Genomic DNA, 57,671 nt, shown 5'->3' with positions numbered 1-57,671 from the left:
AAAATACGCATATTCCTCAAGAAAGTCGACTTCGTTCTTAAAGAAAGTATATGCTTCTTGGTAATGTTTTAATGCATCGGAATACATTTCTAATTGATGTTTTGCCCGCGCTAAATCCCATTCAAACTGTGGGTCGTACTCCCCTTGCTTCATCGCTTCTTCGATACAAGCGACGACATCTTCGTAGCGTTCTTCATGCAAGAGTAGCTTCGTCAATGTCAAGAGCGCTTCTATATATCCCGGATCGACGTTAACCGCTGCACGTAGATGTTCTTCTGCTTCATCCGGCTTTCCAAGTTTCAGCGCAATTTTGCCTGCATACAACAACAATTCTTTATTCCATTCATCCACTTTCAGGCCTTCTTTTACTGTTTCATAGCTTTTTTGCAAATCGCCCTCATGCTCATATGCTTTTGCCAAATATAAATACAATGGGATATATTCTGCATCTAATTCTTTTAGTTCTTTCAGCTTTTCAATCGCCGTTTGGTAATAGCCAGCTTGAAAAGCAGTAAATCCATAGCCAAACAGCGTATGAATTTCCAGCTTTTCGTTCAATGCTTCTTCATAATACGGAAGCGCTTCCTCAAACTGGCCAGATAAACTTAATGCTTCTGCGAGCCGCTGTGGAATAGAGGTGCCGGCAAGCGTCGTTTCTTTTTCTAATACCTTTTTATAAAATTCAACGCTCTTTTGGTATTCTCCTTTTGTTAAATAAAATTCTCCAAGAGCAAATTGAATAATTGGCTCATTCGGCAGTTTTTCATAGGCAAGAAGCAGTTTGCGTTCGCTTACCTCGTCCAGCCCCTGCATTTGATAAAGGTCAGCGGCAAGAAGGCAGGCACGAGGATAAGTCGGATCGTTTTCATCAATTTCTGCTAAAATATTAATCGCTTTTTCTTCTTCGTCAAGTTCCGTATAAACTTCTGCTAAAAATAATAAAATATCTCCTTCATCAGGATAACGGTAAGACAGCTCTTCAAGAATATCACGTGCTTCTGGAAGGAGCCCCCATGAAAAAAGATGTTCCGCTAACATATATTTTTCTTCATCGCTGCATTCTGCTTTTACTTTCGGTATTAATGCAAGAGCTTTTTCAATTTCTCCGTTTTCAACAAGACGAACGAGTTTCTCAATCTGCATCATTCTCGCTAACCCTTTCTTTCATCAAAATATGCTGTAAACATTCCCGGGGCACGAACCACAAGTTCTTTGCCAAAACCGGGATAAAAATAAATTTGCTCTCCTGCTTTCAACAATCTCCCTTTATGAACGGTAATCGTCGGAACATGATTATCATAATCGACAATCGGATTTTCGGCAACTGAACAGCTTAGTGACATCGATTCATACAAATTATAATCTACTTCGCCGCCGATACGGATATCTCCTTTTTGCGGGTAAATGCCGATTTTTTTTAACACCTCTAATGAAAGCGGTGTACGTTCTTTTAACGAGAACGGAATAAACGGAATTTTATGGTTCTTTAAAATTTGTCTCCATTGTTTTTGCTGCAACACTAAAGCTTGTTCGCTTTTCCAATACGGAGAAAAGACAATAAAATAGCGAGATAATGCCTCGTAAATCCAGTACCAAGGTACGCTTTCCAAATTTTCCTCCCCGTTCAATTCAATAAAGACAACCGGAATTTTGCAACGTTTGCATTCCCGTACAAATGACGGTGTTAAGACGCGAAGCGGAATTTTTACCCCAATAAAATAATCAATCGGGCTGTTTAGCAGCTGCTGCCGTAATTGTTGTAGCGCTTTTGGCAATTGCTTTTCATAATGGACATCGCAGACAGCAAGCAATGTTGTACAGCCGCGGGAAATAAAATGCTGCTGCATATATTGTTTAAATTGTACAAATGTTCTTTGCTCCTGAAATGAAAAGTCAAGCATCACATGTCCCGCTGTTAACACATATTCGTTCGCAGGCATCCGAATGAAGTGATAGTGGGAGATTTTTTCACTTATATAATCAATGCGGTTATCGTCAATCACTAACGAACAACATTCCACCTTATTATTTTTTAATACATTTGCCTTTTCGATGATATATGGCACGTTTATCTCCTCCCATCATATTTATCCTTAAGACAAGCTATGATGGAAAAGGGAAAACTATGAGTTTTTTAGAATAATAAAATACCCCATCATTGAAGATGAGGTATTGATAAATAAAAATATTGGTTGTCGGCGAACCACGAAAAATTACACCGTCTTTTATAGCTCTTTTTTAAAATTATTGCTTTTCGGCTGTCATAGGCAAGCTATACAACTTGCTATGTCACGCTGCAGCGTGAAAAGCAACAATGTTTACGAAAATAGTCTATTTTATTAATAGCTGCAAATGCTCAAAAAAGCTTGGATAAGAAACGGCAATCGCTTCAGACCGATTAAGTGTGAGCTCGCCTTCCGTTATACATGCCGCAATGGCTAACATCATGCCGATTCGATGGTCACCGTAGCTGTCAACAACAATATGATTTGCCTTTAGTTTCGTTTTTCCGCGAATAATCATTCCGTCGTCAGTCGCCTCAATATCAGCACCTAATCGGTTTAACTCGGAAACGACCGTAGCAATGCGATCCGTTTCCTTCACTCTCAGCTCACTAGCATCTTTAATAACCGTCGTCCCTTCTGCCTGCGTCGCGAGCAGGGCAATGATTGGAATTTCATCGATTAAACGTGGAATGAGCTCCCCGCCGATTTCGATTCCCTTTAGTTCAGATGTACGAACGGTAATATCCCCCATCGGTTCGCTTTCTTCGTTGCGAATATTTTCAATAGCAATGTCGGCTCCCATCTGCTTGAGTACATCGATAATCCCTGTCCGCGTTGGATTTAACCCTACATTTTTTAATGTAATTTCACTATTTGGCGCAATCGCACCAGCGACTAAGAAAAACGCGGCAGATGAAATATCGCCGGGCACGTCAATGTGAGCTCCTTTTAGCTGCTGTTTCCCCGTTACAGATACGGTCAGCCCATCCACAACGACTTCTCCGCCAAACGCCTTTAGCATTCTTTCTGTATGATCGCGGGATTTATGTGGCTCGATGACCGTCGTCGTACCGTCTGCCATAAGTCCTGCAAGCAAAATCGCTGATTTTACCTGTGCACTTGCTACCGGAGATGTGTAACGAATCGCTTGTAAGTTTCCGCCGCGGATCGACAACGGCGTGTAATTACCGTGCTCCCGTCCGTCAATTTTCGCTCCCATTTCTCTTAGTGGGTTCGTCACTCTTGCCATTGGCCGCTTCGCAATCGATTCATCGCCAATTAAGCAGGCATGAAAAGAACATCCCGCTAAAATGCCAAGCAAAAGTCTCGTTGTCGTGCCGGAATTACCAACGTTTAAAATTTCCGTTGGTTCCTGTAAACCTGTAATTCCTTTTCCTTCAACGACGACTTCACTGCCGTTTTGTGTAATCGAAACGCCTAATTTACGAAAACAGTCAATCGTACTTAAACAATCTTCCCCAGCTAAAAAATGAGAAATGGTCGTCGTACCATTAGCAATCGCCCCGAACATGACAGCACGATGGGAAATCGATTTATCACCAGGAACTTCAATCGCCCCTCTCAGCGATGAAACATTTGTCCGCAATGGTTTCATAGCTCTCTCTCCTTACTAGACTTCATATGTTTTATATGTTGTATATGTTTCAATACATTGTTTCGCCTTGGTACGGTCTTCTTCCGTTTGAAAACTTAAACGAAGAACCCCATAAATTTCCTCTCTTGTCTCAATAATGCGGATATTTGTAATGCTAATACGCTCTTTGGCCAAATAACCTGTAATTTCGGAAATAACCCCTGGATAATCGGGAACATCCACATACAAATCGTAAAAGGAAGGAATCGCACCTTTCGTGCGGATTGGCAGACCATCGCGAAATTGCTTCGCTTCGGCAAAATAGTTGTAGATTTGCTCACTATTTCCTTTTTCGACAAAAGAACGAACGATGCTCATTTCTTGCAGCCAAACATCAAAAAGTTGCAGCAGTTCTTCCTTATTATGTAATAAAATATCGCGCCACATTTCCGGGTTGCTTGAAGCGATTCTTGTAATGTCGCGAAATCCTCCGGCCGCAAGCTGGCTGACAAGCTCATTTTCCCGCTCGTACCGCTGTGCTTGATGAACGAGGCTGGCCGCAATAATATGCGGAAAGTGGCTAATCACTCCAGTAATTCGGTCATGTTCTTTCGGCGAAAGCACGACAAAGCGCGCTTTCGTTCCTTTCAGCCACTCCTTTAATTTGTCCACTTGAGCTGCCTGAACATCCTCTGTCGGCGTTAAAATATAAAAGGCGTTTTCAAATAAATGAACTCTTGCCGCTGCGACACCGCTTTTATGCGAACCTGCCATCGGGTGCCCACCAATAAAGGTAACCCCTTGTTTTAACAGTTTGACAGCATATTCCACAATTTTTTGCTTCGTACTGCCGACATCGGTAATAATGGCATTTTCCTTAAAATGAAGATGACTTATTTCCGCTAAAATTTTTTCCGTCTGCATCACCGGAGTTGCTAAAACAATCAAATCTGCCTCTTTGATTGCTTCCTCAAAAGAATAAGCAATTTCGTCAATGACTTTTAAAGAGCGCGCTAATTCCGCCTCCTCTTCTTTCACATCATAGCCGATCATCCATGCTTCTGGGTGCTCTTTTTTAATGGCTAAAGCAATGGAACCGCCAATCAGCCCAAGACCAATAATCAATACGTTGCCTTTCAAATCGTTCACCTTCTTCTTTAAAACGCTGGCCGAGGATGACCTATAAGTATCTGACCTTACGCATATTCACTATTATAGCTATGTCCTATATATAGTGTTGTGAAGTCTGACACTTTTCTTTTGGGTCAACCTCGACCGCTTGTTGCATTATACGAGCTGTTTTTCTTTCAACATCGCTGTTAATGCTGCAAATACTTCCTGATTCTGTGCTTCTGTGCCAATTGTAATTCTTACGGAAGTTGGAAAGCCAAGGGCATTTCCTGAGCGTACGATAATTCCTCTTTCTAATAAATATTGAAATACTTCATTTCCTTCAATGCCAAAATCGATTAAAATAAAGTTTCCTTCAGAATAGTAGTATTTGAGACTATGTTCATCGCAAAAACGATAAAATTGTTTTAAACCGTGTTTGTTTTTCTCCACGCAATCCTTAAGAAACTCCTGGTCATCTAATGCCGATAACGCTGCAGCTTGGGCGAGCACCGACGTGTTAAACGGTTCGCGCGCCGGTTCCATTTGTTGAATCAACGTTTCGCTGGCAATGCCATAGCCGATACGGAGACCTGCCAACCCATATGCCTTCGAAAAAGTGCGCAAAATCATTAAATTGTCATATTCGCTTAAAAGCGGAACCGTTTGTGGATAATTTTCCGCCTGCACATATTCGTAATAGGCTTCATCGACAACAACAAGAACATGTTTTGGAACTTTTTCTAAAAATGATAAAAGTTCATGTTTCCGTACATATGTACCCGTTGGATTGTTCGGGTTGCAAATCCAAACGATGCGCGTATGCTCGTCGATCGCTTGAAGCATGCTGTCTAAATCGTGATTTCCATTCACAAGCGGAATTTCGCGAACTTCCGCGTTTTCAATCACTGCATTATGCCGATATTGCGGAAAGGTTGGCTTAGCCATTACCGTATTCGTTCCCGCTTCCAAAAAAGCACGGCAAATGATTTGCACAACCTCGTCAGAACCATTTCCAAAAATAATCTGTGTTTCATTGATTCCTAAATGTTTCGCCAATTTTTCACGCAGCGCCCGAGAGTAGCCATCGGGATATATCGCTAAACCATTTAATGATTGCAAAATCGCCTCTTTTACTTTTGGCGAAAAACCATATGGATTTTCGTTCGATGCTAGTTTTATAACTTTTTCCAAGCCGTATTCTCTCTTTACTTCCTCTATCGGTTTTCCTGGTTTGTATGGGGGCAATTGCTCGAGTTGACGTTTCACTTTCATACTGTTCACCTCATCTCATTACATTGTAAAGGCTCAACTAACGATTGAGCATACTGCTGAAATTCGATTAATGCGTCTTTTCTTGTCTCCTCCTGCTTCAAACAATCGGCTAACTGTTCAATTTTTTGCACTAGAGCACTGCCAATGACAACACCGTCACAATGGTCTTTCAATGTCTGAATCTGTTCGCTCCTTGAAATTCCGAAGCCAACAGCAACTGGGACGCGGCTATGTGCTTTCACTTCTGCCAAAAACTCATAAAGCTCATTAGGTAATGTGTCACGTATTCCTGTAACTCCTAATGAAGAGACACAGTACAAAAAGCCTTGCGCCTCAGAGGCAATTTTTTTAATTCTATTCCTGGAAGTCGGTGCAACTAATGAAATAAACGATAGACCCGATTGTTCGCTGAGTTGACGTATATGTCCGCTTTCCTCAAACGGCAAATCTGGAATAAGCACACCATCTACATTGTTTTTTCGCGCTAAAGCGAAAAAGTATTCTTCTCCTAATTGTAACACAGGATTATAATACGTAAAGAGAATAATGGGAATTTTCAATCCTTTTTTTCGCATGAGCGAGACAAGTTCGATGGCTTTTTTCAGCGTCATCTCATGTTTTAAAGCACGCTGGGCGGCTCTTTGAATAATCGGCCCATCAGCGAGAGGATCAGAATACGGGACACCAAGTTCCAGAATGGAAGCCCCTGCCTGTTGAAGCGCTAACGCTAACTCTACCGTCACATCCGGATACGGATCACCAGCGACAATAAACGGAATAAACATCGTCTTATTAGTAGTTGATAACTTCAACACATTCTCCCCCTTGTAAGTAATTCATCACCGTCTGGACATCTTTATCACCGCGTCCTGAAAGACAGACAAGCACCGCCTCTTCTTTTGTCCGTTCCTTAGCGATTTGAAATGCTTTTGCTAATGCATGAGCCGATTCAATCGCCGGAATGATTCCTTCTTCTTGTGCCGTTAACTGTAAAGCCGCTAATGCCTCGTCGTCCGTAATGCTGTCATACTGCACGCGCCCCGTGCTTGCCAAATAGGCATGTTCAGGACCAACACCAGGATAATCAAGCCCTGCAGAAATCGAGTAAGGCTCGATAATTTGTCCATGCTTATCCTGTAAAAGATAAGTGAAAGAGCCGTGAATCACCCCTTTTGTTCCTTTCGTGATCGTGGCAGCGTGATAAGAAGTATCGACACCTTTCCCCGCTGCTTCCACACCGACAAGAGCGACATCCTCTTCCAAAAATGGATAAAACATTCCAATCGCGTTGCTTCCGCCGCCAACGCAGGCAACGACTACATCAGGGAGTTTTCCTTCCCGCTGTAAAAATTGACGTTTGGCTTCCTCGCCAATAATTTTTTGAAACTCCCGCACCATCAACGGATACGGGTGCGGACCAACAACAGAACCAATCATATAATAGTGGTCGTCACAATGCTGTACCCAGTAACGAATCGCTTCATTTGTCGCATCCTTTAATGTTTTATTGCCGCTTGTGACGGAAACGACTTCTGCACCAAGCAATTTCATACGGAATACATTCAGCTCCTGCCTTTTTACATCTTCTTCTCCCATAAAGACGATGCATTCCATACCGAATCTTGCCGCTACAGTCGCCGCTGCCACCCCGTGTTGTCCTGCTCCCGTTTCCGCAATGATTTTTTTCTTGCCCATTCGTTTGGCTAGTAGCGCCTGCCCAATTGCATTGTTGATTTTATGTGCACCTGTATGATTTAAGTCCTCGCGTTTTAAATAGATTTTTGCTCCATTAAATTTTTCTGTTAAATTTTTCGCAAACGTTAACGTTGTCGGTCTTCCTGAATATTCATACAACACTTGCAAATATTCGTTAAGAAACCTCTCATCTGCTAACGCTTTTGTTAATTCTCTTTCAATTTCTTCAATCGGAAGCATAAGGGTCTCCGGGACGAACTTACCGCCAAAATCTCCGAATCTACCTCTCTCATCAGGAACAGCTCTCATACTTTTCCACCTTCTCCTCAATGAATTGTATTTTTCGTTTATTTTTCTGTTCACCATCTTCAATGCCGCTGCTTATATCAATCCCATGCGGCTTGTAACGCAATAACTCCTCAATATTGTCCGGATGCACCCCACCGGCAATCAAACAACGAACTCCCTGTCTTTCCGCTTCTAAAAGATAAGACGGCACAAACTCCCAATTAAATGAAATTCCTGTACCCCCCCATTCCCCTTTCACTTGGCTGTCGATGATATATCCATCTGCTATGCCGTTAAAGCGCTTCATTTGTTCCAGCGCCTCTTCGCTATGATGAATCACTTTCCAGACAGACAAACGGGTCGCTTTTTTTATTTGGATGATTTGCTCTGGCGTCTCTTTACCATGGCATTGAATAATCGAGAGCGGTACTTCTTTCGCAATATGCGCAATTTCGGAAACGGAAGCATTAACAAATACTCCTACCAGTTTCTTCTTGTTTAATTTTACTATTTTTATCCATTCTTTCACTTCACTTGGCTGCACTTGACGCTTGCTTTGCGCAAAAATAAGACCAAGATAATGCGCCCGGCTGTCAGCACTTGTTTGCAAATCTTGGAGCGAACGATGGCCGCAATATTTAAGGAGTATCGACAAAGCTGTTCACCTCGCCAAATAGTTCACGAACTGCTGATAGAACATTTTCTTTTTTCATAAGCGATTCCCCGACTAAAATCGCATCCGCCCCGTATTCCCTTACAGTTTGTATCTCTTTATAACTGCTAATTCCGCTTTCGCTGACAAATAAACTTTCTTTTGGAAGCAACCGGGCCATTTCTTTTGTTGTATCGAGCGATGTTTGAAACGTTTTTAAATTTCTGTTGTTAACGCCAATCAGTTTAGGCGTAAACACGGTTAAAATTCGTTCTAACGTGTCTCGTTCATGAACTTCAACGAGACACTCCAGTCCTTTTTCATAGGCTTCTTCATAAAGGTCATAAAGCTTTTTCACCTCCAGTGCTTCGCCGATTAAAAGGACGGCATCCGCGCCGATTCGTACGCTTTCTTCGATTTGTTTTCGATCGATAATAAAATCTTTTCGTAAAATCGGAACTTGAACCGCTTGTTTAACCTGTATTAAGTAATCGCGGTGCCCTTCGAAATATCGCTGGTCGGTGAGAACGGAAATCGCAGCAGCTCCGGCTTCTTCATACGCCTTGGCAATTGCTATAGGTTCAAAATTTGGGCGAATCACTCCTTTAGAAGGAGAAGCTTTTTTCACTTCAGCAATAAGAGCAGGTTTTCGCTTAGAATGTTTTAAAGCATTGATAAGTGAGATCCTTTTAACATTGTTTTGCGGTGGCAAGATGATCGTCTCGATTTCTTTTCTTTTTGTTTCTAAAATTTGTTCAAGCATGTTTTTTCCCTCTCTTTTATAAGTAAACGTTGAAAATGGAATAACGTTTTTCCGCTGACAATCGCTTCTTTTGCCATTTCGGCTCCCTCGCGTATCGAGTTGACTTTCCCCGCTACATATAGCGCGATTCCTGCATTAATGCTGACGATGTTGATGGCGCTCTCGTTAGCCCTTCCATATAAAATTTCCTTTAATAATTGAGCACTTTCCCTAACGGTTCGCACTTGAATGTCCGAAAGTTTCCCTCTGGCGAGCCCGACGTCTTCTGGAGTTATCACAAAGCGGTGAATGTTGCCATCTTTTAATTCAACGACATCGGTAGGGGCAGCAATGCTGCATTCATCTAAGCCATCCCGTCCGGTAACGAGAACAACATGTTCAGAGCCAAGTTTCTTTAGCGTGCGCGCCATTTTTTCGGCATAATTGGTTGAATAAACACCAATTACTTGCCGTTTGCATTTGGCCGGATTGGCCATCGGTCCAAGCAGGTTAAAAACGGTACGGAAACCAATTTCTTTTCGCGGTATGGCAGCGTGTTTCATCGCCGAATGATAAAGCGGGGCAAATAAAAAAGCGAGTCCTCTCTCATGAAGAGCCTTTTTTGCTTCCTCCGGGGTCGTCTGAATATCAATTTGCAGCTCTTCAAGCACGTCCGCGCTGCCGCTTTTTGATGATACGGCTCTGTTTCCATGTTTGGCTACTTTGATTCCAAGCGATGAAGCAACGATCGCTGCGGCTGTAGAAATATTAAAGGTAGAAGCCTTGTCTCCACCTGTACCGCACGTATCAATCACATCTTCGTCATATTGAACCGTCATCATGCGGCTTTGCATTCCTTTTACCATCCCTGTCAATTCATCAACCGTCTCGCCGCGCAAGCGTAAGATGGATAAAAAACTGGCAATTTGACTAGCTGTTGCTTCTCCTGACATAATTGCTTTCATCGCTTCATATGCCTCGTTTTCCGTTAACGTATCTCCCTCAATGCATTTCGCTAACAACTCTTTAAACATAGGCCTCCCCCTTTTGTTGAAACAATTGCTCCGCTAGAATAATCGCCTTCATTAATGCACTTGCCTTATTATGCGTTTCTTTCCACTCTAATTCCGGCACTGAATCAGCTACAATACCTGCCCCTGCCTGGATATAAGCATAGCCGTCTTTCACAATGGCCGTTCGAATGGTAATGCATGAATCGATGTTTCCATCAAATCCAATATACGCCACCGCTCCTGCATATAAATTCCGCGCTGTCGGCTCAAGTTCGTTAATGATTTGCATCGCCCTCACCTTTGGCGCACCGCTGACGGTTCCCGCTGGAAAAGCAGCCAACAACGCCTCAATGGGATGAATGTCTTCTCGTAATTCTCCTGTCACTTTGGAAATAAGATGCATAACGTGCGAAAATTTCCCAATCTCCATTAAAACAGGAGTCTTTACTGTGCCGTATTTCGCCACTCTTCCAACATCATTTCGGGCTAAATCAACTAACATATAATGCTCTGCCTGCTCTTTTGGATCTTTCATCAGTTCATCGGCAAAATAGCGATCTTCTTCTTCTGTTACACCTCTTCTTCGCGTTCCGGCAATCGGGTGAATTTCGATATGAAGGTTTTGCACTTGAATTAATTTTTCTGGAGAGCTCCCTACAATCTCAAAGCCGTCCATACGGATGTAAAACATATATGGTGACGGATTAACTTGCCGCAGCATTCGGTATAATTGAAAGCCACTGATGCGAACAGGAATGGTAAAGCGCTGCGACAACACCGCCTGAAAGATATCACCGCTGGCGATATAGTTTTTCACCTTTTCCACAGCACGAATAAAATCTTCTTTCGTATAGGTCGAGGCCATTTTAGTCAACGTTACTTTCACATCTTGTTCCTCATAAAAAATCGGTAAAATTTGTTGCGTAAAGCCTTGAACAATTTTTTTCATTAGCTCATTTACTTTTTTCACCGCTTCATTGTACTTTTTGACAATAGTTTGTTTTGTATCATGAGGAGACAATCTCACATAATGAAAAATAATGAGCTCTCTTTTCATGTGATCAAACGCAATGAGCGATTCACAAAACATAAAATGCGCTTTTTTGAGCATTAAATCATCATTCGAATGGCGCTGTACTTTTTCGATTGAGGAAATCATGTCATAACTTAAAAATCCAACTGCCCCGCCCTTAAACGGGATTTCCGATTCAATGGGTTTGATATTTAATTCATGTTTGACAAATAAAAACGCTTCTTGCAAAGTTTTCGTTTTTAAGAGTGTTTCACCTTGGCTGCTAACGACAGAGAATAACGTACCGTCTATGTTTTCGATTGTCAGAAAGGGAGACAGACCGATAAAAGAATAACGCGACCATGGGGATTGTTCATCTTTACTTTCTAGCAAAAAGACCGCTTCCTCCTGCAAATTTTCGAACATTTGCAGAGGGTTGAGTACATCAGCAAAAAACCGTCGAATGATTGGAATTGTTTGAAAACGTGAAGCATCTTCTAAAAACGCGGAAATCATGATCATTCTCTCCTCCATTTTTCGTGGACGGAGAATGAGGGTTTAGAGGTATTGAAAGGGGAAATAAATAAACAAGAGGCTGTCTCAAAAACAAGAGGTCAGACCTCGCCATCACAATATACTACTGTATATAGGGAAGTGTCTTATATATCGTGTATTATGCGCGAGGTCAGCTCCTTATGGGACAAGCCTCAGAAATGTGCAAAACGTCCTCTGCTCACCTCAACTAAACTCACTCATTCTCGTCTATTCTCAACTCATCTTACTCAACTAATGATTAATTTAAGTTTAATAATATTATAGTTCGTCTTTTCCTGTCAATGACAAATCTGGTCGAAGTTGAACAGCTTCGCGTAAATAAATATGGCGTATTTCTTCTTGCTGCTTCGCTGTGTTCACTGTCATCATTACGCGAATACAACGCGGCAATGAATGAGGGACAGGAATTTCCCTCATGCACATAACAGGTACATATGTCCATCCTTCCATATTACGCAACGCTTTTGCCGGGAACGCTGCCGTCAAATCATCCGTCGTAGAAATAAGCACAAAAGCAACATCGTTTGCTTTTACATCATTTGTTTTAATGATTTCCCGCAATAGCTCTTCCGTTGCTTGTATAATCTCTAATTCCTCGTTACGTTCAACTGTTGTTGCCCCTCTTATTCCTCTGAGCATCTTTCATCCCTCCCTTCTCATTTCTCTAATTGTATTTGAGAAAATTGTTGAATGAAGGCAAGCAATTGTTCATCTTCAAATTGTTTTATTTCTACATGACCAATATCCTTTAGTAATACCATTCGAACATTTCCTGCTTTTGCTTTTTTATCGCCCTTCATTTTTTCAAGAAGGCGTGCAGCTTCCAAATGGTTTGGAATCGAAACCGGGAAACCGTAGCGTTCGAACCATGAAACAAATTCGCGATAATGCAAAGTATCATATTCTTTCTCACTCAACCAAATCGCAAATAGCATACCTAACGCTACAGCGTCTCCGTGCGTAATTGAACCATACCCAAGCTCACTTTCAAGCGCATGACCAAGCGTATGTCCGAAATTTAAATAAGCGCGAATGCCTGTTTCCTTTTCATCTTCACGAACAATGTCCGCTTTAATTTGAATTCCTTTTTTAATACAATATTGCAGTTTTTCTCCTTGTAAGTCATCAAGGTTGTGTATATGTTCCTTTAGCCAGTGATAAAAGTTAGCATCCTTAATGAGCGCATGTTTGATGACTTCGGCAAAGCCTGAACGCATCTCTTTTTCCGGAAGCGATTTTAGCAAAGAAATGTCATAAATGACTGCTTCAGGTTGATGAAACGCACCAATCATATTTTTGCCGAGCGGATGATTAATGGCCACCTTGCCACCAACAGCGCTGTCATGGGCAAGAAGAGTTGTCGGTACTTGGATATATCGGATGCCGCGCATAAAAGTGGCGGCGACAAACCCAGCTAAGTCTCCAACAACACCTCCGCCGAATGCGATAATCACTGAATCGCGGTCAAGTCCGTATGTAAGTGCGGCACTTTGGCATGCATAATACTGTTCGAATGACTTTGCTTTTTCTCCATTCGGTATAGTATGTGTAAAAACTTTATATTCATCGCTTAAAATGGAAACAAGCTTTGATAAATAAAGCTTTTCTACTGTTTCATCAGTAATGATCAAAATATTCGATATACTTCCCGGCAAAGCTTTGAGCTGTTGCGGCAAAAAGTGAAGGGCTTCGTCACCTAAAACTACAGAATATCGCTTTAATTTCGTTTCAATTGCAATTTGTTCCATCTTTTAAAACTCCCTTGCATAGCGGCGCATTTTCTCGACGTTTTCCGCAATGACGTCCATGCGGTCTTGACCGAACTGTTCGACAATCGCTGCAGCTATTTCCCAAGCTACAACTGCTTCAGCAACAACACTTGCAGCGGGAACGGCACAACTGTCTGAACGCTCAATGCTCGCGGCAAATGGCTCTTTCGTCTCAATATCGACGCTTTGCAATGGCTTATACAGCGTCGGAATCGGCTTCATCACCCCGCGGACAACAATTGGCATTCCCGTTGTCATACCGCCTTCAAATCCACCGGACCGGTTCGTGCGTCTTTTAAAACCTTCTTCTTTGCTCCAAATAATCTCATCATGCACTTCGCTGCCAGGAAGTCTTGCCGCTTCAAAACCGATACCAAATTCTACACCTTTAAATGCATTAATGCTCACAATTGCTGCAGCAATTTTTGCATCTAATTTTCGATCGTAATGCACATAACTGCCAACACCGACAGGAACGCCTTCGACAATAACTTCAACAATTCCGCCAATCGAATCACCATTTTTCTTCGCTTCATCGATGGCTTCCATCATTTTCACTTCTGCCTCTTTGTCAAAACAGCGGACCGGGGATTGTTCTGTTACTTCCTGCAGCTCTTCAAGCGAAGAAAAGGATAAATTTTTCGCCTTCACCCCGCCAATTTCAAGAACATGACCAGCCACCTTAATTCCGAGTTGCGCTAAAATTTGTTTTGCAACAGCACCAGCAGCAACGCGCACCGTCGTCTCCCGCGCTGAGGAGCGTTCCAACACATTGCGCATATCGCGATGTCCGTATTTAATCGCCCCGTTTAAATCGGCATGGCCCGGACGAGGACGGCTCACTTTCCGTTTTACTTCTTCCTCCGCCCCTTCTTCAAGCGGCTCAATTCCCATAATGTTCGTCCAATGTTTCCAGTCGCGATTTTCAACGACAAGTGTAATCGGCGAACCTAACGTTTTTCCATGACGCACACCGCTTAAAATTTTAACCTCATCTTTTTCAATTTGCATTCTTCGGCCGCGTCCATATCCTTTTTGCCTGCGGGCAAGCTCGACATTAATATGCTCAGCGACAAGCGGCAACCCTGCAGGCACTCCTTCCAAAATGGTCGTCAGCTGTGGGCCGTGAGACTCTCCTGCTGTCAAATATCTCATCTCATTCTCTCCCTTCATCTCTTTAAAGCGATTATGTAACAATATAACATAAAATCGCTATTTTGGAACCCCTATGATAAAAAAAGAATTCATCTTTTCGATGAACTCTTTTGCCATTATTGAACTTTCCGGTAAAAGAACGTATCTTCTGTTTCAAACCCGTATAAACCCGGATTAAAAATTTGTTCAGTACTCCCTACAAAAAAGATGCCGCCCGGTTTTAGGGCTTTATTAAATTTATGGTAAAGGGCATGTTTCGCTTCTTCAGTAAAATAAATTAACACATTCCGACACACAATTAGATCGTAATTCACATCAAATGGATCTGCAAGCAAGTTATGCTTTTTAAAGGTAACGGTCTTCTTTATATCTTCGCTAATTTTATAGTGCAGTCCCTCTTTTGTAAAAAATTTCTTCTTAATCTCTTCCGGAACTTCCTGCAAAGAGCGCTCTGGATAAACGCCGATTTTCGCACGGGAAATAACGTTTTCATCAATATCTGTTGCCAACACAGAAACTTGGGAAAGCGGCATAAACTTCGACAAAATGATTGCTAACGTATATGGCTCTTCTCCGGTGGAACATGCGGCGCTCCATACTTTCAATCGCTTATTCTGCGCCAAAAGCTTCGGCAAGATCTTTTTCTCAAGTACTTCCCACCGTTTGGCGTTACGGTAAAATTCCGAGACATTAATCGTCATACGATCAAGAAATTCATGAAATAATTTTTCGTCGGCTTCCATCGCTTTAAAAAATTCATGAAAGTTTTTAAATCCTCTTTTTTCATATAACGAAGTAAGACGCCGTTTCATTTGCGCCTCTTTATACTGGGCCAAATCAATGCCCGTTTTCTTTTTGACGTTCGCAATAAACTGTTGATAATCGTTCATACAGTGTACTTCTCCTCTTCACCCTAGTCTGATTGCTTGAATGTCTCTTTAACTACTAGTATAGCGTAAAACAAAATGGAAAAAATAGATAATTTTATAAAAATATAAAAGGCGACCGCCCCATCGATTGAGTCAATCGCCTAACCTTTATGATTAATAAATCCACTCATTCATTAATTTTGAATAATTAACAAGCTCTTCACCTTTAAAGAATAAATTAATTTCACGTTCTGCGCTGGCTGGTGAATCGGAGCCATGAATAACGTTTTTGCCAACAGTTAAACCAAAGTCACCGCGAATCGTTCCAGGTGTTGCTTCTTGCGGATTGGTTTTTCCCATCATTTGACGGGCTGTCGCAATGACATTTTCACCTTCCCAAACCATTGCAAATACTGGACCGGATGTAATGAAATCAACTAGTTCACCAAAGAACGGACGCTCTTTATGTTCTGCATAGTGCTGCTCTGCTAATTCTTTAGACACTTGCATTAATTTAGCCCCGACAAGTTGAAACCCTTTTTTCTCAAAGCGCGCTACGATTTCGCCGATTAAATTGCGTTGGACCCCATCAGGTTTGACCATTAAAAATGTTCTTTCCATAACGTATTCTCCACCCCTACAATGTTATGTATCAGGAATACAGGATTCCCATAGAAATAGTATCATTGTTTGAACAAGTTAGCAATATAATCCAATGAAAACGGTTTAAAATTTTCGTTTTCCAATGTATTTCGCGATATTATAAAACGTGTTACGCGCCTTATTTTTCGGCAGCTGCTCTAAAATAGCAAGCGCTTTTTGCAAATAGCGATCGCTGACAGCATATGACTTTTCAATTGCTCCGGTTTGTTTAATAAGCGAAATGATTTCTTTCATCTCATCCGGTGATGTTTCAGGAGTAATTTGCGTAATCTTTGCTTTTACTTTTTCATCTTCCATCGCAAAAAAGACAGGCAAAGTAATATTTCCTTGTAGCAAATCGCTGCCTGCTGGTTTGCCAAGCTGTTCTTCAGTGCCGATAAAATCAAGAATATCATCGGTAATTTGAAACGACATTCCAACATAATAGCCAAATAAGTAAAGGCGCTCATAAATCTCTTTAGGCGCCTCAGCAGCAAGCGCACCAAGCTGACAGCTGACCGCAATTAATAATGCCGTTTTTCGCTTAATTCTCCGCAAATAGCATCGCAAATTTTGATCGAAACGATACTTGTCGCTAATTTGCTCAATTTCCCCTCGGCATACTTCGACAAGCGTATGAGCTAAAATTTGGTGAATCAGCGGCTGATTGAACTGTGTCATTAGTTCAAGTGAACGGGCAAAAATATAATCACCTGTATACATGGCAAAGCGGTTGCTCCACTTCGCTTTAATTGTTTCCTTCCCCCGCCGCAGCTCGGCATCATCAATAACATCATCATGCACAAGAGAAGACATGTGAATAAGTTCTAACGCGACAGCGACATGTTTCATCCGTTCAATGCTATAGTTTCCAAACTTTCCAGCTAATAGAACAAATATCGGACGAATTCGCTTCCCACCTGCTTGCAACAAATGAAGAGAGGCTTCACTAAGCAGCGGATAATTGGACTGAATCGCTGTTTCCAACTCTTTTTCAACGATGTTTAAATCTGTATTCAAGAATGAATACATCGCTTTTAATTTCATATTTGTCACCTTAATCTCGCGGTTTGTATCCTAAATGCATTGCCGCCACACCAAACGTGTATGGCTTTACCTCTACATTGACAAAGCCGGCATCGCGGAACATTTGCGCAAGTTCGTCCATTCCTGGAAAATCGCGTGCCGATTCTTGTAACCATGAATATTCTTCATAGCTTTTGGCGAATATTTTTCCAAACAGCGGCATGATAAAGCGGAAATAAAAGTAATATAGCTGCCTAAAGCCAATCAATGTTGGTTGTGATGTTTCCAAACAAACCACTTTCCCCCCCGGTTTCACGACGCGATACATTTCTTTTAATACGGTCATATAGTCAGGTACATTTCTTAAGCCAAATCCAATTGTAACGTAATCAAATGTATTATCAGAAAACGGCAACTGCATCGCATTTCCATGAATGAGCGTTACATTTTTCAAAGCGCGCTCATTGACTTTTTGTTCTCCCACTTTCAACATATTTTGGCTAAAATCAAGTCCGTATACTTCACCAGTTGGACCAACCGCTTCTGCCAAAGCAATCGTCCAATCAGCCGTTCCGCAACAAACATCGAGCGCCTTTGTTCCTTTTTGCACATTCATTCGCTTCATCGTATCTTTTCGCCATGCTAAATGCCGCTTGAAGCTAATGACCGAATTCATTTTATCGTAATTGTTATAAATTTTTTCAAACACATGATGAACCCGTTCTTCTTTTGATTGCTGCATACATCTACCCTTCTTCCACCGTCTTTTTCGCCATCATTGAGTAATCGCCAATTAACTCTGATAGTCTTGCCTTAAGCAGCTCATTGACTTCTAATTTCAGCTTGAGAATTTCTTCTTTGCAATGGTCAATGTAACGATTGCAAATATGAAGCAAATACTTTTTTTGCTCTTTTGTTATTTCTTTGTTTTTCGAAAATAAAATAGCTGCCATTTGTTCAAAAATAAGCGAACGTTCCGTTTTTAAATACCCTTCTTTTTCTTTATTCAATCGTTTCAACAAAAGATAATAGTAAGTGAATTTAGACGATGTATGCGAACCGTAATATTCACCCATTTTGCATATTAAGGAAGATTCAATGACGGCCGTACTATGAAACAGAGCCTCAATCCGTTCAATATCTTTTTGATAAAGGCGAATTTTATGTTCATTAATTTCTTTAATAGCTTCAGCAAATAAGCCAATTAATTGAATATGATTGGCTTTTGCTAAATAATTGTAATATAAACTACTATACAAATCTCCAGCTAATACGGTTAATTGTCTTTCCTTGAGCAGATCATTCGCTTTATCGGGCAAAGAGTTGGTCACTTCATCATGGGTATCAAGGGCGATTTGCACAAGCATCATCGGGACGATATGATGTTGAATTTCCTCTTCTGAAAGGTTGGCATCTTCCAATACTCTAAGCGACAATAAAATCCGATCTTCATCAATTTGTCTTGTTGATATGTGCTGGATTAAATATGGATGATGAAGGAATTCTTGAATTTTTTCCTTTAACGTTAACACTCTTTTTACAATCGTTTTCAACATAATCACCCTTGCTTCCCCAAAAATAACATGATCAAAATATACAAATTCAATTATAGCATAACTTTTTTACAATTGGCGCTATTTTGTCGTAATTTCGCTCGTCACTTTTTGGTCTCGGAAGTAATTTCCCCATGGCGCGTTTGGATCACCGCTTTTCCACGTACTTTAATCGCAGATGTATGCTCTGTAAATTGAGCGATTAATACTTCCCCATTATCTAGTTTTTCCGAATGGTGAAAGCGCGTATCAGCTCCCCTTGTCAAGCCGATAACATTTACACCATCTTCTAACGCTTTAATGACAATATAATCGTTCTGTTGATACATTCTGGTATTTTCCCTCCTTAACGTAATGAATATCTGTTTTACCTATTGTGTAACAATATATATTTTTTATTGTTTAATTAACGATAAAACTTCCGCGCGAGCAGCCTGGTCTGTCACAAACATTCCCCTTACCGAGGAAGTAACGGTTTTTGCACCTGGTTTTTTCACACCGCGCATTGTCATACACATATGCTCTGCTTCTACAACGACCATAACTCCATGCGGATTAAGCGTTTCAACAATCGAATCAGCAATAGTGGAAGTAATGCGTTCTTGAAGTTGCGGGCGGCGCGCTACCGCTTCAACTGTACGTGCTAATTTGCTTAAACCCGTTACTTTCCCACCACGTGGAATATAAGCGACATGAGCAAGACCAAAAAATGGAACTAAATGATGTTCACACATTGAATAAAAAGGTATGTCTTTTACAAGCACCAGCTCTTCATGCTCCTCGCTAAACACCGTTTTTAAATGTTCACGCGGGTCTTCATTCAACCCTGAAAACACTTCAGCATACATTTTAGCAACCCGCTTCGGTGTATCGCGCAATCCTTCACGATTTGGATTTTCACCGATTGCCTCTAATATTAACCGAACAGCATGCTCAATTTGTTCATAGTTGATATTCCCCATGATTTCCTCCTACTTCAAGTATGTTAAATGTAATCAGATTCTAGCATACATCTCTCTTTAAAAGCAAAAAAGAAGGGTAAGCACGATGGCTAACCCTTCTTCGAAAGCTCTTTTTCTGTTTAAGATGAGCTCAATTTATGTAACATTACTTAACAGCGTCTTTAAGAGCTTTCCCTGGTTTAAATGCAGGAACTTTGCTCGCAGGGATTTCCATTTCTTCACCTGTTTGCGGGTTGCGTCCTTTACGTGCTGCACGCTCGCGTACTTCAAAGTTCCCAAAACCGATTAATTGAACTTTATCGCCATTTTTAAGAGCTTCCGTAATAGATTCGAAAACAGCATCAACTGCTTTTGTTGCATCTTTTTTAGAAAGACCGCTAGCTTCTGCAACAGAATTAATTAGTTCTGTCTTGTTCATACCATTCACCTCCTCCCAAAGATGTTAAAATTTTATAAAAAATTACTTACTTTCATTTCTTCACACTTTTGTGCTTTTCTATACATGTGACACGCCTAATATTAAACGATTCACGTACATAATTCAACATATTTTCAGCAAAACAACGCAATTTAGGCATATTTCACCAAAGAAACTAAGATTTTCTGATAAAAGATTATCATATGTCCCATTTCTTATCAAGATAAAATCCGTGTTTTTAAGCATGTCACGCCAGTTTCGACAAAAAATCGCCTTCATCAAAACTGGCGTTCACAAAGTACTGTCAGCTAAAAACGTTGAACGATTGAACTTCAACATGTTCCATCGTAGCAAAAATTAACGAGTCTTTCAAAAAAAAGAGGCTGACCAAAGTGTCAGACCCCACAACCATCATATATAGGACATAACAATATTATGAGTTACAAGTGAATTCAAGACACTTATCAGGTCAGCACCAAAATTACAATATAATCGCAATAAGTCCGCCAGAACCTTCATTAATGATTCGTTCTAATGTTTCCTTCAGCTTATAGCGGGCGTTTTCTGGCATCAGCGCTAATTTCGCTTGAATACCTTCTCTAACAATTGAACTTAACGAGCGACCAAAAATATCTGAATTCCAAATAGATAATGGATCATCTTCAAAGTCTTGCATTAAATAGCGGACTAATTCTTCACTTTGTTTTTCTGTACCAATAATCGGAGCAAATTCAGACTCGACATCAACTTTAATCATATGAATAGAAGGAGCTACCGCTTTTAAGCGTACTCCAAAGCGAGAGCCTTGGCGAATGATTTCTGGTTCATCCAAGCTCATGTCAGAAAGTGCAGGGGCTGCGATGCCATACCCCGTTTGCTTCACCATCTTCAATGCGTCAGCAATTTGGTCATACTCCGCTTTTGCATGGGCAAATTCCTGCATGAGCTGCAATAAATGATCTCTGCCGCGAATTTCTACCCCAACCACTTCTTTTAAAATTTGGTCGTACAAATCGTCAGGTGCGTATAAGTCGATTTCGGCAATTCCCTGCCCCATTTCAATGCCCGCTAAGCTTGCTTGCTCAATAAACTCATACTGTCCGAACTGTTGAACAACACGATCAACATCGCGCAAACGTTTAATATCTTTCACCGTATCTTTTACCGCTTCTTGATAACTTTCACGAAGCCAATGATCTTCACGAAGCACCATTACCCAGCTCGGCAAGTTGACGTTCACTTCAAGCACGGGAAATTCATATAATGCTTCACGAAGCACGTTATAAACGTCTGCTTCGCGCATGCTTTCAACACTCATGGCCAGCACTGGAATATCGTATTTCTCGCTTAATTGCTGACGAAGCGCTTCTGTTTCTGACTGATGAGGTCGAACTGTATTAATAATCATAATAAACGGTTTACCGACCTCTTTTAGCTCGTTAATCACGCGTTCTTCCGCTTCAATATAGTCCTGACGAGGAATCTCACCAATGGAGCCATCCGTTGTAATGACGACACCAATCGTCGAATGTTCTTGAATGACTTTTCGTGTGCCGATTTCTGCTGCTTCGTGGAACGGAATTGGTTCTTCATACCAAGGTGTATGAATCATTCTTGGGCCGTTTTCATCTTCGTAGCCTTTTGCACCAGGAACAGCGTATCCGACGCAATCTACTAGGCGAATATTCACTTCCAATCCTTCATCAACATTTACTTTGACCGCTTGATTGGGAACAAATTTCGGCTCCGTTGTCATGATTGTTTTTCCAGCTGCACTCTGCGGCAATTCATCTTGCGCCCGCGCTTTATCTGCTTCATTCTCGATATTTGGAATGACAACGAGCTCCATAAATTTTTTAATAAACGTCGATTTGCCTGTACGCACCGCACCAACTACTCCTAGGTAAATATCACCGCCGGTTCGTTCGGCGATATCTTTAAAAATATCGAACTTTTCCAAATGACTCCCCTCCAGTCTTCGAGTCGTTGGACAAACTGACCCTTTTGCTAGTATTCTAGGACACTATATGAATATGATGTTGTCCTATTGAATTATGACTAAAAATAAATAATAAAAAATCCCTTCTCTAGAATGTATTCTCTAAAGAAGGGCTCATGACTTATTTTATTAAAAAAATCGGCTCATTTTTTTGTGGATCAATCGTATATGGCACAGAGTAAGCTGGGACGAACAACGAATTGTCTACCAATAAATCGCGGATATCCTCTCCAGGCCGATATGAATGGTTTACTTTCTTCAATGCATCATATAAGTCCATTCGATAATCAACATATATTTCACCGTTATAGTCAATAAGAAATGGGAGATTGTTTCCGGAAAAAGGGCTCACTGCATAAGGTGGCTCTTTATATCCAAGCTTTTTATAATCTAATGTAAAAATCCCTTTTGCAACCATATCTTTAAATGGTGGATATCCTTTTGAATCCCGATACATTTTAATACGTAACTTTAATTCGCGTATTTTTTCAGCGATGCGCAAATCTAATAGCTTCACTGTCGGTTTTTTCTCGACATCGACAAGAACATATTGAAAAATGCCGCCGCTCTCAAATGCATTTCCCGGTGGTTCCTGCATATACTTCGGTATTAATTTATTAAAATCAATCGGGTATTTTTGATAGATCGGTGTTTTCATATCGCGATTATGAATAGGCAATAAGCCGCCGTTTGCTTCGCGATACTGATCGACAGCCGACTGTACGGATGCTACTTGATCTTGATATGGAATTTGGTTTTGTTTTAACCGCTCTTCAGGATATAAACATCCTGATAGCATTAGCATCGTCGAAAAAACGATGAAAAGCCTTGAAAATGCCTTCATAACACCTCATCCTTTTATGATCAAACTATTCTTGCACCGGGCCGCTGAACACGACAAAAATAATAATCAATCCAGCTAAAATCATTAACACATATGCGATAAGTGCAAAAATAAACTTTAATACTTTGTTTTTCGTCTTATATCGGCTGAAATAAATGGAAAATACAGAAATAAACATGAAAACGATCGATGCTAAAGCAATCCACATTTTTACTAGCCCTGGTGACATTTTATTTCCCCCTTTTTTTCGACAATCATTATATCATAAACATGAAACGAATCTAATAGATTGCTCTGCTCATACACAAAAAAAGCTGAAGTAAAGCGGGGCTCTTTACTTCAGTATATTTTGGTGCTACCCTTTGTCCGGGGCTCAGGTCTATATTTGTTCGTAGTATTGTATGCAATGCTAAACTTTCTTGCATCATCTATTGCCTATTTTCAAAAATCATTTAGTATTTTCGCTCCCCTAAAATATTGGACAAATCTTCCATTTCATGCGTTTTCACGCGAGACATTAATGAGTCAACCGCTGCTTTTGGGTCTTTGCCATTAAAAAGCACATCATATAAAGCGGTTGTAATCGGCATTTCGACGTTCATCTTTTTCGCAAGCTGATAAGCCGCTTTTGTTGTGCGCACTCCTTCGACAACCATCCCCATATTGTCCAGCACTTCATCAAGGCTTTTTCCTTTTCCCAGTAAATTTCCGGCCCTCCAGTTGCGTGAATGAACGCTTGTACACGTAACGATTAAATCACCGATGCCTGTTAGTCCAGCGAATGTCAGCGGATTCGCACCAAGTGTGCTCCCTAAGCGGGCAATCTCCGCCAAGCCACGCGTCATAAGCGCTGCTTTCGCATTATCTCCATATCCTAATCCATCTGTAATTCCAGCTGCAAGCGCAATAATATTTTTTAACGCTCCACCAATTTCAACACCAATTAAATCAGGATTTGTATAGACGCGAAAATAGTGATGATTCATAAATAAATCTTGAATGCGTTCCGCTGCTTCCATATTTTTCGAAGAAACCGTAACAGTAGTAGGTTGACGTCTGCTCACTTCTTCAGCATGACTCGGGCCAGATAAAACGACCACATCTTTTAGAAATGCCCCCGCCATTTCTTCTTCAATAATTTCAGAAATGCGCTTATTCGTATCAGGTTCAATTCCTTTGCTGACAGTGACAATTGTAATTGGCTGCTTTAAGCATTCTCGCACTTTTCTTAATACTTCACGAATTGCTTTTGTCGGAACAGCGAGCACAACCGTCTCAATATTCGTTAATGCTTCACAAAGATCGGCATAACCAACGATCGCTTCAGGTAATTCAATGCCAGGCAAATATTTTTCATTTGTATGTTTTTCGTTAATCTCGTTAATTTGGTCTTGGCGATGTCCCCATAAGCGAACAGTATGACCGTTATCAGCAAGCACCATCGCTAAAGCAGTTCCCCAGCTTCCAGCACCTAAAACAGCAATTTGCTCCAATGTTCATCACTTCCTATTTTTGTATTTTATTTGCGCGGTCGTGCAATGATTTTAATCGGCGTTCCTTCAAAACCAAACGCGTCGCGAATGCGATTTTCTAAGAAGCGTTCATAAGAGAAATGCATTAACTCTGGATCGTTGACAAAGATAACAAATGTAGGCGGCTTTACAGCAACTTGTGTTGCATAATAAATTTTTAAGCGCTGGCCATTATGTGTCGGTGTTGGATTCATCGCGACCGCATCCATAATTACTTCGTTTAACACATTCGTTTGGACGCGCATCGCATGATTTTCGCTGACCATTTGAATCATTGGCAATAGTTTATGAAGACGCTGCTTTGTTTTCGCAGAAACAAATATAATCGGCGCATAATCAAGGAATTGGAAATGGTCACGAATTTTCCGTTCAAACTCAATTAATGTTTTATCATCTTTTTCAATCGCATCCCATTTATTGACCACGATAATTACTGCACGTCCCGCTTCATGAGCATAGCCAGCAATTTTTTTATCTTGCTCAATAATTCCTTCTTCAGCATTTAATACAACGAGCACAACATCCGAACGTTCAATCGCTTTTAAAGCCCGCAACACACTATATTTTTCGGTGCTTTCGTACACTTTTCCTCTTTTTCTCATACCTGCTGTATCAATAATGACATATTCTTGTCCTTCGCGAGTAAAGTTTGTATCGACAGCATCCCGCGTCGTTCCTGCAATATCGCTGACAATGACGCGATCTTCGCCTAAAATCGCATTGACTAATGATGATTTGCCGACATTTGGTCTGCCGATCAAACAAAATTTAATGACATCTTCTTCGTAGTCTTCTTGTTCTTGTTTTGGAAAATGGGCAACAACCGCATCCAATAAATCACCGAGACCAAGCCCGTGCGTACCGGAAATCGGATATGGTTCACCAAAACCAAGTGTGTAGAAATCGTAAATGTTTTCCCGCATCTCTGGATTATCAATTTTATTTACCGCTAACACGACCGGTTTATTGGAACGGCGCAAAATTCTCGCCACTTCTTCATCCGTCGCTGTTACACCATCGCGGCCATTCGTCATAAAAATAATCACATCTGCTTCATCAATAGCAATTTCCGCCTGTTCTCGAATTTGCGCTAAAAACGGTTCATCACCAATATCAATTCCACCTGTATCAATAATGTTAAATTTTCGATTGAGCCACTCGCCGCTGCTATAAATACGGTCGCGCGTAACCCCTGGTACATCCTCAACAATCGAAATACGTTCTCCAGCAATTCGGTTAAAAATTGTTGACTTTCCGACATTTGGTCGTCCAACAATCGCTACAACTGGATTCGGCATCATATCACCCTTCCTCTCAAAATCATATGTATCCACATGCACAAATTCATTGCTTTACATCTCAATGTAAACAAAAAAGAAGCCCTTCTATACAATGAAGGGTCTAGCTGTTTTATTGTACCAAAAACTCCCCATTTCAACAACAGGGGTCTGACCTCCATTACATCACCGCGGTGAATCGCTAGGGGTCTGACCCCCATCGCATTAATACGGTGAAGCACTATAGTTAAGCCTCCCTTTTAATGTTTAACGATGATGAGGAGTTCGTCAGATAAGGAGTGGGCAATGCCATCAAGAATGGCTTCTAGGTTTGTAGCAACGCTTTCCATTTCTTCTCTTGTGTCACATGTAAAAATCGGGGCTCCGCCGGCTATTTTGTTCGAATTGGTTGTAATGACGGCTAAAATGAGCTTTTCATGCGTCATCGCAATTTTCTCCCCTTTTTATTCGCTTCCGATTTTGTCGGCATACGAATCGCATTTTCTAATGTTGGGACATTGCCGATAATCGTCTTTGCTTTTTCAATGTCTTTTTCTTGCGGCAAAATAAAAATTCCGACCCGCCCGTCATCTAAGTCGCGTTTGGCGAGAGGTACCAAAGCCGGTGTCCCTGAATCCCGATATACTCCAAGCGCTGTTGAAATGTCATGCAAAATCGCTTGTCTCTGCCCTAAATTCGCAATCGTTGAACGCGCGTTAAAATTTTTCGGTTTCAAAATAAATCCCATCCCGTATCGCAAAATTTCCTTTTGTCTTGCTGGCAATCCAATATTCATAATATAGATGTTATCTACATATAAACCTGCTCCTTCAAAATGGGGTTCCACATATTCGATATCCACTATATCTTTTAAACGACTGCCAGACATAAATTTTCGCGCCACTAATAAACCGATGATGCTTGCAATAACCCCGGCCCAAATATTCCAAACAAGATAAGCAAGCGTCGAAACAAACGATGCAAAAATAACTAAATAGTTTCTTCCTTCAAACACAATCGCAATTCCTTCAATATACGGTTTCCCGCGAGGCACTAGTTCATATTGATCCAATTCATTCAATGTGTTGCGCTCCATATTGCGTACATCGCGGAATTGAGAAGCAGCTAATGCTAAAAACGTGATTGCCGCAAACTCCTTTTCCATGATTGCAGGAACAGCAATCGTTCCTAATCCTGCAGCAATGAATCCTAACGCGATATGAATAATTTTCCCGTGAAGATATGTAGGATATTGCCGATAATCCGTTTTCAACAAATATAGCCTTGTTACTACTCCTATAAACACACCAAACACGATTGGAAATGTATACTCATTCATGATTGTTTCGTCTCCTTCACTCCCTTTTGTGCAAATAAGTCGACATAAGCGCTTGCATTTTCCAGAACAAACCATCCAAACATCAATGACCAAGAAATGAGAAGCATATCAAAAAACGCTAAAGAACCAATTACATATGAAAAAGAAAAACGTTTTAATATGACCGCATATAAAAAATCACCTTGACAAGCCCCAATAATGAAACATAACAAACGAGAATAAAAATCGCCATAAAGCATGATCGTAATGATAGTTAAAATAACAGCGAGCATCCATGTCTGATTCAGAAACACCCAAACTGGATCAAATAACGCAAACAATTGAAACGACACATACGCAAGCGTCACAATGATTGAACTAATCAGCATATAAATGAGCTGCCATCTATTTCTTCGTGCTGCAAAGTAACACGCCATAAAAAGAATAAAAATATAAGATAATGTCAACTGGAATGAACCGATTGTTGTTTCGTAAATCGATATTGTAATCAAAATAAGCAAAGTCACCGCAAATAAAGTTCGCACTTTATCCTTTTTCATAAGAAACGTATAAATCACCCAAAGCATCCACGAAAACCAATAGAAGTAAATACCATCCATCTTTTCCACCCCCTACTATTCCCATTATTTCATGTTTTTATAAAACTTAATCGATGTATAAAAAAAACAAAAATTGACATAGTAAAAATGAACAGTAGGAAAGGGGCACAAGTCATGGGAAAAGATCGCCAAGAAAAAAAATTAAAGCAATCGCGTCGAGTCGAATCCGACCGCGATCAATCACTTGAATACAAAGGTGCGGCAAGACTTGAAGATGCACAAGCAGCACGAGAACGAAACAAGCAATAGGAAAAGCGGAGGCGACCCAATTTCGCCTAAAAGCTGCCCACGTCCTGTGGACAACGTCGAAATGTCGCCATCCTGGATCCCGCGATGGGCAAATGTTCTTCACCCGCAGAGGTGCTTGTCACCTCGAGGGAGAAGGTTATTTGACCCTGAGCGGTTGGTCGCTGGAGCTAGACAATAAAGAAAAGCGGAGTCGGCGCGTTTATCTATGACACTCGCTTGAAGATTCGCAAAGAAAGCATCAAAAAAGCTGATTCGATGTTATAAATCGAGTCAGCTTTCGCTTTCAAAGGATTGAAAAAGTCGATCGTCAAACGAACCTCATGAACGTTTTCTCAGACTGCTGAATTTTGGCAATGTATTTGATGTTCAGCTCCCTTAATCGCCTTAAGAGGATAACATCACAAATCTTGTTCTGTACTTCTTTTCATCCGTCATCTCCATTGATAAAGAGCCCGTTTCGAATGAGTTCCTCAAGACAAAATACGTGAGAAACTTTCCTTTATTTTCCAAGCATTCTTCCGAGAGGTTTATAAATGTAATCGATCATCTGCGTCGGACCCGGAAGATCGGGGTTTAATATTAATACAATCGCAAGAATCGTTCCAAGGCTTAGCAGCGCAATAAAAACAATTTTTTCTTTTTTCTGTGTCCGATTGATTCGCGGCCACTCGTATAGAAAGATGAGCGCGACCAGAACAAGAGTACCTAGTATAAAACCAGTTTTCATTATTGTTTCACCTCTTGTTCAGGCAATCCTTGCGGAGCAGTGTTCATTCCTGGTCTGCGGACGTATACCTTCGTCTTCACGACCACTTCAACGGTAGGGAAGATTTCCTCCCAGCGATTCTTTACACGGTTCCATTCTCTTGGATATTTTCGATGAAAAATCTCTGCGAATCCAAAAATATCGGCTTTCAGCTCTTTTTGTACTTTTTTCAATGCGGCTCTAATGCGCTTATCCGTTTCATTTTCCAATTCTTTTTCGATCATTTTCGTATGCTTAGGGTTTAGCAAGTCCAATTTCGTTCCGTTTAATAGGATATCGTCTTCCGCAGTCGCTTTCACGATCATCTTCCACTTGCCTTTCCCATATTTAGGGATGAATTCCGTATGCGCTCTTATCAGCGTGGACGTGATATTTCCCTTTTCACCTTTAAGCCTAACCGTGATATTCGCCAGTTTGATCTCATTTCTGAGCCAAAGCACGCCCCGAGTCAATTTATCATCAATATCCCCGATCATTTTATCCTTCTTAAAAATGGCGGTGCGTTGGATAAACGCAATGGTTTGCAGCTCTTTTTTCCCTTTTTCTGGAGGCAAGATCTTCACCATGGGAAGAGCCGCTGCACCGGCATCGCCGCTTAGCATTTGCAGAGCGTCTTTTATCGTTACTCGCAATAAAAGTTGCGATTCTGACAATTCCCGCATCACTTCTGCTGAGCTTTGCTCGATCGGGGGAAGCAATTCGAGAACGCTTTTCGCAGTTCCTTTACTCACTAATACATTGGAACGAAGACGGGTTTGCGGATTGCGGCTCAGAAAGTCCAGATGCTGACGAATCCCTGCTTTTGCTGCTCTCTCCCCGAACACGACTACCTTGGTGTGTCCCCAAAAGACACGGCGAGAAAGCTTTTCTTGCAAGTTTGAGATCGCATCAGCCACGGTGGCACCTGTACCCGATCTTACTATCGTTTCACCACCGCCGCCACCACCGCCACCCATCTGACCTCCTCCACCAATTGATTTCGGGACGACTAGTTGTACTGTAAGCATGATTTTCCCATCTTTTTTTTGATCAATTCCTAACCCTACGATTAGCGCTAAATCGTTTACTTCCGTTCGGTCCCAACAGCCGCTTAGCAACATAAGATGAACGCAAACGAAAAGAATTTTTGCTGCTTTTTGTAAGATGCCCATTTTTGTCTATCTCCTTTTTACCCCTTGTTTCGTTGCTGTCTTTATCCTTGGTATTTTCCCTGATTTGAGTTACTGGCTCTTTTGCGCCATTTTGCGATAAATAGGAGAATGAGAGGAATCCCCATTTGAATCGAAATTCGGTAAAACGGGGAAGAGCTTCCTAGAAAATGGGTCAATTCCATTAAATTCGACGCTGACCAGATAGAAAATAACAGCAATAAAAATCCCACGGGAAAAATGATCGGGCGATAATCTGACAAATTCAGCCATTGAGCCGTTCCCAATACTAAAGCGTAATAAAAGACAGCAATCTTCAAAAAAACACCTGCTACCCAAAGGGCCGCTACAATAGCTTCAATATGTTCTAGAAAGCCCGCGATACTAATGTAACGGACGGCGCTCATCGCGGGGTAGATAAAACCGGCTGTGAGTTCTCCTAAGACGAAAAGAACGGCAATGTTAACGAAAGATAAGGTCAACATGACCGCGACGACCGAGATCATGCCCCATTTTTTTGCTTTATTACGATCGGCTACGTAAGGAAGCAGAAAAGCGATGAGGAAGAACTCAGTAAACCAACCTTGTGGGATCACCGCCCCCTTGAGCGAGGGCATCATTCCTTTTTCCATGATAGGAAACATATTCGCTACTTCCATATCCGGGATCAAAAGGATAAGAAGGATCAATATCATGATAATCACAACTGGTACGATCATTTCCGCAAGCCTGCCTATCACTTCCAAACCGCAGCGGACGGCAAAGGAGCACACTAGGATAATAGTTCCCATCACAAAGACTAATGGAGTATGCAAAAGAAAGCTGCCTACAATAAATTCGCCATACTCCCGGATAATAATTCCACTTACATGCAAATAGAAAAATAAAAAGATCAACCCAACTGCTTTTCCCAGAAACTTGCCGAGAATATCCTCACTGTACTCGATGAGGTTTTTTTGCGGATAGAGCTGATGCAACTGAACGGCGATATAAACCGTCAGAAAGCCGATGAAAGAAGCCCAGAAGGGAGAGAGCCACATATCCTGCTTCGCTTGTCGGGCGGTGATTGCAGGGACTAAGAGAATGGCTGTTGCGATGATCGTAAGATACATCATTATCCCCATTTGTGTAGCAGATATTTTTCCTTTCTCGATCATAATGACCCTCCTTTGCCTTTACTCGTCTTGTCATTTCCGTAATCAGGATTCGGTTTCTGATTCGGACCTTGTCGCTGAATGTTGTCCGTTAAACTGGGGCGTGTATTGAGCTTCCACCAAGGTGCGCGCACCAACACGTCTTTCATTTCACGACCTTGCATTGGAGCCAAGGGAGATAAATAGGGAACACCAAAAGAACGAAGCGCCGCCATATGAGTAAGAATCATGAGCAGCCCAAGCATAATCCCAAGAAGCCCTAACGTCCCTGCCAACAAGATCATCGGAAAGCGCAGCATCCTTAATGCGATTCCAGCCGTATAGCGGGGAATGGTAAAAGAGGCAATCCCCGTCAAGGAGACCACCATGATCAAAGGAGCAGAAACAATTCCTGCTTGGACCGCAGCTTGCCCAATCACTAACGCACCAACGATACTAACTGCGGCACCTGCTTGTTTAGGAAGCCTCACCCCCGCTTCACGCAGGGCCTCAAATACAATTTCCATGATTAACGCTTCAACTAGCGCCGGAAAGGGAACCAGCTCCCGAGAAGCAGCGATCGTTACCAAAAGTGTAGTAGGAATCATTTCCTGATGAAAGGTAAGGATCGCCACATACAACGAGGGCAGTAAAAGAGATATCAAGAGAAATAGATAGCGCAACCAGCGGGTTACCGTGCTAATTAAAGATCGTTGGTAGTAATCTTCAGTTGATTGCAGCAAAGAATAAAAAGAAACCGGTACAATCAAAGCAAAAGGAGTGCCATCTTGAAGAATCGCTACTCGTCCTTCCAGCAGACTCGCCACCACAACGTCAGGGCGTTCGGTATTCAAGACTTGAGGAAATGGGGAATATGGATTATCCTCGATGTACTCTTCAATGTAGCTCGTTTCCAAAATGCCGTCGACTTTGATGCGGTTAAGCCGGGTCTCTACTTCTTGGAGTAACGTTTGCTCAGCAATTCCTTCAATATAAGAGATAACTACTTCGGTCTGGGTATACTCCCCTATTTTCATTGATTTCATTTTTAGCTGCGGGCTTCTCATTTTTCTTCGCAATAAAGCAAGATTAGTCCCTAATGATTCGGTGAAACCCTCCCGCGGTCCTCTTATCACGGATTCCCCCACCGGTTCTTCGATGGAACGTTTTTCCCATTTTGACAAACCTAAAGCAAATCCTTCGATTTGCTTGTCGATAAGCAAGACCGGGCTTCCACCAGAGATATATTCAATGCACTCTGTAATTGTTCGTACCTTCTTTATCTTAGAAACAGTCAATTTTTGTTCTAGTATATGATTTACATCAATCCCCATATCGATAGACTGTTGCTCGCCATTCACTCTAACATCGCTTTCTTTCATGAGAGGGGCAAGCACGCTTGCGTCGGTTTCTTCGATATTGGCTAAACCGTCGATATAGATCAGAGCCGCTTTTGTTTTTCCACCAATTTGAAATTGGCGAAAAACGACATCCATACAATTTTGATAGATATTTTGCAGTTCTTGTAGATTTTGGTCTAAGTTGTTAGAAAGAAAGCCCTGTTGTTGCTGATTTTGATTCTGTTGTTTTTGGTTTTGCTCCTGCTGCTTCTTTACTTTTTTTTTTACTTTCTTTAAAAAAAACATACGATTCCCTTCTTTCTAACGGTAGACGTTCTTAACCTCTATTTTTTCCATTTTTTAAATGAGATAATCTCTTTTCTGACAATAAAATAAAAACCCCCTTCGTCCCGTGATTTTAGTCATCGGGATGAAGGGGTGAATTTATCGACAACTATATACTTTCGTGTCAAATCCTCTTTCCGTTAACCAATGATGCGTATCGCCACGAATGACAAGCGGAACACGCTGTAATTTTCCAATCGTTTTCGTACCAAGAGCGCTCATAATAAGCGATAAATCAGAATGCAAATTCTCAATTTCCTCTATTAATGATGGTATTCCTTCTTCAAGCAACAATTTTAAAAAATAGCCAGCAAAGCCAACAGCCGATGCTCCTAAAGCAAGCACCTTCGCTGCGTCCAAAGCCGTTCGCACACCACCGCTGCCGATGACATACAGAAAAGGAACGGTTTGTGAAACTTCGACAATGGAGGCGGTAGTAGAAATTCCCCAATCATTAAAATAGGTTAACATTTTCGAACGTCGTTTGTTTTCAATTCGTGCAAAATTCGTGCCACCAAAGCCGCCAACATCAACAATTCTCACGCCAATATTTGCTAGTTTCGAAGCTGTTTCTTTACTCATGCCGAACCCTACTTCTTTTACAATAACAGGCACTTCAATTTGTTGAACGATTTGTTCGATCCGCTTTAACGCATCAGTAAAATCGCGATCTCCTTCAGGCATGACCAATTCCTGAATCACATTTAAATGAATTTGCAGGCCATTTGCTTCAATCATGTCAATCGCTCTTTTGGCATCTTCCACAGTGGCTTCGCTACCAAGGTTGGCGAAAATCACACCGTTCGGGTTGACTTTCCGTACGATCTCAAAAGAAGGCCTCTCATTAGGGTCTTTTATTGCTGCCATTTGTGAACCAACTGCCATCGCAATGCCGCATTCTTTCGCAACAATGGCTAATGCTTCATTAATCTTTAAAGTCGCTTCCCCACCACCGCCGGTCATTGCATTGATAAAAATAGGCGAACTTAACGAAAGTTCGCCTAACGTTGTCCGTAAATCAATTTGTGTGGTGGATAAATCAGGCAGGCTCTGATGCACAAACGTTATATCTTCAAAACCATGCGCCTTCGCTTGACCCGTTGACAGCGCATGTTCGATATGGTCTATTTTTCGTTTTGCTCTGCTCACCTTCAATCACCATTATTTATTATTGTTTTAATTTCTTTAGCTGCTCACCAAGCACTTCACCGATTTGGAATCCAGTTCGTTCATTGGAAGTTTGCGCATATTTGCTGTAGTCTTCCTCATTGGCTACATCTTCTAACTCTTTCATACTTAAAGAAATACGACGCTCCGCTTCATTTACATCAAGCACCTTAACCTTTACAACATCGCCTTCTTTTAACACTTCATGCGGCTTAGCGATGCGTTTATCGGAAATTTGTGAAATATGAACAAGTCCCTCCACACCAGGAAAAATCTCAACAAACGCACCGAATGAAGCAAGACGTTTTACTTTTCCTTCAATCACATCACCTGCAGCTACCTTTTGAGAAATGCCGTCCCATGGCCCCGGCAATGTCTCTTTAATCGACAAAGAAATTCGTTCATTATCGCGATCAACAGAAAGAACTTTTACTTTTACGGTTTGACCTTCCGCCACAACTTCAGAAGGGTGACTTACACGAGTATGTGAAAGTTGAGAGATATGTACTAATCCATCAACACCGCCAATATCAACGAATACGCCAAAATCAGCAATTCGCTGAACCGTTCCTTCTAACACTTGACCTGCTTCGATTTGGTTATAAGTTTGCCTTTTCTGCTCTGCCTGCTCTTGTTCAAGAACAGCACGATGCGATAAAATAACACGATTTTTCTCACGGTCTAATTCTTCGACTTTCACCTTTAACGTGCGGCCCTTGTAGTCCGAGAAATCTTCAACAAAGTGCGTTTCTACTAATGAAGCCGGGATGAATCCTCTTACGCCGACATCAGCGACAAGGCCGCTTTTGACGACATCTTTTATAACGACCTCAAACACTTCACCGCTTTCAAATTTTTCCTGCAAGTCCTCCCATGCTTTTTCCGTATCGACTGCTTTTTTCGATAAAATTAAAAGTCCATCATCTCCGTCTGCAGACTCTTCCACTTTTTTTACTTTAGCGATTACTTCATCGCCAACTGCAAGAACATCACCTGCTTTTTCAACATGAAGACTAGACAATTCGCTAATTGGAATGATTCCGCTTTGCTTGCTCCCTTCAATATCGATCAACACTTGTTTGTCCTCGACTTTTGCGACACGCCCCTTCACAATATCGCCTACATGATACACTTTGACTTCCAAATTCATATCCTCTACCATCTTGAAACCTCCTTAAATACACGGCTTAAGTTCACCTTGCAAAGCCGTTCACGGAATTTTTTAATAAATCCCCTATTTTTCTTCATGCAAATGAAAATAAAATAGAGAACAAGCTTCTCAAATTATTATACCATATTTTCTGAAAATTAATGTAACAAAACACTACGATGTTTCAACGTTTAATGTTGTTCTAAAAGAGCTTGAATATGACTCATAATATATTCCGTTGCTTCTTCCGGAGAAGTCTTTTTTTCACGAAGCTCCTGCATATCAATCGGCTTTCCGTATACAACTTTCAGCGTTCGAAACGGTTTATATGGACCGACGATTGCACACGGAACAACGAAGGCATTTGTCCGTAAAGCAAAAAAACCAACGCCTGATAATCCTTTTCTAAGCTTTCCATCTTTGCTTCGCGTTCCTTCCGGAAAAATACCAAGCACTTTGCCATCTTTAAGTATATCAAGCCCAGTGCGCAATGCTTGACGATCGCTCATTCCACGTTTGACAGGAAAGGCATTCAAGTTTCGAATGATATGTTTTAAAATCGGCACACGAAACAGCTCTTCTTTTGCCATAAAATGAACCGGACGTGGAGCAGTAATACCTACCACAGGTGGATCAAGATTACTAATATGGTTGGAACAAAGAAGCACTCCGCCTTCTTTCGGAAAATGCTCCCCCCCCACGACTTCAATACGATAAATAGGTTTTAAAATGCCAGAAACGACACCTTTAGCAAATGAGTAAAAACTCAACGCCATCAAATCCTTTCATTAACAATCTCCATAATTCGTTTCACTACATCATCAATGGATAAAGACGTCGTATCAATCTCAATGGCATCTTCTGCTTTTTTTAACGGCGCAATTTCTCGTTCAGAATCAAGCTTGTCTCTGTAAGCAATTTCTTCTTTTAATTTCTCTAAATCTGATTCGAATCCTCTTGCTAAATTTTCCGCGTGACGCCGTTTCGCTCGTTCTTCCACTGATGCCTTTAAGAAAATTTTTACTTCCGCATTCGGAAGTACATGTGTCCCAATATCGCGTCCATCCATGACAACGCCTCCGTTTTGTGCAAATGCGCGCTGCCGGGCAACCATCTCCTCGCGCACTAATTTATGTTTTGCGACAATCGATACGGAATTGGTCACATCCGCTTGACGAATAACATTGGTGACGTCCTCACCATTCATGAAAACAAGTTGTCCATACTCGGATGGCTTCAATTCAATATATGTATCTTTTAATATATTCAGTAATTGATGTTCATCATTTAAATCGATTCCTTCTTGTAAGGCACGATACGTCAGAGCACGATACATCGCTCCTGTATCGATATACAGATATGAAAGGTTTTCTGCTAACCTCTTCGCTACAGTACTCTTTCCAGCAGCTGCTGGTCCATCAATCGCAATTGAAATACGTTTATCCATAATTCCTCCCAAACTTACAAAAATAAATTTATTATCAAGAAAAAAAGCAGGAAACTCCTGCATTCGATGTTATTTTAACATATGGACCGTTATTGGTCGAATGTTTCAATTGTTTTCGTGACATGATTCTTGCTTACACCTTCATACTCATATATTTTGCCTAAATAAGGGGAAAATGGTGTATATAGAATCATAAATTGGGCGATAAGCAAAAAAATAAATTGAATCACAACTAGCTTCAGTAAAATTCGTTCGATTCGTTTCACACCCATCCACCTTTCTTTTGATTCGGCTGTAAAAGCCGTTTTTCCGCTAATAACGCTTTACTTTCATATTATTTCATTTCATTTCGCTCTTTATTCTTCTCCAATGCCTTTCTGCCGTTGCTCCAGCTGCTTTTCAAAACTATAACGAATTAATAACAACCGTTCTTGCTGTGTCATATTAAGAAATTGAAGTGATGCTTTTTCGACTGATGAATGCTCAACTTTAAAAATGCGAACGACTTTAGATGGGATATTTAAATAATGGATATCTCCTGAGCGCATATGAAGAACTAACCACACATCTACCGTCATTCCCGGTTCAAACCCTTTTATTTTGTGAGGAAGAACAATAGCAGCACCACCAGCACTTATGTCGCTCGTTACGGTTGTAAACGGAGAAAATTTTCCATTAAGCGGATGAATGGCTACATCTACATTTGCTTCTACACGAACATATTGTCGTCGTTGTATACGAATAAGCTGCTGCTCTCCTGGATAAGAAAGAACAACAAGCGGAATCGGTTGTTTGATTTTCCCTGTTACTTCTGTATCAAATAAATAGAGGGAATGGTCGTTGCTGACAAAACTTGCTTTAAACTGCATACCGTTTAATAAGAAAACAGTTCTTCCTGTCTCCATATTCACTGGATAATTGATATGTATACTGTTAGGGAAAATTTCTGCTACTTTGCATTTATATTTATGTTCTGTTTGTCCATTAATCGGTTCTAAAATTAACGTACTGCCTATTTTTAACATGCGTGTTATACCCCCGAAATAAAACAAAATTGTTGCTTCACTTCATTATTTTATGAATTCACCAAACAAATCTACTTTATATTAAAACATGGAATAAAAAAAAGGAAAAGCACAACTGCTTTTCCTTTTTTATCTAAATATTTCCATATACAGGCTCCGTATCCTGAAGTTTTTCAACCTTCTCTTCCATTCCATTTTGTGCGTTGATGAAAATCCGGTACGTATCCTCGCCTAGCGTACCTAAAAACTCATAACAAAGAACTTCATCGTTTAAATCATTGACAATTATCGCCTGCCGTTCTTCCATTACTTTAAGATTCGGGTTAATTTTTGCTCTTGCCTCAGAGACAGTTAAATTCGGTTTTGGAACAGCATCGATTATATTGGACGACAAATAGTCACGCGCCGAAAAACCAACAATCGTTCCATCATCAAGAGCGACTTTCATCTTAATTGCTTCAGGATAAATACGGATGCCATTTTTGTTTGTCACAAAAGTAAGGATTCCGACATTGTCATACTGCGCGCTTTCATACAGCTCTAAATTCGTAAACTTATGTCTTTTTAAAAACTCCAATCCCTTTATTGTCGCCTCATTTAAACTCATTTTTTGGGTTCGAATCGGTCGGTTGTCAATGACCCAAATCGGATAGCCCCCGTTTTTTGTCATATCCATATACGTCTCTGTTTTCATCTTTGGATCGTAAATGGTTAAGCTATAAAAACGGTTAATAGCTCCTTTTCCGCTTTCCACAATCGATATTTTTTCCGTTCCTTTCAAACCTAAAAATGTTTTCGCAACCTCTTTTGCTTCTTCTTTAGAAATCGGTTTTCCTTTAGCGCGAGTAAATTCGCGATCTTCGTTTTCTAAATTTGTAAATGTTGGCCCAAAATCTGTTTCAGAAAATGATTCAACATTTTTTTCCACCGTCTTAAATCCATCGATAATCGTATTGTCCATTGGTTTTTGATTGGAAGCAAGCGCCAGTTCTACGTCCATCCAACGTAAGTTATTTTTTAATACTAAATATTGAACATTGCGCAGCTCGTTTTGAATGTCCGCGGCATTTTTATATAATTTTTTCAACGCTCCATATTCTTCCTTTGTTAACGGTTCTTTTTCTAAATCACGTATCGCTGTCCGATAGCTGAATTCACCAATTTTCGCTAAAAACTCCTCGGTCTTATTGAACGGAAGCAAGGAAAGCGGCAGTTGTCCAACAGAAGAATGAGCTTCAGCAGCAATCCTCCACACTTCCGCAAGAGCCGGTGACAGCGAAGTGCGCGAATTCATTGCTAATGTCGTACCGATTTTGTCATGAAGCAAATCAACTTGGTACGTTAAATCATGAAAAGCGCGCTGGTAATTGTTTTCTGCATGCAGCAATACTGCATTTTTCTCTTGATGTTCGCGGTAGCCCCAATATGCTGTTCCAACTATTCCGAGTGATAAAAGTCCAATTAAAAATGCTCTTACCAAATTCAACACCTCCAATCTATTTACAGAAAATATGCTTGCCGATTCGTTTAATTTGAGGACGACTCCAAATCCATCCGCTTGTCGCTGTATCCGGATTAAAGTAATAAATCGCCCCTTCTGAAGGGTCCCAGCCGTTAATCGCATCAAGTACGGCTTTCCGTGCTGTTTCATTCGGGGTTAACCATATTTGTCCATCGGCTACCGCTGTAAACGCCCCTGGTTGAAAAATCACTCCTGCCACTGTGTTAGGAAACGCAGGATTTTTCACGCGATTTAAAATAACAGCAGCAACAGCCACTTGACCAATATATGGTTCACCGCGCGCTTCTCCATATACAGCGTTGGCCATAAGCTGAATATCATTTTGTGAAAAGCCCTTTGGCACATTGACAGCTGTTGTTTGTGTTGTGTTTTTCGCTTTGTTTTTTGTTTGGTTGCTTAATGGCTTTCCACCGTAATGAGTAAAATTGTTGCCTTTTCGAATTTGTTCCTTCACAAACTGTTCATTATATTTAGAAGCTTTGACTAACTTCTCTTTCGTGCTTTCTCCGGCCAACCCGTCAACAGGCAGGCCAAATTCATACTGAAAGTTTCGCAATGCCCAATATGTACTCCACCCGAACACTCCATCAATCTTCCCTTTATAAAAGCCGATATATTGCAATCTTGCCTGCAGTTCAATCACATCATCGCCAACAGCTCCTTTTTGAATCACTTGATTCGAAAAGGCTTCAGCCTCTCCTGCACGAAGATAGCATATGAGCAAAAACACTATACAAACTATCGCTTTTCGCAATATCGGTACCTCCTCTATACGTTGCAATTATTTTACGAGTAGTTTCTGCACATATTGCCTTTTTATGCAAAATAAAAGTCAGGCTCTCATTAAGCCTGACTTTTCATCGTCCCTTCGATATGACGCAATGCTAATCCTTTTGCCTGCTTTATTTTACGTAATGCCATCCACCATAAGAAAATCATGAATGGAAGCATGTAGTACATCCACTTTTCCTGCGTTAATAATATAAAGTCATAAATACCATGAAGTAAAAACGGAATAAAAAAGGAAAAAAAGACATATTTTTTCTTTTGTCCCTTAAACTTTGCCTTACCGAGATAAAAACCCATAATGACCGCAAACAACGCATGGCTGGAAACAGGCAAAAGCGCTCTTGTAAATGCAAATTCAACACCATGGGCAAACAAGTAGAGAATGTTTTCAAGCGTAGCAAAGCCGAGAGATACGCTAGCACTATAGACAATCCCGTCATAGGGCTCATCAAATTCTTTATGATCAAAAATAGAATAATAAACAATAAACCATTTAAAAAATTCTTCCAGTAAACCTGAAACTAGAAAAGCGTACAAAAACTTCGTTGTCACAATTTTTTCGACTTGAAGCACATATTGCATAAACATAATTGGAAAAACGAGAATCATTCCGAACATAAACGTACGAAAAACAAGCGTTAAAGGTTCTGTTTCATATTCATCTTTTAAATAAAAATAGCTGAGCAGCGCAAGCCCAGGTGCAATTCCAGCAGAAATAACCGTTAACATAAAACTTCCTCGTTTCCATCCGTTTTCTTTTAATGGTAACATGATATTGTCGTCTTGAAAACGGAATTCAGCTGCTTTTCTTATCTATAAAACATGGCAAATCCGGAGGGAAGAAGTCAATGAAAAAAATTTTAATCATTCATACAGGCGGAACAATCTCAATGAAAGAAGATGAAAAAACCGGGGCGGTCAAGCCGGATGAAAAAAATCCACTTCATGACACCATTCCTTCTTTAAAAACTCTGGCCGATATGCATGCGGAAGAATTATTCCATTTACCATCTCCACATATAACGCCAAAAGAAATGCTGATTCTTCGCAATACAATCGAGGAAAAAATCAAAAAAGAACACTTTCAAGGAGTGGTGATCACTCATGGAACGGATACACTTGAAGAAACTGCCTATTTTTTAGATTTAACCATCCAAGAAGATGTACCAATCGTTGTCACAGGTGCCATGCGTTCAAGCAATGAAATTGGCGCGGATGGCCTATATAATCTCATTTCCTCTGTGAAAGTTGCTTCAAGCGATGAAGCACATGGAAAAGGTGTTCTTGTTGTATTAAATGATGAAATCCATACAGCAAAGAACGTCACAAAAACACATACAAGCAATATCGCTACGTTCCAAAGCCCTCAATACGGTCCAATTGGCATTGTCACAAAACGAGGTGTATTTTTCCATCATTCACCAACAAAAAGAGTGACTTACCCGATTCGACAACTTTCTAAAAATGTGGTACTTCTGAAAGCATATGCCGGTATGGATGATATGATTTTTCATGCCATTCAAACGCTGCCGCTTGATGGTCTTGTTATCGAAGCGCTCGGACAAGGCAATCTCCCGCCTAAAGCAGCGAAAGGAGTTAAATCGCTATTGGAAAAAAAGATTCCAGTCATTCTCGTCTCCCGCTGCTTTAACGGAATTGTCCAAGATATATACGGTTATGAAGGAGGCGGAAAGCAATTAAAAGAAATGGGTGTCATCTTTTCAAACGGTTTAAATGGGCAAAAAGCGAGAATTAAACTACTCGTTGCCCTTGAAATGACAAATGACTATGAAAAATTACAGGAAATGTTTATAGATGAATAAAGTAAAACTTTCTTCTCCACAAACAAAATGAGGCTGACCCCATGGCCAGCCTCTAAATTTTAAATGATTAAATATTTTTCTGCTCACGCTCAACGATGCAAGCAGCAATTTGTCCACCATGAAATCTGCCATTTTCAATAAAAATTTCATTCGCATCATTCCCGGCGGCAATAACTCCGGCAATAAAAATTCCTTCCACGTTCGTCTCCATCGTGTCTGGATTATAAAGCGGACGGCCCGTCTCTTCGTCAATACCAACACCCATTTTTTTCAAAAACTCATGGTCGGGATGATAACCAGTCATTGCAAAAACAAAGTCATTTTTAATCGTTTTCACTTCGTCCCCGACTGTATAAGTGACTGCATCCTCCGTAATTTCTTTTACATGAGCGTTAAATTCCATTTTAATCACTCCTCGACGGACAAGCGAGTCAAATTCCGGAAGAATCCAAGGCTTAATGCTTGGAGAATACTCACTTCCCCGATATAGTACCGTTACACGGGCTCCCGCCTTTACAAGTTCCAATGCTGCATCAACACTTGAGTTTTTTCCACCAATCACGACACAGTCCGTATTATAATATGGGTGCCCTTCTTTAAAATAATGTGTCACTTTTGGCAAATCTTCTCCCGGCACATTCATATAATTCGGATGATCGTAATATCCCGTAGCAATAATGACATAGTCTGCTTCGTATTTGTCCTTTGTTGTTGTTACGATAAATGTTCCATTCGCTTGTTTCTCAACCGCTTCTACTTTTTCAAACGTATTGACACGAATTTGCTTACGCGTCACAACTTCCCTATAATAAGCGAGCGCCTGATTTCGCTTTGGCTTCCGATTTTCTGTAATGAACGGAACACCACCAATTTCTAAACGATCGCTTGTACTAAAAAATGTCTGATGTGTTGGATAATGATAAATTGCATTAACGATATTTCCCTTTTCTATTACTAACGGCTTATAACCAACATCTTGCAAGGCAATTGCCGCTGCAAGACCGCATGGTCCGCCGCCGACAATGATGATTTTCTCTTTTTTCATGCAATGCTCACTCCCTCAAAAGAAATAAAGCGCTTTTACCACATTCCTGTTTTTCATTCATTTTACTGCCACAATGTTGCAAGTTCGCCACGAATGACTCATAAGCAATATGAAACAAAAAATCTCCTATCATGAAAATGATAGGAGATTTTTGGTGAACTTTCAATTTTTAAATCCAGCCGCGGAAACGACATGCTTCCGCCATTTTTCTCACGCCCACCATATAAGCGGCAAGCCTCATATCAACTCGGCGCGTTTGCGCTGTTTCATAGACATTGTTAAACGCTTTCACCATTACTTTTTCAAGTTTCTCTTCCACTTCTTCTTCTGACCAATAATAGCCTTGATTATTTTGTACCCATTCAAAGTATGAAACGGTTACGCCACCGGCGCTTGCCAAAACGTCCGGAACAATGAGAATGCCGCGCTGCGTTAAAATTTCCGTTGCTTCTAATGTTGTTGGACCGTTCGCTGCTTCAACGACAATGCTAGCTTTAATATTATGAGCATTTTCTTCTGTAATTTGGTTTTCAATCGCTGCTGGAACTAAAATATCACATTCAAGCTCAAGCAGTTCTTTGTTTGTGATTGTATTTTTAAATAGTTTCGTCACTGTTCCAAAGCTATCGCGACGGTCAAGCAAATAGTCAATATCTAAACCGTTTGGATCGTATAACGCACCGTAAGCATCGGAAATACCGATGACTTTGGCCCCCGCATCATGCATGAATTTTGCTAAGAAACTTCCTGCGTTACCGAAGCCTTGTACAACGACGCGCGCACCTTTTAAATCAATGCCGCGTTTTTTCGCTGCTTCGCGAATACAAATGGTTACCCCTTTGGCTGTTGCTGTTTCACGACCGTGTGAACCACCCAACACAAGCGGTTTACCTGTAATAAATCCCGGAGAGTTAAATTCATCGATGCGGCTATATTCATCCATCATCCATGCCATAATTTGCGAATTCGTAAATACGTCTGGAGCTGGAATATCTTTTGTCGGCCCGACGATTTGACTAATCGCACGCACATAACCGCGACTTAAACGCTCAAGCTCACGGAACGACATTGTTCGTGGGTCGCAGACGATACCGCCTTTACCCCCACCATATGGCAAGTCAACAATCCCGCACTTTAAGCTCATCCAAATCGATAAAGCTTTTACTTCTCTCTCTGTTACATTCGGGTGGAAACGAATGCCCCCTTTTGTTGGTCCAACCGCGTCATTATGTTGGGCACGGTAGCCGGTAAAAATTTTCACTGTACCGTCATCCATGCGCACAGGAATTTTTACTGTCAGCATGCGAATCGGCTCTTTTAATAGTTCATATACTTCTTCTGGATAGCCAAGCTTCTCCAAAGCTCTATGTATGACAATTTGTGTCGCCTTTAAAACATCGTGCTTTTCCTCATGTTTTTCTTCGTTGGTATGCTTGTCGGCTACCATAAGTAAACCTCCCATAAAATCACTTTGTAAATTATTGTCCACCTTTCATGTCATAGTATACACCCTCAACTTATTTATGCAAAGGAAAAAAATCGATTTTTTAACCTTTTTTATTTCTTTTGCAATCGCTTACATCATTTTTATATCAATAATTCGCAAAGTGTATACTATTTCTTCCAGCACGCTGAAGCATTGTCTATGCGAGATCGATAAAAACAGAAGCTGACTCCAAAATAAATGGCCACAATATATAAGGGCTGACCCAAAAGTGTCTGATCTTGCATGAAATCCATAATATATAGCGTTCTCATTTAATGTTATGTACTATATATTATAGTTATGGGGAGACACTTGCTTTAGGGTCAGCCTCTTATATATTTTGAAGACACTAGCCATTATGAGTCAGCTTGTTTTCCTTCAATAAAATATTGATAAATTTGTTGAACGGTATTGGATTCGATTAACTTTTTGCCATATTCCTGAACGCGATGAATCGTAATCGTTGATGGGCTGCCGAATTCGGCCAATATTGCCACAAAGTCGTTCGTATCAATATGAGAAGGCTCGGCAACGTGTAAATAAAAACGTCCGTTATACGAATATAACGTTCCACCAAAAAAGCCAAGCGTATACAAACGATGACATAATTGGATAATATGTTCGAACTCCTGGAATTCATAAAATATATCTTCACTCTCATCGAGAGTTACTTGCATCTCGATATAATCGTCGCTAAACTCTTCCTCCAAGTCATGGTCTTGGCTTTCACTCGTAACAATGACAACCATTCCCTGTGCCGGTAAAGAGTACACTTCCACCGCGATTGAGCCATTAATTTCAAATCCGAGCTCTTCGTTTGCTTCCTCAATCATATCGCGAAATAATTGATGTACTTTAAACGAATCTTTCCAAAGATCTTCCTTCGTTAATCCGCGGTCGATTAAATCATCGAATGTTAGGAAAATCTTAATTTTATTATGAGTTAATCGTTCAAGTCTCATAAACATCCCTCCTTACCTACACAGCCATCTTCTTATATTTATTGTATGAAAAAAATTATAAATGGTTCTTTCATTGTTACTAATGAGTTTACATCGTTTCTGTACATTTAGACAAGCAATATCTTCAATAAAATTACTATTTTCCTCTCATGGTGCTACAGTTGATTCTCAAGCCATTTTTCCCATTCCTTTTTCGTCTGTCCAACAACATAAACCCCATATATTTCTTTTTCCTTTTTTTCAAGACGTTCAAACGCTTTCCCACCCACACCAATGGTTAAGCCTGGATATTTTTCAGATAAGCGGTCAATCAAAGCAAACGTTTTTTCAATGTTTTGTTTTAATGTGCATGATAAAAACAAAAATTTTGGCTTCACTTCATCAATGACAACGTCTATATCATTTTCAGCAATGCTTGTTCCTAAATAAATGGTCTCAAATCCTTTTTGGCGAAGATATAAAGTAAACATTAATAATCCAAGCTCATGCCATTCATCAGGACCGCATACAGAAATCGTTTTTGGTAAAACCCCATTAATAGGAATCGTTGAAAAAATAATACCAATTTTTGAGCGAATAAACGAGCTTGCAAAATGTTCATGAGCACTTGTAATTTTCTTTTTCTCCCACAAATCGCCAATACATGCCAACAACGAACCTAAAATGTCAACAACGACTTTCTCGACTGTATACATGCTAAAAGCACGGTTCATCAATTCGTTGGCCCGATTTTCATCAAATGACAATAGCGCTTCTAATAACTCGTCCATTAAATGGACATCAAAATCGCTTCTTTCTTCGTCCGTGAAAGAACTCGTTGCTTCCATTCCGTTTTTTTCAAGAAGCGATACAGCCTGACTAATCGTGAATCCTTTGTTTATTTTCGAAATGAGCCATTTTAAAATTTTGACATGTTCCTCAGTATATAAACGATGTCCGGATTCATTCCGCTTTGGAGCGATGATTTGATAGCGCCGTTCCCATGCCCGAAGCGTTCCCGGCTGAATGCCGAGCATTTTCGAGACAGCTTTAATGTTGTACTTTCCTTCCTGTGATGACATCCCGCATCATCCTCCACATACGTTGAGCTGATCCTTTTGATCCATTATAGCTAATTGTACAACACGCGTAAATTTTGTATATGTTTTTTTACATCGATTTTAGCGTAATCAAATTCGTTTCTGCCGGTGCACCAAGACGAAACGGAAGAGCCGTTGTTCCATATCCATTGCTCACGATGACTGTTGTTCCATTTATTTTTCGTACACCGCCCTTTTCATAAATCCCAAATGAAAAGAAACGGATCTGGCCTCCATGTGTATGTCCGCTTAAAACAAGGGAAATGCGCTGATGTTCTTGAATTTTGCCAACAATCGCCGGATTATGGGAAACAAGAATGCGAAACCCTTCATCCCCTGCATCTAAGATAGCTAAGTCAAGCCGAGCGCGATTTTTACTCATATCATCGACACCGAGCAAAGCGATTTTTTCCCCTTTTTCCGATTCGAAAATAACAGCTGTATTGTCTAAAATTTTCACTCCTTCTTCCGTTAAGAAGCTGTCCAATTCATGGAAATCAACTTCATAATCGTTATTCCCCCAGACAAAATAAACAGGACCGATTTCTTTTAAACGCCGAATGTTTTCTGCGACCCTCGCAAACGGAACACCTTTTTCTGTTAAATCTCCACCGATAATTACAATATCTGCTTTCCCTTTTACTTCATTAATAATTTTTTTGGATATGTTGCGTCGGTGAATATCTGAGATAAAAAAGATTGACATCTCTCCAAAACTTCTTGGGAATTCCCGAAACATTAAATTTGTATAAGTGACCTTGTTACGATGCGCCTCAAACCACATGTAAACCAAAAGAAATATGACGATAGCAGCCAATGAAATAAACATAAATCCCCCTACAGATTGTTTTTAAACTTTCGCTTCCGCTGTAAATCTATCGACATCATACCATAAACAATAGAAAAGATTAAAAACAAACCAGTTAAGATGACGTTCATTTGAAATAAAAAATAAAAATTCGCAACAACTCCATAACTAACAATGAGTTCCCCAAGCCGCACTTCGTGTCCAGAAAGATAAAACACTATTTCTTCAACGGCGGAGCGAATAAGAATGGCATTAGCCAAAAAACCGACAAAAAAAGAAGTCATCGCTAAGAAAGACTTAAGCGGGTTAAAAATAAATTCTGTGATAAAATTCGTAAAACGAAACGGGTCCACTTCCGGCATCCAGCTAATCATGAGATATCCACAAATAAAACCGATGAAAAGACAGCATAATTTAAATCGCATAAATCCTCCTCCCCTTTGTTCCACTTGTATGTGAAGAGAGGGAATTTCATGCTGTTATCGACGAGCCGATAAATCATTTTTGTTGTCATGAATAAAAAAAAAAAATCATAAACATAAAGTGATGCACTGTAAAAGGAGGTTCGCCATGTTTACAACACGAAAACAGTATCATCCATATGTAAGCCCTTTTGACCCTTGCCATCCAATTTGCACGAAAACATATGTTACCCCACCGAATCTTTATATTCCGTTTCAACCGCCGAATTTGCCACAATTTCCACTCCATGAAGCATTAAAAAAAGGAACGCTTTGGAAGGTATTTTACGATCCTTATTACGGCCCTTATGAAACGGCTTATAAAGGTGATATCCAATGAAACAAATGCCAAAAGAATATTATGAGCTTCTTGAACAACTGCAAGCCGTTGATTTTGCACTCGTCGATTTAACATTGTATTTAGACACCCATCCACAAGACTATCAAGCGATTCAACAGTTTAACCAGCTGGCTCAGAAACGAAAACACCTAAAAAAACAATACGAAACATTATACGGTCCACTTCAGCAGTACGGCAACAGTTATTCGAATTACCCGTGGAATTGGGACGATACGCCATGGCCATGGCAAGTATAGAGATGTGAGCGGGAGGAGAAAACATGTGGATTTACGAAAAAAAATTACAATATCCGGTAAGAGTGAGCACATGCAATCCGAAGTTAGCAAAATATCTCATTGAACAATATGGCGGTGCCGATGGTGAGCTGGCCGCTGCCCTTCGTTACTTGAACCAACGCTACTCCATCCCGGATAAAGTCATTGGTTTGTTAACCGATATTGGAACAGAAGAATTCGCCCATCTCGAAATGATTGCAACGATGGTGTATAAACTAACCAAGGATGCAACGCCGGAACAGCTAAAAGAAGCTGGGCTTGATGCCCATTATGTGAACCACGATAACGCTCTTTTCTATAATAATGCAGCTGGTGTTCCATGGACGGCCGCTTACATTCAAGCCAAAGGTGATCCAATTGCCGACCTTTACGAAGACATCGCCGCTGAAGAAAAAGCAAGGGCAACGTATCAATGGATTATTAATATGAGCGATGATCCTGATTTAAATGACGGACTTCGTTTCTTGCGCGAACGTGAAATCATTCATGCCCAGCGGTTCCGTGAAGCGGTGGAAATTTTAAAAGAAGAACGCGACCGAAAAAAATTTTTTTAGTTCAGGCCAACTAGCTGGCTCATCAGTGCAGATGTCCTGCTTTTGAGTCAGCTTATTTATTTTCATAGTATAAATTAATATCATATTGTTTTTTCATCCATTCAAACAGCTTATAACGCTCTTTCCATTCTTGTTTCTCTTTCCATAAATCATTACTTTTTTGAATAATTTCGCATCGCAATGCATGAAATTCTTCTTCAGCCTTGTCACATTTCTTTTGATAAAAAAGAATGCTCCAGTACATAGAAAATAAAACAAGCAATATGTATAAATGTTCAGGGCGGTTTAGAAAATCGTCAATCATGGAACTAACAATGAAGTAATTTGGATAAACAATAAAAAGAGCGACATAAATAAAAAAACCGCTAAACCCAATAAACGTAATCATCTGCAACACTTTTACGATTGTCTTCAACCGCTCAAACTTTTGCTTTTTCTCAATAACAGCTGACACCATTTGTTTTGTCACTTCATCGATGTTTTCATGAAACCACTCCATTCTTTTACCCCCAATATCGTTGGTTGTTATAAATATATGTACAAGATTGCAAAATTAGAACGAACTTGTACCATTTTATATCATTAAAAGAAAAAGGGCTGTCCCACGCAAAGGGTCAGACGCCACGTACATCCTGTTTTATTGGAAATGACGCGTCAGGTCAGACCTTTGCCGGACAACCTCTACTTTGACATCTCAAATACTGGTATTTTTAACACTTGCCCTTTATGAAGTTGTGAGCTGCTTAAATCATTCCATTCTTTAATGATTCGCATTCCTTCATCGCTTTTATAATATTTCATCGCAATACTGAATAATGTTTCGTTTTCTTGGACGACATGAGTAATGACCTCCTGCCCGCTCTCCTCTTCATCGCTTTCTATTTGCTCTTTTTCTGATACAGATTTTGAAACAGATTCTGATACAGATTGGCGATTGTTAGCCGACGACTTCACTTTCTCACTGCTTGTTGATTGGGTCGGTTGAGAACTTGGTTTTATTTTCGTTTTTTGCTCATCATTGTGATTAACAATATCTACTGTTTCGTAGCTATCACTTTGATTGAGCTTAATCACACTTGTCGATTTTTTATCATATAAATAATAAATGCTTAAAATCGATATTGGCAGAAGAATAAAGAAAAGCGCCAACAGACGAATGACTGGATATTTAATTTTCCATTTTGTCTTTCTGCTCGTTTTTTTATGCACCTCACTGCGAGGCGGTAATGAGAAGGTATCCAGTTCATTTCCCTCTTGTTTCAAGTCATGCGCTTGCTGCCGCAATCCTTCAGCCTGGTCATGCGAAGATGGTTTGTTCGTCAATGTTTCTTCACCTCAATATTGCTCTTTGCGCTTGGATTGAAGATAATCAAAACGAATTTTCACTGCTAAAACGAAATCAATGAAGAAGTGAGAGAAAATCGTCACCCACAGACTATGCGTAAGTTCGTATACATAGCCGAGAAAAAAACTAAGCAAAACAACGACAATAAACAAAAATATTTTGGATAAGTAGCGAACATGCAATACTGCAAAAATGATGCTTGCAATCACAAGACCCAAATTCGTTTGTATGACACCGCGAAACAATATTTCCTCACTAAAAGCAATCAGAAGACATAGAAAAAATATGTGTGGAATCGAGCGAGTTTGAAAAATTTTTTCATTCACTCCACCATCGTCATACCAATCTTCCGGCAAATAATGCATCAATAAAAAATCAACGATAAGAACGAGAAGTGCACTCCCTGCTCCATACACAATGACGTCATGAAATGAAAATTGCCAGAGCTGCCCGAAAGATTCCCAGTCAAAAAAGAATAAACCAATGATGAAAGATAAGAACAATAATAAAAGCTGTGTAATATATAAATGGATGAGCACTTCTTTGTCGCTCATTGTTTGAATGAGTTGTGCTTGACGTTTCATTACCCATGTCCTCATTTCAAAAGAAAATTCTTTTCAATTCATCCTGCCAATCGAATGCTATCGTCTTTCGCTTCAAGCGGTTGTTCGAAAAGTAACGGCTTATATCAAACCCGCATATATCGCAGCACGCCTCAGGTTTTTGTGTCAGCTGTTCCGTAAAATAAGACAAAACTTGTTCTCTGCGGCAATGAGAATGAAAAATCCACCGCAGCATTGCATTTAATTTTTGTTGTTTTAATTGTTTGCGACTTTCAATTTTCTTCATTAATTGACAGCATAAATCTTTCGCATCAACATATTCCGCTCGTGAATAACGTTCCAATAAATAGTCGATTAACCGCCATTGCACTTCGGTCAGCCCAACACGGTCGAGTGCATATGCTTCCAACTCACTTTTCGATAGATTCATAGATAATCGATTACATAATTGTTCGACCTGTTCTCTTGTCGGCAATTCCATCTCCATAAGAGATTGTACCATGTCCTCATCGCCATTGGTATACAATAATATCGCGACACTATGATTTCCATCTCGACCTGCTCTTCCGATTTCTTGTACGTACGATTCCATCTGAGCGGGAAGATGAAAATGAATGACAAAGCGGATATTTGCTTTATTCACTCCCATTCCAAAAGCGTTTGTACAGCAGACAATATTTAATTGATCGTGCAAAAACTGCTGTTGAATGAGCATTCGCTGCTCAGCATCCATGCCTCCGTGGTAATACGCCGTTTTGTCCAAACCGTTTTCCCTAAGCAGATTAGCCGCTTTTTCTGTCCACTGCCGGCTTGAAAAATAAATGATGCCTGGGCCTTGCAAAGATTTCGCATAAAAAAGCAGTTTCTCGATTTTTTCTTGTAAAAACTCTGCCTTTTCCACCTTAATCGCAATGTTTGGACGATCAATGGAATACAAATGTTTTTTTATGCTACGCATTTGGAGAGAAGCAATGATATCTTCAATGACTTCCACCGTCGCTGTCGCTGTCAGCGCCAAACATGGTGGATTGCCGAGGAGCTGCCGAATTTGTCCGAGCTTTAAAAAATCCGGACGGAAATCATGCCCCCACTGTGAAATACAATGTGCCTCATCGACGACAAACAATGATACGTTCACTTTCAATAAGGCGTTTAGCAGTTTAGGCGACTGTAAAATTTCCGGAGAAGCATAAATAAAGCGGTAACTGTTTAAATGCGCAAGAGCCTCTTTTTTTTCACGGACGGATAAAAAGCTATTCAGAGCAATCACTCGTTTTTCGCCACGATTGCGCATTTGCTGTACTTGGTCTTCCATTAACGAAACGAGCGGAGAAATAATCAACACACTGCCGGAAAGCAAGTATCCAGGGAGCTGGTAGCAAAGCGATTTTCCGCCACCTGTTGGTAGCATTGCAATGACATCATTCCCATTTAAGACATCTTCAATAATGCCCCTCTGGCCTAGTCGAAAGGAAGAATGGCCAAACTTCTCTTTTAATATCGTTTCAAGTTTCACGTTTCCCACCGACTTTCGCAAGCACAAGGCGAATTTCAAAATAGCTTACTGTTGTTCCTAATGCTTCTTTAATTTTCTTCAACTGATTTGTTTGCAATCGAGCCGCTGTTTGTTTGATTTTTTCGATCGTTTGCTGCTCAACAAACGTTCCAATTGAAAAATCGCTTATATTGGCAGCAATTTCGACAAGATGGTCTTCAATTGTGCTTCGTTTTAACTTGCGGATTTGCGCAATTTGCTCGATGCTTTTTCCTTTTTGCAGCCATTCATACGTTTTTCTTGTCGACATCGTTAAAGGGATAGGAACATAAAGGTCTCTTAGTAGTTCATATAAAGCTGGAAAACGGTTTCTATCCATTTCTACCCGTGCCATCATATAATGTAACACATGCTGAAAAATGAGCTGAACATAGATGCGATCCTTGTTGAAAAAGACAGCTATTTGCTCATTGGTCCAGCCAATTCGTTTATAGCTTGTCAAACGTAATACAAACATTGCCGCTTCTTCATCAGAAAAAGCAGAAAGAATTGTCGTTAATTCATGATAAAGCATTTTTCCTAAGTCGTGTACTTGTTTTTTCGAAAGAAGATAGCGCTTGACCCAAGCAAGTGTTTCCTCATGGCGATGAATCGGTTCAAACTTTCGTCCATGCAGCAAATTGGATAATGTTTGAATGACAAGGGAAAGACGATACCAAAATGGTGTTGTTTGTTGATGATATTTAAGTCCGTTTAAATAAGCAGGAAACGGCAGACGTATCAGCCAGTCATCAAGGTATTTATTTCCTATATCTGTTAGCTGATAATGACGCTCATTTATACGCTCTATGAAATGTTTTTCCTGCAATTGATGAAACGTTTGATTTACATCCTTTTTCTCAATATCTTTTAATACACCAAACAAGAATTCTAATTGAAACCATTTACTGTCCTGTAATGTCTGCGATGACTTTTTCCCTTTAAGCAAATGATAAATAGCCGATAAGGAACGTTCACCGCGAAATTGGCGCAAACAATATAAAACAATACAATGTAAATAGTTCAATCTCGATTTTTCCCCCTAAAACTTGTCAAATCACTGATTCTATTGTAGCAAAATCTGTCGATTGTTTTCATGTATAAGCATACATAAAAATGGGAAAATTGAGATGAGCAACCCTTAGTATGATAAGCATTCTCAATGGACTTTTCTATTGAAAAGTTATTTGAACAGTTTTATTATTATACTATGAGGAATACGTTTCCAACTTACATATCCTCGTTAGCGGAATCTATTAATCACCAATACCGTAAGAAGCTAAATCGAACTCAGGAGGTTTTTTGTATGCCGAAGTATACGATTGTTGACAAAGAAACATGTATCGCATGTGGAGCTTGTGGCGCTGCTGCTCCAGACATTTATGACTACGATGATGAAGGTATTGCTTACGTAACACTTGACGACAACCAAGGTATCGTAGAAGTTCCAGATATTTTAATTGACGACATGATGGATGCGATGGAAGGATGCCCAACTGACTCCATTAAAGTAGCAGACGAGCCATTTGATGGAGATCCAAGCAAGTTTGAATAAGATTTAAAAAGTGGAAGCAAGCGACTGCAAGCCGAATTAGCCGCTGAAGCTAGACAACAAAATCTAAAAGCCCCTTTGAACCATCAAAGGGGCTTCATCTATTATTACGCAGCCATTTGTCGATGAATCCATGGCTTCATTTTTGCAAATAATATGATAAAAATAACTGTAACCATGCTTCCCTTAATTACGTTAAACGGTAAGATGCCTGTGACAATTAATTGTCGCGCTTGTTCCGAAGATAATGCCGGAGCATTTAAAAAGAAAGTATACGCAGGCAAAATAACGTAATAGTTTAATACACTCATCATCAATGTCATCACAATCGTACCCAATACTAATCCATATGTTAAACCTTTTGAAGTGCCGAATTTTTGAAATAGATAGGATGCTGGTAAAATAAATAACACTCCAGCAACAAAATTCGCCAGTTGTCCCACAGGAATTCCTGTACCACTACCTTGAATAAGATAGTGAAGTATGTTTTTAATTGCTTCTACTGCAACTCCTGCAATTGGTCCAAATAAAATGGCTGCTAGCATCGCTGGAATTTCACTAAAATCGATTAATAAAAATGGTGGCAATGCCGGCAACGGAAAGTTCAGCATCATCAATAAATAGGCAATGCTGCTCCACATTCCAATAGCCATCATTTTTTTCACATTGTTTGTTTCTTTCATCTTTCTCTTCTTCCTTTCTTTCTGAGATACAGATCCATCTCAAGAAAAAGAGGAAGGTTTCTCTAGCCCCATAAAAAAATCGGGCTGTCCCACAGTGTCTGACCTTACGCACATCACATCATATATAGGTTATTTATCCGACGTTTATATCATGTTGCGTGGGCTGACACTTTGCTTTTGGATCAGCCACGAGAAGTTTTATGGTATGCCAAAGAGACGCCCGCCAACTATATTTTCGGACGCTTCAACCTCCATCTTCTCCCATCCAGACTATACTGTCGGCTCTGGATTTGCACCAGATCCTGCCTTTACGGCTCGCGGGCTTAGAAACCATTGTTTCATCACCGCCGGTCGGGAATTTCACCCTGCCCCGAAGATAGATCTATTTTGTTCGGTTATATTATAACGAATGTTTCTTCATTTGTGAACATAAAAATCTTGAATTAAAGACTTTTTAACCAATTGTTGCTACTCGTTCTCTCATATTCTATAATAAAAAAAGCATACATATTATTAAGGAGGAAATTGTCGATGGCTTTTGAAAACAAAATAGTAGAAGCATTTATTGAAATTCCTACCGGCAGTCAAAACAAGTATGAGTTTGACAAAGAACGCGGAATTTTTAAATTAGACCGTGTCCTATTCTCGCCAATGTTTTATCCGGCTGAATACGGTTACTTACAAAATACACTTGCACTAGATGGCGATCCGCTTGACATTTTAGTGATTGTGACAAATCCTACATTCCCTGGCTGCGTCATCGATACGCGCGTTATCGGCTATTTAAATATGATTGACAGCGGTGAAGAAGATGCAAAATTAATCGGTGTTCCAGTTGAAGATCCTCGCTTCGATGAAATTCGCAGCATCGAAGACTTACCGCAACATAAATTAAAAGAAATTGCCCACTTCTTCGAACGCTATAAAGATCTTCAAGGCAAGAAAACAGAAATCGGTACATGGGAAGGTCCAGAAGCTGCTGCTAAACTAATCGATGAGTGCATCGCCCGCTATAACGAACAAAAGAAATAATGAACTGATAAAAAAAGGTTGACCCATCAGTGTCTGACCTCACGCCCATTTCACAATATATCATTCATTTATCCAAAGTTAAGTCTTATCTATTGTGTTGTGGGGTCTGACACTTTGTTTTGGGTCAGCTTTTTTGTTTTCATACAACATATTGCTTAAACCTTGCTCCCCAATCATTCTATTTCCGAACATTTAAGATAAAAACGCTTACATTTGTATGACTTCTCCTAAGCTCATTGACAGTCTTTTTTTCGTATGATAAATTATCAGAAATTTAAAAAATATCCATCGAGAAAGGAGTTATCACTGTGTTTCGAATTTTAGTATCTGATGCCATCAGTGAAGAAGGTTTAGCCCCTCTATTAAACGCTGAACATATTGAAGTTGTGCAAAAAAAAGTTTCTGACGTCGAAGAATATCTTGACCAGTTTGATGCATTGCTTGTACGAAGCGCGACAAAAGTAACAGAAGAGCTGCTGGCCAAAATGAAAAGCTTAAAAATTGTTGGCCGCGCTGGAGTTGGTGTTGACAACATTGACGTAGATGCGGCAACAAAATATGGAGTCGTTGTTATCAACGCTCCTGACGGCAATACAATTTCAACGGCAGAGCATACATTTGCGATGATGGCTGCACTTGTGCGCCATATTCCCCAAGCACACGTTTCTGTGAAGTCGAGGGAATGGAATCGTTCCGCATTTGTCGGCAGTGAATTATACGGAAAACATTTAGGAGTTATCGGTTTTGGCCGAATCGGTTCGGAAGTGGCAAAACGCGCCCGTGCTTTTGGAATGAAAGTTCATGTATATGACCCATTTTTAACAAAAGCAAGAGCGGAAAAAATCGGAGTAGAACCTTGCACGCTCGATGAAGTGTTATCCGTTTCCGATATTATTACAGTACATACCCCTTTAACAAAAGAAACAAAAGGATTGCTAGGTCCGAAAAATTTAGCAAAAACGAAAAAAGGTGTTTACCTCATAAATTGTGCACGCGGTGGCATTATGGACGAGCAGGCGTTAGTAGCGTTTCTTGAAAACGGTCATGTTGCTGGCGTCGCTCTTGATGTATTCGAACAAGAACCACCTGGTGACCATCCACTTCTTGCGTTTGATAATGTCATTGTCACACCGCACTTAGGGGCATCGACGGTCGAGGCTCAATTACATGTGGCCACTCAAGTTGCTGAAGAAGTATTGAAATTTTTAGAAGGAAAACCAGTTACGTCCTCTATTAATCTCCCAACATTATCAAAAGAGGTTTATGAAAAGATTCAATCTTTCTATAATTTGGCGAAAAAAATGGGCACGGTCGCTTCACAATATATGGTCGAGCCTGTGCAGGAAATCGCCATTACTTACTCCGGAACAGTTGCCGATTTGGAAACAACATTTATTACGCGCAGCTTGCTTGCCGGCTTTTTAAAACCGCGCGTTGCTTCGACTGTGAATGAAGTGAACGCCGCCATGATCGCCAAAGAGCGCGGCATCGTGTTTGGTGAAAAGTTCTCGACAAACTCTGAAGGCTACGCTAACTCCATTGCCTTAACCATTTATGGAGAAAAGCAAACATTTACGATTAAAGGAACACATATTCCAAATTATGGAGACCGTATCGTTCATTTTAACGGTTTTGCGATTGATTTTGCTCCGGAAGGCCATCTTTTATACATTCAACATCATGATAAACCAGGAATGATTGGTCAAGTTGGAAAAATTTTAGGCGATCATCAAGTAAACATTGCGACAATGCAGGTAGGACGTCAAGCTGTCGGCGGAAAGGCAATTATGATGCTATCGCTTGATAAACCGTTAGCCGATTCGATTGTAGAAAAACTGTCTGAGGTTACAGATATTGAGTCTGTGAAAAAGATTGAAGTTTAAATTAGATTCATAGAAAAAGAGGCGGTAGATTCTCCGCCTCTTTTTTCAAGCTAATAAGTTACATTACATTGTATTTTAGAGTCCGTTTTCAATCCCATCAACGTGTTTCATGGCTATACACTCGGCTCCGCCTTTCTTTTTGTCTAGCTACGGCGCCTAGCTCTCTTGTGCCAAATAACCTTCGCCTTAGAAGTGACAAGCACCTCTACAGGCGAAGA

Annotated in this window: 63 protein-coding genes and 1 riboswitch (1 of these 64 running past the window's edge); of the genes, 8 read left to right on the top strand and 55 right to left on the bottom strand. The window is 40.4% G+C overall.

The genetic code is table 11. From position 1 onward, the window contains the following. From HNQ85_RS02205 to HNQ85_RS02060, 30 genes are all read right to left on the bottom strand, one after another. A protein-coding gene (locus tag HNQ85_RS02205; RefSeq protein ID WP_181535784.1) for a tetratricopeptide repeat protein crosses the window boundary here: on the bottom strand, positions 1-1,146 show its 5' portion. Its footprint begins 114 nt before the window's first position; only the first 1,146 of its 1,260 coding nucleotides appear in the window; its start codon is at positions 1,144-1,146; its stop codon lies off the left edge, out of view. Positions 1,147-1,151: 5 nt separating this feature from the next. After that, positions 1,152-2,066 carry a hypothetical protein gene (locus HNQ85_RS02200; RefSeq protein ID WP_181535782.1) on the bottom strand — a complete coding sequence of 305 codons (915 nt, stop codon included), beginning with the start codon at positions 2,064-2,066 and terminating at the stop codon, positions 1,152-1,154. A 265-nt stretch (positions 2,067-2,331) separates the two neighbouring features. Next, the gene (gene aroA / locus HNQ85_RS02195; RefSeq protein WP_181535780.1) at positions 2,332-3,621 is read right to left on the bottom strand and encodes a 3-phosphoshikimate 1-carboxyvinyltransferase; all 1,290 of its coding nucleotides are present in this window, start codon (positions 3,619-3,621) and stop codon (positions 2,332-2,334) included. 15 nt (positions 3,622-3,636) lie between these two features. Continuing rightward, positions 3,637-4,740: a prephenate dehydrogenase gene (locus tag HNQ85_RS02190; protein WP_181535777.1), complete on the bottom strand. Its 1,104-nt coding sequence runs from the start codon at positions 4,738-4,740 to the stop codon at positions 3,637-3,639. Positions 4,741-4,887: 147 nt separating this feature from the next. Then, positions 4,888-5,985 carry a histidinol-phosphate transaminase gene (gene hisC, locus HNQ85_RS02185; protein WP_181535775.1) on the bottom strand — a complete coding sequence of 366 codons (1,098 nt, stop codon included), beginning with the start codon at positions 5,983-5,985 and terminating at the stop codon, positions 4,888-4,890. Between the two features lie 5 nt (positions 5,986-5,990). Beyond that, positions 5,991-6,770 carry a tryptophan synthase subunit alpha gene (trpA, locus tag HNQ85_RS02180; RefSeq protein WP_246326777.1) on the bottom strand — a complete coding sequence of 260 codons (780 nt, stop codon included), beginning with the start codon at positions 6,768-6,770 and terminating at the stop codon, positions 5,991-5,993. A 7-nt stretch (positions 6,771-6,777) separates the two neighbouring features. Continuing rightward, the gene (trpB, locus tag HNQ85_RS02175; RefSeq protein WP_181535771.1) at positions 6,778-7,989 is read right to left on the bottom strand and encodes a tryptophan synthase subunit beta; all 1,212 of its coding nucleotides are present in this window, start codon (positions 7,987-7,989) and stop codon (positions 6,778-6,780) included. Then, positions 7,973-8,623 carry a phosphoribosylanthranilate isomerase gene (locus HNQ85_RS02170; protein ID WP_181535769.1) on the bottom strand — a complete coding sequence of 217 codons (651 nt, stop codon included), beginning with the start codon at positions 8,621-8,623 and terminating at the stop codon, positions 7,973-7,975. Before HNQ85_RS02170 ends, trpB begins: the two co-directional genes overlap by 17 nt. Beyond that, a complete protein-coding gene (gene trpC, locus HNQ85_RS02165; RefSeq protein WP_181535767.1) occupies positions 8,607-9,383 on the bottom strand; it encodes an indole-3-glycerol phosphate synthase TrpC in 777 nt (258 codons plus the stop codon). The genes HNQ85_RS02170 and trpC overlap by 17 nt, the downstream gene beginning before the upstream one ends. Beyond that, a complete protein-coding gene (gene trpD, locus HNQ85_RS02160) occupies positions 9,365-10,396 on the bottom strand; it encodes an anthranilate phosphoribosyltransferase (protein ID WP_181535765.1) in 1,032 nt (343 codons plus the stop codon). Before trpD ends, trpC begins: the two co-directional genes overlap by 19 nt. Next, positions 10,389-11,909, bottom strand: a complete 1,521-nt coding sequence (gene trpE, locus HNQ85_RS02155) for an anthranilate synthase component I (RefSeq protein WP_181535763.1) — start codon at positions 11,907-11,909, stop codon at positions 10,389-10,391. Before trpE ends, trpD begins: the two co-directional genes overlap by 8 nt. A gap of 291 nt (positions 11,910-12,200) precedes the next feature. Continuing rightward, the gene (gene aroH / locus HNQ85_RS02150; protein ID WP_181535761.1) at positions 12,201-12,581 is read right to left on the bottom strand and encodes a chorismate mutase; all 381 of its coding nucleotides are present in this window, start codon (positions 12,579-12,581) and stop codon (positions 12,201-12,203) included. Positions 12,582-12,598: 17 nt separating this feature from the next. Further along, positions 12,599-13,690 (bottom strand): 3-dehydroquinate synthase, encoded by a 1,092-nt coding sequence (gene aroB, locus HNQ85_RS02145; RefSeq protein WP_181535759.1) that lies wholly within the window; start codon positions 13,688-13,690, stop codon positions 12,599-12,601. Between the two features lie 3 nt (positions 13,691-13,693). After that, positions 13,694-14,866 (bottom strand): chorismate synthase, encoded by a 1,173-nt coding sequence (gene aroC / locus HNQ85_RS02140; protein WP_181535757.1) that lies wholly within the window; start codon positions 14,864-14,866, stop codon positions 13,694-13,696. 116 nt (positions 14,867-14,982) lie between these two features. Beyond that, positions 14,983-15,756 (bottom strand): CheR family methyltransferase, encoded by a 774-nt coding sequence (locus HNQ85_RS02135; protein WP_181535755.1) that lies wholly within the window; start codon positions 15,754-15,756, stop codon positions 14,983-14,985. Positions 15,757-15,909: 153 nt separating this feature from the next. Further along, the gene (ndk, locus tag HNQ85_RS02130; RefSeq protein WP_181535753.1) at positions 15,910-16,356 is read right to left on the bottom strand and encodes a nucleoside-diphosphate kinase; all 447 of its coding nucleotides are present in this window, start codon (positions 16,354-16,356) and stop codon (positions 15,910-15,912) included. A 105-nt stretch (positions 16,357-16,461) separates the two neighbouring features. Continuing rightward, positions 16,462-17,424, bottom strand: a complete 963-nt coding sequence (gene hepT / locus HNQ85_RS02125) for a heptaprenyl diphosphate synthase component II (RefSeq protein ID WP_181535751.1) — start codon at positions 17,422-17,424, stop codon at positions 16,462-16,464. 10 nt (positions 17,425-17,434) lie between these two features. Next, positions 17,435-18,145, bottom strand: a complete 711-nt coding sequence (locus tag HNQ85_RS02120; protein WP_181535748.1) for a demethylmenaquinone methyltransferase — start codon at positions 18,143-18,145, stop codon at positions 17,435-17,437. 4 nt (positions 18,146-18,149) lie between these two features. Further along, positions 18,150-18,959, bottom strand: coding sequence for a heptaprenyl diphosphate synthase component 1 (locus tag HNQ85_RS02115; RefSeq protein WP_181536487.1), 810 nt, complete (start codon positions 18,957-18,959; stop codon positions 18,150-18,152). Positions 18,960-19,060: 101 nt separating this feature from the next. Further along, the gene (gene mtrB, locus HNQ85_RS02110) at positions 19,061-19,285 is read right to left on the bottom strand and encodes a trp RNA-binding attenuation protein MtrB (protein ID WP_181535746.1); all 225 of its coding nucleotides are present in this window, start codon (positions 19,283-19,285) and stop codon (positions 19,061-19,063) included. Between the two features lie 66 nt (positions 19,286-19,351). Next, on the bottom strand, positions 19,352-19,918 hold the full coding sequence (folE, locus tag HNQ85_RS02105; protein ID WP_181535744.1) for a GTP cyclohydrolase I FolE: 567 nt from the start codon (positions 19,916-19,918) through the stop codon (positions 19,352-19,354). 145 nt (positions 19,919-20,063) lie between these two features. Beyond that, a complete protein-coding gene (locus HNQ85_RS02100; protein WP_152642883.1) occupies positions 20,064-20,336 on the bottom strand; it encodes an HU family DNA-binding protein in 273 nt (90 codons plus the stop codon). 481 nt (positions 20,337-20,817) lie between these two features. Then, positions 20,818-22,296 (bottom strand): stage IV sporulation protein A, encoded by a 1,479-nt coding sequence (gene spoIVA / locus HNQ85_RS02095; RefSeq protein ID WP_181535742.1) that lies wholly within the window; start codon positions 22,294-22,296, stop codon positions 20,818-20,820. 160 nt (positions 22,297-22,456) lie between these two features. Beyond that, the gene (locus HNQ85_RS02090; protein WP_181535740.1) at positions 22,457-23,179 is read right to left on the bottom strand and encodes a hypothetical protein; all 723 of its coding nucleotides are present in this window, start codon (positions 23,177-23,179) and stop codon (positions 22,457-22,459) included. A 25-nt stretch (positions 23,180-23,204) separates the two neighbouring features. After that, complete coding sequence (locus HNQ85_RS02085) at positions 23,205-23,408, bottom strand: DUF2768 domain-containing protein (RefSeq protein ID WP_181535738.1); 204 nt, start codon at positions 23,406-23,408, stop codon at positions 23,205-23,207. Between the two features lie 223 nt (positions 23,409-23,631). Next, positions 23,632-24,672 carry an NAD(P)H-dependent glycerol-3-phosphate dehydrogenase gene (locus tag HNQ85_RS02080; RefSeq protein ID WP_181535736.1) on the bottom strand — a complete coding sequence of 347 codons (1,041 nt, stop codon included), beginning with the start codon at positions 24,670-24,672 and terminating at the stop codon, positions 23,632-23,634. Positions 24,673-24,698: 26 nt separating this feature from the next. Beyond that, positions 24,699-26,009 (bottom strand): ribosome biogenesis GTPase Der, encoded by a 1,311-nt coding sequence (gene der, locus HNQ85_RS02075; RefSeq protein WP_181536486.1) that lies wholly within the window; start codon positions 26,007-26,009, stop codon positions 24,699-24,701. Positions 26,010-26,248: 239 nt separating this feature from the next. Beyond that, on the bottom strand, positions 26,249-26,434 hold the full coding sequence (locus tag HNQ85_RS02070; protein WP_181535733.1) for a capping complex subunit for YIEGIA: 186 nt from the start codon (positions 26,432-26,434) through the stop codon (positions 26,249-26,251). Beyond that, positions 26,431-27,327, bottom strand: coding sequence for a YIEGIA family protein (locus tag HNQ85_RS02065; protein WP_181535731.1), 897 nt, complete (start codon positions 27,325-27,327; stop codon positions 26,431-26,433). The genes HNQ85_RS02070 and HNQ85_RS02065 overlap by 4 nt, the downstream gene beginning before the upstream one ends. Beyond that, on the bottom strand, positions 27,324-27,926 hold the full coding sequence (locus HNQ85_RS02060) for a YphA family membrane protein (RefSeq protein ID WP_181535729.1): 603 nt from the start codon (positions 27,924-27,926) through the stop codon (positions 27,324-27,326). The genes HNQ85_RS02065 and HNQ85_RS02060 overlap by 4 nt, the downstream gene beginning before the upstream one ends. A gap of 114 nt (positions 27,927-28,040) precedes the next feature. Between HNQ85_RS02060 and HNQ85_RS02055 the strand changes: the two genes are divergently transcribed. Next, positions 28,041-28,175 carry a YpzI family protein gene (locus tag HNQ85_RS02055; protein WP_181535727.1) on the top strand — a complete coding sequence of 45 codons (135 nt, stop codon included), beginning with the start codon at positions 28,041-28,043 and terminating at the stop codon, positions 28,173-28,175. Between the two features lie 499 nt (positions 28,176-28,674). On the opposite strand, the gene HNQ85_RS02050 is transcribed toward HNQ85_RS02055, so the two are convergent. The 13 genes from HNQ85_RS02050 to prsW form a co-directional block, all read right to left on the bottom strand. After that, on the bottom strand, positions 28,675-28,902 hold the full coding sequence (locus HNQ85_RS02050; RefSeq protein WP_181535725.1) for a hypothetical protein: 228 nt from the start codon (positions 28,900-28,902) through the stop codon (positions 28,675-28,677). Continuing rightward, positions 28,902-30,092: a Ger(x)C family spore germination protein gene (locus HNQ85_RS02045; RefSeq protein ID WP_181535723.1), complete on the bottom strand. Its 1,191-nt coding sequence runs from the start codon at positions 30,090-30,092 to the stop codon at positions 28,902-28,904. Before HNQ85_RS02045 ends, HNQ85_RS02050 begins: the two co-directional genes overlap by 1 nt. Before the next feature lie 41 nt (positions 30,093-30,133). Next, the gene (locus tag HNQ85_RS02040; RefSeq protein WP_181535721.1) at positions 30,134-31,246 is read right to left on the bottom strand and encodes a GerAB/ArcD/ProY family transporter; all 1,113 of its coding nucleotides are present in this window, start codon (positions 31,244-31,246) and stop codon (positions 30,134-30,136) included. Further along, positions 31,243-32,868: a spore germination protein gene (locus HNQ85_RS02035; protein WP_181535719.1), complete on the bottom strand. Its 1,626-nt coding sequence runs from the start codon at positions 32,866-32,868 to the stop codon at positions 31,243-31,245. The genes HNQ85_RS02040 and HNQ85_RS02035 overlap by 4 nt, the downstream gene beginning before the upstream one ends. Positions 32,869-33,006: 138 nt before the next feature. Further along, positions 33,007-34,056, bottom strand: a complete 1,050-nt coding sequence (gene fni, locus HNQ85_RS02030) for a type 2 isopentenyl-diphosphate Delta-isomerase (protein ID WP_181535716.1) — start codon at positions 34,054-34,056, stop codon at positions 33,007-33,009. A 19-nt stretch (positions 34,057-34,075) separates the two neighbouring features. Beyond that, the gene (gene rpsA / locus HNQ85_RS02025) at positions 34,076-35,236 is read right to left on the bottom strand and encodes a 30S ribosomal protein S1 (protein WP_181535714.1); all 1,161 of its coding nucleotides are present in this window, start codon (positions 35,234-35,236) and stop codon (positions 34,076-34,078) included. A gap of 179 nt (positions 35,237-35,415) precedes the next feature. Further along, positions 35,416-36,000, bottom strand: a complete 585-nt coding sequence (locus HNQ85_RS02020; RefSeq protein WP_181535712.1) for a lysophospholipid acyltransferase family protein — start codon at positions 35,998-36,000, stop codon at positions 35,416-35,418. Beyond that, complete coding sequence (cmk, locus tag HNQ85_RS02015; protein ID WP_181535710.1) at positions 36,000-36,671, bottom strand: (d)CMP kinase; 672 nt, start codon at positions 36,669-36,671, stop codon at positions 36,000-36,002. The genes HNQ85_RS02020 and cmk overlap by 1 nt, the downstream gene beginning before the upstream one ends. Positions 36,672-36,760: 89 nt before the next feature. Further along, positions 36,761-36,943 (bottom strand): YpfB family protein, encoded by a 183-nt coding sequence (locus HNQ85_RS02010; protein ID WP_181535707.1) that lies wholly within the window; start codon positions 36,941-36,943, stop codon positions 36,761-36,763. 84 nt (positions 36,944-37,027) lie between these two features. Continuing rightward, the gene (locus HNQ85_RS02005) at positions 37,028-37,696 is read right to left on the bottom strand and encodes a flagellar brake protein (RefSeq protein ID WP_181535705.1); all 669 of its coding nucleotides are present in this window, start codon (positions 37,694-37,696) and stop codon (positions 37,028-37,030) included. A 133-nt stretch (positions 37,697-37,829) separates the two neighbouring features. After that, the gene (gene ypeB / locus HNQ85_RS02000) at positions 37,830-39,176 is read right to left on the bottom strand and encodes a germination protein YpeB (protein WP_181535703.1); all 1,347 of its coding nucleotides are present in this window, start codon (positions 39,174-39,176) and stop codon (positions 37,830-37,832) included. Positions 39,177-39,192: 16 nt separating this feature from the next. After that, the gene (gene sleB / locus HNQ85_RS01995) at positions 39,193-39,975 is read right to left on the bottom strand and encodes a spore cortex-lytic enzyme (protein WP_181536485.1); all 783 of its coding nucleotides are present in this window, start codon (positions 39,973-39,975) and stop codon (positions 39,193-39,195) included. 86 nt (positions 39,976-40,061) lie between these two features. After that, entirely contained in the window at positions 40,062-40,736 is a 675-nt protein-coding gene (prsW, locus tag HNQ85_RS01990; RefSeq protein ID WP_181536484.1) for a glutamic-type intramembrane protease PrsW, read from the bottom strand. 119 nt (positions 40,737-40,855) lie between these two features. Here prsW and HNQ85_RS01985 point away from each other — a divergent pair, with 119 nt between their 5' ends. Continuing rightward, positions 40,856-41,830 carry an asparaginase gene (locus HNQ85_RS01985; protein WP_181535700.1) on the top strand — a complete coding sequence of 325 codons (975 nt, stop codon included), beginning with the start codon at positions 40,856-40,858 and terminating at the stop codon, positions 41,828-41,830. Between the two features lie 67 nt (positions 41,831-41,897). On the opposite strand, the gene HNQ85_RS01980 is transcribed toward HNQ85_RS01985, so the two are convergent. The 6 genes from HNQ85_RS01980 to HNQ85_RS01955 all read right to left on the bottom strand — a co-directional run bounded on the left by HNQ85_RS01980 (position 41,898) and on the right by HNQ85_RS01955 (position 47,635). Further along, the gene (locus HNQ85_RS01980) at positions 41,898-42,875 is read right to left on the bottom strand and encodes a YpdA family putative bacillithiol disulfide reductase (protein ID WP_181535698.1); all 978 of its coding nucleotides are present in this window, start codon (positions 42,873-42,875) and stop codon (positions 41,898-41,900) included. 169 nt (positions 42,876-43,044) lie between these two features. Then, on the bottom strand, positions 43,045-44,322 hold the full coding sequence (locus tag HNQ85_RS01975) for a Glu/Leu/Phe/Val family dehydrogenase (RefSeq protein WP_181535696.1): 1,278 nt from the start codon (positions 44,320-44,322) through the stop codon (positions 43,045-43,047). A gap of 395 nt (positions 44,323-44,717) precedes the next feature. Continuing rightward, on the bottom strand, positions 44,718-45,323 hold the full coding sequence (locus HNQ85_RS01970) for a genetic competence negative regulator (protein ID WP_181535694.1): 606 nt from the start codon (positions 45,321-45,323) through the stop codon (positions 44,718-44,720). Positions 45,324-45,478: 155 nt separating this feature from the next. After that, a complete protein-coding gene (locus tag HNQ85_RS01965; protein WP_181535692.1) occupies positions 45,479-46,384 on the bottom strand; it encodes a MerR family transcriptional regulator in 906 nt (301 codons plus the stop codon). A gap of 88 nt (positions 46,385-46,472) precedes the next feature. Then, a complete protein-coding gene (locus HNQ85_RS01960) occupies positions 46,473-47,231 on the bottom strand; it encodes a metallophosphoesterase (protein WP_181535690.1) in 759 nt (252 codons plus the stop codon). Positions 47,232-47,239: 8 nt separating this feature from the next. Continuing rightward, positions 47,240-47,635, bottom strand: coding sequence for a hypothetical protein (locus HNQ85_RS01955; RefSeq protein ID WP_181535688.1), 396 nt, complete (start codon positions 47,633-47,635; stop codon positions 47,240-47,242). Between the two features lie 145 nt (positions 47,636-47,780). On the opposite strand from HNQ85_RS01955, the gene HNQ85_RS01950 reads away from it, so the two are divergent. From HNQ85_RS01950 to HNQ85_RS01940, 3 genes are read left to right on the top strand one after another with little or no spacing between them, the layout of a single operon-like run. Then, positions 47,781-48,011, top strand: coding sequence for a spore coat associated protein CotJA (locus HNQ85_RS01950; protein ID WP_181535686.1), 231 nt, complete (start codon positions 47,781-47,783; stop codon positions 48,009-48,011). Continuing rightward, positions 48,008-48,268: a spore coat protein CotJB gene (locus tag HNQ85_RS01945; RefSeq protein ID WP_181535684.1), complete on the top strand. Its 261-nt coding sequence runs from the start codon at positions 48,008-48,010 to the stop codon at positions 48,266-48,268. Before HNQ85_RS01950 ends, HNQ85_RS01945 begins: the two co-directional genes overlap by 4 nt. Before the next feature lie 23 nt (positions 48,269-48,291). Next, positions 48,292-48,861, top strand: coding sequence for a manganese catalase family protein (locus HNQ85_RS01940; RefSeq protein WP_181535682.1), 570 nt, complete (start codon positions 48,292-48,294; stop codon positions 48,859-48,861). A gap of 52 nt (positions 48,862-48,913) precedes the next feature. Here the strand turns inward: HNQ85_RS01940 and HNQ85_RS01935 are convergent, their stop codons facing one another. The 5 genes from HNQ85_RS01935 to HNQ85_RS01915 form a co-directional block, all read right to left on the bottom strand. Then, on the bottom strand, positions 48,914-49,360 hold the full coding sequence (locus HNQ85_RS01935) for a YpbF family protein (RefSeq protein WP_181535680.1): 447 nt from the start codon (positions 49,358-49,360) through the stop codon (positions 48,914-48,916). Positions 49,361-49,542: 182 nt separating this feature from the next. Next, on the bottom strand, positions 49,543-50,184 hold the full coding sequence (locus HNQ85_RS01930) for a LysM peptidoglycan-binding domain-containing protein (RefSeq protein ID WP_181535678.1): 642 nt from the start codon (positions 50,182-50,184) through the stop codon (positions 49,543-49,545). 12 nt (positions 50,185-50,196) lie between these two features. Beyond that, positions 50,197-50,790: a CPBP family intramembrane glutamic endopeptidase gene (locus HNQ85_RS01925; protein WP_181535676.1), complete on the bottom strand. Its 594-nt coding sequence runs from the start codon at positions 50,788-50,790 to the stop codon at positions 50,197-50,199. Positions 50,791-50,806: 16 nt separating this feature from the next. Continuing rightward, complete coding sequence (locus HNQ85_RS01920; RefSeq protein ID WP_181535674.1) at positions 50,807-52,285, bottom strand: RecQ family ATP-dependent DNA helicase; 1,479 nt, start codon at positions 52,283-52,285, stop codon at positions 50,807-50,809. Further along, a complete protein-coding gene (locus tag HNQ85_RS01915) occupies positions 52,275-53,330 on the bottom strand; it encodes a YpbB family protein (RefSeq protein ID WP_181535672.1) in 1,056 nt (351 codons plus the stop codon). Before HNQ85_RS01915 ends, HNQ85_RS01920 begins: the two co-directional genes overlap by 11 nt. Positions 53,331-53,609: 279 nt before the next feature. Between HNQ85_RS01915 and HNQ85_RS01910 the strand changes: the two genes are divergently transcribed. Beyond that, a complete protein-coding gene (locus HNQ85_RS01910; protein WP_181535670.1) occupies positions 53,610-53,858 on the top strand; it encodes a ferredoxin in 249 nt (82 codons plus the stop codon). Between the two features lie 104 nt (positions 53,859-53,962). Here HNQ85_RS01910 and HNQ85_RS01905 read toward each other — a convergent pair whose 3' ends face one another. Continuing rightward, positions 53,963-54,538: an ECF transporter S component gene (locus HNQ85_RS01905; RefSeq protein WP_181535668.1), complete on the bottom strand. Its 576-nt coding sequence runs from the start codon at positions 54,536-54,538 to the stop codon at positions 53,963-53,965. Positions 54,539-54,787: 249 nt separating this feature from the next. Continuing rightward, positions 54,788-54,920: riboswitch (FMN riboswitch) on the bottom strand. Between the two features lie 149 nt (positions 54,921-55,069). Here HNQ85_RS01905 and HNQ85_RS01900 point away from each other — a divergent pair. Further along, positions 55,070-55,570: an inorganic diphosphatase gene (locus HNQ85_RS01900; RefSeq protein ID WP_181535666.1), complete on the top strand. Its 501-nt coding sequence runs from the start codon at positions 55,070-55,072 to the stop codon at positions 55,568-55,570. 308 nt (positions 55,571-55,878) lie between these two features. Next, positions 55,879-57,453, top strand: a complete 1,575-nt coding sequence (gene serA / locus HNQ85_RS01895) for a phosphoglycerate dehydrogenase (protein ID WP_181535665.1) — start codon at positions 55,879-55,881, stop codon at positions 57,451-57,453. Positions 57,454-57,671: the final 218 nt, after the last annotated feature.

This window comes from [Anoxybacillus] calidus, assembly GCF_013760845.1.
In the GTDB taxonomy this organism is placed as follows: domain Bacteria; phylum Bacillota; class Bacilli; order Bacillales; family Anoxybacillaceae; genus Paranoxybacillus; species Paranoxybacillus calidus.
This window is presented reverse-complemented; position numbering and strand designations above follow the sequence as displayed.

Excerpts from the sequence above, each read along its gene's own strand:
- aroA (WP_181535780.1), bottom strand. The coding sequence starts at position 3,621 with ATGAAACCATTGCGGACAAATGTTTCATCGCTGAGAGGGGCGATTGAA.
- hisC (WP_181535775.1), bottom strand. The coding sequence starts at position 5,985 with ATGAAAGTGAAACGTCAACTCGAGCAATTGCCCCCATACAAACCAGGA.
- trpA (WP_246326777.1), bottom strand. The coding sequence starts at position 6,770 with ATGTTTATTCCGTTTATTGTCGCTGGTGATCCGTATCCGGATGTGACG.
- trpB (WP_181535771.1), bottom strand. The coding sequence starts at position 7,989 with ATGAGAGCTGTTCCTGATGAGAGAGGTAGATTCGGAGATTTTGGCGGT.
- trpC (WP_181535767.1), bottom strand. The coding sequence starts at position 9,383 with ATGCTTGAACAAATTTTAGAAACAAAAAGAAAAGAAATCGAGACGATC.
- trpD (WP_181535765.1), bottom strand. The coding sequence starts at position 10,396 with ATGTTTAAAGAGTTGTTAGCGAAATGCATTGAGGGAGATACGTTAACG.
- trpE (WP_181535763.1), bottom strand. The coding sequence starts at position 11,909 with ATGATCATGATTTCCGCGTTTTTAGAAGATGCTTCACGTTTTCAAACA.
- aroH (WP_181535761.1), bottom strand. The coding sequence starts at position 12,581 with ATGCTCAGAGGAATAAGAGGGGCAACAACAGTTGAACGTAACGAGGAA.
- aroB (WP_181535759.1), bottom strand. The coding sequence starts at position 13,690 with ATGGAACAAATTGCAATTGAAACGAAATTAAAGCGATATTCTGTAGTT.
- aroC (WP_181535757.1), bottom strand. The coding sequence starts at position 14,866 with ATGAGATATTTGACAGCAGGAGAGTCTCACGGCCCACAGCTGACGACC.
- HNQ85_RS02135 (WP_181535755.1), bottom strand. The coding sequence starts at position 15,756 with ATGAACGATTATCAACAGTTTATTGCGAACGTCAAAAAGAAAACGGGC.
- ndk (WP_181535753.1), bottom strand. The coding sequence starts at position 16,356 with ATGGAAAGAACATTTTTAATGGTCAAACCTGATGGGGTCCAACGCAAT.
- hepT (WP_181535751.1), bottom strand. The coding sequence starts at position 17,424 with ATGAAATTAAAAGCGATGTATTCATTCTTGAATACAGATTTAAACATC.
- HNQ85_RS02120 (WP_181535748.1), bottom strand. The coding sequence starts at position 18,145 with ATGCAGCAATCAAAAGAAGAACGGGTTCATCATGTGTTTGAAAAAATT.
- HNQ85_RS02115 (WP_181536487.1), bottom strand. The coding sequence starts at position 18,959 with ATGTTGAAAACGATTGTAAAAAGAGTGTTAACGTTAAAGGAAAAAATT.
- mtrB (WP_181535746.1), bottom strand. The coding sequence starts at position 19,285 with ATGTATCAACAGAACGATTATATTGTCATTAAAGCGTTAGAAGATGGT.
- folE (WP_181535744.1), bottom strand. The coding sequence starts at position 19,918 with ATGGGGAATATCAACTATGAACAAATTGAGCATGCTGTTCGGTTAATA.
- HNQ85_RS02100 (WP_152642883.1), bottom strand. The coding sequence starts at position 20,336 with ATGAACAAGACAGAACTAATTAATTCTGTTGCAGAAGCTAGCGGTCTT.
- HNQ85_RS02090 (WP_181535740.1), bottom strand. The coding sequence starts at position 23,179 with ATGAAGGCATTTTCAAGGCTTTTCATCGTTTTTTCGACGATGCTAATG.
- HNQ85_RS02085 (WP_181535738.1), bottom strand. The coding sequence starts at position 23,408 with ATGTCACCAGGGCTAGTAAAAATGTGGATTGCTTTAGCATCGATCGTT.
- der (WP_181536486.1), bottom strand. The coding sequence starts at position 26,009 with ATGCCGAATCCAGTTGTAGCGATTGTTGGACGACCAAATGTCGGAAAG.
- HNQ85_RS02070 (WP_181535733.1), bottom strand. The coding sequence starts at position 26,434 with ATGACGCATGAAAAGCTCATTTTAGCCGTCATTACAACCAATTCGAAC.
- HNQ85_RS02065 (WP_181535731.1), bottom strand. The coding sequence starts at position 27,327 with ATGAATGAGTATACATTTCCAATCGTGTTTGGTGTGTTTATAGGAGTA.
- HNQ85_RS02060 (WP_181535729.1), bottom strand. The coding sequence starts at position 27,926 with ATGGATGGTATTTACTTCTATTGGTTTTCGTGGATGCTTTGGGTGATT.
- HNQ85_RS02055 (WP_181535727.1), top strand. The coding sequence starts at position 28,041 with ATGGGAAAAGATCGCCAAGAAAAAAAATTAAAGCAATCGCGTCGAGTC.
- HNQ85_RS02050 (WP_181535725.1), bottom strand. The coding sequence starts at position 28,902 with ATGAAAACTGGTTTTATACTAGGTACTCTTGTTCTGGTCGCGCTCATC.
- HNQ85_RS02045 (WP_181535723.1), bottom strand. The coding sequence starts at position 30,092 with ATGGGCATCTTACAAAAAGCAGCAAAAATTCTTTTCGTTTGCGTTCAT.
- HNQ85_RS02040 (WP_181535721.1), bottom strand. The coding sequence starts at position 31,246 with ATGATCGAGAAAGGAAAAATATCTGCTACACAAATGGGGATAATGATG.
- HNQ85_RS02035 (WP_181535719.1), bottom strand. The coding sequence starts at position 32,868 with ATGTTTTTTTTAAAGAAAGTAAAAAAAAAAGTAAAGAAGCAGCAGGAG.
- rpsA (WP_181535714.1), bottom strand. The coding sequence starts at position 35,236 with ATGGTAGAGGATATGAATTTGGAAGTCAAAGTGTATCATGTAGGCGAT.
- HNQ85_RS02020 (WP_181535712.1), bottom strand. The coding sequence starts at position 36,000 with ATGGCGTTGAGTTTTTACTCATTTGCTAAAGGTGTCGTTTCTGGCATT.
- cmk (WP_181535710.1), bottom strand. The coding sequence starts at position 36,671 with ATGGATAAACGTATTTCAATTGCGATTGATGGACCAGCAGCTGCTGGA.
- HNQ85_RS02010 (WP_181535707.1), bottom strand. The coding sequence starts at position 36,943 with ATGGGTGTGAAACGAATCGAACGAATTTTACTGAAGCTAGTTGTGATT.
- HNQ85_RS02005 (WP_181535705.1), bottom strand. The coding sequence starts at position 37,696 with ATGTTAAAAATAGGCAGTACGTTAATTTTAGAACCGATTAATGGACAA.
- prsW (WP_181536484.1), bottom strand. The coding sequence starts at position 40,736 with ATGTTAACGGTTATTTCTGCTGGAATTGCACCTGGGCTTGCGCTGCTC.
- HNQ85_RS01985 (WP_181535700.1), top strand. The coding sequence starts at position 40,856 with ATGAAAAAAATTTTAATCATTCATACAGGCGGAACAATCTCAATGAAA.
- HNQ85_RS01980 (WP_181535698.1), bottom strand. The coding sequence starts at position 42,875 with ATGAAAAAAGAGAAAATCATCATTGTCGGCGGCGGACCATGCGGTCTT.
- HNQ85_RS01975 (WP_181535696.1), bottom strand. The coding sequence starts at position 44,322 with ATGGTAGCCGACAAGCATACCAACGAAGAAAAACATGAGGAAAAGCAC.
- HNQ85_RS01970 (WP_181535694.1), bottom strand. The coding sequence starts at position 45,323 with ATGAGACTTGAACGATTAACTCATAATAAAATTAAGATTTTCCTAACA.
- HNQ85_RS01965 (WP_181535692.1), bottom strand. The coding sequence starts at position 46,384 with ATGTCATCACAGGAAGGAAAGTACAACATTAAAGCTGTCTCGAAAATG.
- HNQ85_RS01960 (WP_181535690.1), bottom strand. The coding sequence starts at position 47,231 with ATGTTTATTTCATTGGCTGCTATCGTCATATTTCTTTTGGTTTACATG.
- HNQ85_RS01955 (WP_181535688.1), bottom strand. The coding sequence starts at position 47,635 with ATGCGATTTAAATTATGCTGTCTTTTCATCGGTTTTATTTGTGGATAT.
- HNQ85_RS01950 (WP_181535686.1), top strand. The coding sequence starts at position 47,781 with ATGTTTACAACACGAAAACAGTATCATCCATATGTAAGCCCTTTTGAC.
- HNQ85_RS01945 (WP_181535684.1), top strand. The coding sequence starts at position 48,008 with ATGAAACAAATGCCAAAAGAATATTATGAGCTTCTTGAACAACTGCAA.
- HNQ85_RS01940 (WP_181535682.1), top strand. The coding sequence starts at position 48,292 with ATGTGGATTTACGAAAAAAAATTACAATATCCGGTAAGAGTGAGCACA.
- HNQ85_RS01935 (WP_181535680.1), bottom strand. The coding sequence starts at position 49,360 with ATGGAGTGGTTTCATGAAAACATCGATGAAGTGACAAAACAAATGGTG.
- HNQ85_RS01925 (WP_181535676.1), bottom strand. The coding sequence starts at position 50,790 with ATGAAACGTCAAGCACAACTCATTCAAACAATGAGCGACAAAGAAGTG.
- HNQ85_RS01910 (WP_181535670.1), top strand. The coding sequence starts at position 53,610 with ATGCCGAAGTATACGATTGTTGACAAAGAAACATGTATCGCATGTGGA.
- HNQ85_RS01905 (WP_181535668.1), bottom strand. The coding sequence starts at position 54,538 with ATGAAAGAAACAAACAATGTGAAAAAAATGATGGCTATTGGAATGTGG.
- HNQ85_RS01900 (WP_181535666.1), top strand. The coding sequence starts at position 55,070 with ATGGCTTTTGAAAACAAAATAGTAGAAGCATTTATTGAAATTCCTACC.